A 57671-nucleotide genomic window follows, 5' to 3' on the forward strand; every position below is an offset into this window, starting at 1 on the left:
ATCAAGTCCGCTCGACTTGCATGTATTAGGCACGCCGCCAGCGTTCGTCCTGAGCCAGGATCAAACTCTCCATTAAAGGATTTTTCGAGCGGACACTTCCTGAATGACTTCAAGAAAATATCCAACCTTCCAAATCAATTTAAAGAGCGATTCGCTCATTTAGAAGCTAACGTTATTTAACGTTACTTTTGTTTCATTGACGTGTTTCATTTGTTCAGTTTTCAAGGAACTTGTCCGCTCTTCGTCGTTGATATTTCACATCAGCGCCTCAGCAGCGTAGGTTTACATTATATCAAGTGTTTCGATTGCTGTCAACACTTTTTTCGACAACTTTCGACGTGATGTTGAATCTTGATGATTAACTTTCGTCAAAAGCGACAAGAAATAATATACCACGCTGAAAGTTATTTATCAAGCATTTTCGCAAAATAAATTTTCCAGGTCAAAGTCCTCCTCATTTTAGACATAAAAATGAATTGATTTCCAGTTCGAAAGGTTTTAAGGTAAGTTCATTACTTTATCAACTATTATATAGAAAGGAGATGACCTGATGTCGGATAAACCGCTGATTCTGAACAATACCGCCTCTCCATCCAAGCCCGTCCAAAACAACACACAGCAGGCTACGGTATACAAGATACTACTTGCAATCAGCTTTGTGCATCTGTTCAATGATTCGATTCAATCGGTCATTCCAGCTATTTTTCCTATATTAAAAGACAACCTGCTGCTGACATTCACTCAGGTCGGGTGGATCTCGTTCGCCATCAACTTCACTTCATCCATCATACAGCCGGTTATTGGCTATGCTGCAGACAGGCGACCAACACCGATTCTCCTGCCCATTGGCATGTGCTTCACTTTTGCCGGAGTATTTATCCTGGCTTATTCAGACTCATACTTACTCGTGCTATTCTCGGTGATCTTGATTGGTCTTGGATCTGCAACATTCCATCCAGAAGGGATGCGTGTTGCCCACATGGCTGCGGGTATGCGCAAGGGCCTGTCCCAATCAATTTTTCAGGTGGGAGGTAATGCCGGGCAATCTTTGGCTCCCCTGCTCACCCGATATGTGTTCGTTCCTTTCGGTCAAATCGGCGCACTCGGATTCACGGTTGTGGCTGCTGCAGGCATTGTTGTCCAGACATATGTGGCCCGTTGGTACAAGAGCATGCTGGACTCGGGATATACGTTCAAAAAAAGAGCTGGCGCCCGTCTCATGGATCCAGCCCGTCGCAAAAGCATTCGGAACGCGACCTTCATTTTGGTCACCCTGGTATTTGTCCGTTCGTGGTACGGGGCTGCAATCAGCAGCTATTATGCTTTCTATTTGATGGATGCATATAAAATATCAATAGATAACGCACAAATTTACATCTTCTTGTTTCTGGCTTCAGGGGCCGTAGGAACATTCCTCGGTGGTCCGCTAGCCGACCGCTTTGGCCGCCGAAATCTGATCATGCTATCCATGATCGGGACAGCACCAATCGCGATTGTCCTACCGTTCGCCTCGCCTTTTTGGGCTGCCGTGCTGCTCGTGATTGGCGGATTCATCCTGCTTTCAAGCTTTTCCGTCACTGTTGTGTACGCCCAAATGCTGCATCCAGGCAACATCGGTACCGTCTCCGGCCTAATTACTGGCTTTGCGTTTGGTATGGGCGGTGTAGGTTCGCTTGCACTCGGGAGTCTCGGAGATGTATGGGGGATCGGAAACGTGATGATCGCTGTAGGATTCCTGCCGCTGCTCGGTCTGCTTGCCCTGCTCCTTCCGGGAGATGCTCAGCTTGACCGTTGGTCTACTGAGTAACTAAATTGGCTAATCCCCTGAGGAAAAGGGTACTGCAATCAGAGGTTAACAGCTTACCAATAACAGATTATGCTAGTTGAGTGAGCTGAGCTAGTAAAAGGCTCATATCAAAAGAGACACCTTCATTTGCGCAAATAAGCGCTTGAAGGTGTCTTTTTCTATTATCTATTCATTTAACAAACGTACGAACTCATTTTCATCCTCAATGACCTGAATGCCGAGCTGCTGGGCTTTGGCCAGCTTGCTACCTGCTTTTTCCCCGGCGATCAAGAGATCAGTCTTCTTCGACACGCTACCGGTAACCTTTGCACCAAGGCTCTCCAGCCGTTCTGTCGCTTCCTCACGGGTAAGCAGGTGGAGCGTGCCGGTGAGGACAACTGTTTTACCGCTGAAAAAGGAATCTGTGTTCACAGGGCGCGGCGCTTCCGGCGCTTTAGCCTGAATACCCAGGGATAACATCTTCTCAATACTTGCTTGTGCAAACGGATCGGTAAAATATCCGGCGATGCTTTCTGCCACAATACCGCCGACATCCGGTAGGTCTACCAGTTCCTCCGCTGTGGCCGCCATCACCAGATGAAGATCGCGATAGTGATCAGCCAGCATTTTGGTCGTGGATTTACCGGTGTTCGGAATACCAAGTGCATAGAGGAAAGATGCAAGATCCCGCTCCTTGCTCTTCTCAATGGCATCCAGCAGGTTCTGCGCTTTCTTCTCCCCAAACCGTTCAAGCTTCACCAGGCTGTCAAACGAGAGAGTGTACAGATCAGCCGGCTCGCGCACATTCAGCTCCTCGTACAGTTGATTCGCTGTTTTGTCGCTGAAGGTTTCAATGTCCATGGCATCACGAGAAGCAAAATGGGTGATCCGAGCGATAATCTGCGGTTTGCAGCCCAGCTTGTTGTTGCAGAATAAATGCGCACCCCGTTGTTCCAGCGGGAAACCGCATGCCGGGCACTGCTCCGGATAGAGGATTTCCTCACCGTCATTCTCCTCCGTTACCTTGCCGAGAATTTCTGGAATAACGTCATTAGAGCGGCGAATGAACACTCGCGTTCCGAGTGCGAATTTGAGGTTTTTGCGTTCAATGTCACCGACATTGTTCAGCGTGCAGTTCTGCACCGTGACACCTGCCAGCTCCACTGCCTCCACACGGGCTAGCGGAGTGATTTTCCCAGTCCGTCCTACGTTCCAGGTGACAGATTCTAGAATGGTTGTCGTTTCCTCAGCCTCAAATTTATAAGCAACAGCCCAGCGAGGAAATTTATCCGTATAGCCAAGCGCTTCCCGGGTACGGATGTCCGTTACCTTCAGAACCGCTCCGTCTATTAGGTAATCCAGCTCTGAACGGCGTGCTTCAATGTCAGCCAGCTGCTCCATGACGTCGTCAAAGTTCTCGAAATAGAAAATGTACGGATTTACCTTGAACCGGTTGTCGCGCAGGAAATCCATCATTTCTTTGTGATCGTTAAACGTGATGTCATCCGAATAACCTACATTGTAAAAATACGCACTGAGTCTCCGCTCTGCCGTCACCTTCGGATTCAGGTTCCGCAGTGCGCCTGCTGCAGCGTTACGAGCGTTCTTAAGCGGTTCTGCTGCCTTCTTATTGTAGTCTTCCAAAACGCTCAGATTCATAATGCCTTCACCCTGCACTTCGATCGTACCTTCCGTATAAGGAATCGTCAGCGGCAAGGATTTAATCGTCTTGACCTGAGCCAGTATGCCCTCGCCAACCGCACCGTTGCCCCGGGTGGATGCCTGAACCAGTTTACCGTCCCTGTAAGTCAGATTAAGTGTCAGTCCGTCAAACTTCAGTTCCAGCGCATACAGAGGGACCGGCAGAGGATTGTCTGGATTTTTCGTATTGTAGTCATTGACCAGCCTGACGACACGTTCATGCCAGGTGCGGAGCTGCTCGATGTTTTGAGCCTTGTCGAGGCTCCATAGCGAGGCCAAGTGACGGTGTGGCGTAAAGCCCTTTAAAATATCTCCGCCCACCCGCTGTGTCGGTGAATCCGGAAGCGCGGTTCCGGTTTCATTCTCCAGCGCTACCAACTGATCGTAAAGGGTATCGTATTCCTTGTCGCTCACAAGCGGCTGATCCAGCGTGTAGTAATGGTAGTTGTAATTGTTCAGCTCCGCGATGAGCTTCTCCATCTTTTCCTTGAAATCCATGCAGGGGCAATCCTCCTTCGTATTTATGCTTAAGTCAGCAAGTGTGTTATCTCTATTCCACTTTCGTAATCGGTGCAAAACCAGCCAGCAGACGCTTAACACCCACGGGTGCCGGGAATGCGATCTGTAGCTCCATATCATTGTCAGATCCTTTGACGGAGACGATTGTTCCAGTCCCCCACTTGCCATGGGCTACCTTATCGCCGGCCTTAAAGCCATCCGAGCTGCCAGCAGATGTCGCCGGGCGTGCAGGCGCTCCCGTTGTAACCGTCACGCGGCTCTTCTGGGCTGCTGCTGCGGAAGCCGTTGAGCCTCCAAGCGATAAATCCTTGGAGCGACCTCCTCCGAAGTTGCTGCCCCCTCCGCTGCCGAAGCCGCGTCCAGCATATGAGCCACCAACATTGCCGCCGCGACGGTAGCGATCTTGAGCCATTTGGGTGTCTTCCTTCAGCTCATCCGGAATTTCCTCCAGAAAACGGGAAGGCGGGTTGGCGGTCGTCCGGCCGAACAAGGTCCGCATCCGTGCACAAGAGAGAAACAGCTGCTTCTCCGCACGGGTAATACCAACGTAAGCCAAACGACGTTCCTCTTCCAATTCTTCGTTATCCGAAAAGGCACGGCTGTGCGGGAACACGCCCTCCTCCATGCCGATGATGAACACGACTGGAAACTCTAGACCTTTGGCGCTGTGCATCGTCATGAGCACGACGGCATCACTGCGATCCTCTTCCTCGTCGTTCACGGAATCGATATCGGCGATCAGTGCGAGATCGGTGAGGAACGAAACGAGGGATTTGTCCTCGTTATTTTTCTCAAATTCCTGAGTAACAGACAAGAACTCGTCAATGTTCTCAAGTCGGGATCTGGATTCAATCGTATTCTCTGTCTGCAGCTCCGTCCGGTATTCGGACATTTCCAATACTTTTTCCGTCAGCTCGGTTACCGACAGGAACTCGACCATTCTGTTCAGTGCTGCGATCATATCGTAGAATTCGACCAACGCGTTGCGGGTACGGCCTGCAAAACCGAGATCGTCCACCACTTGGAGCACCCGGAAGATTGACATTCCACGTTCACCGGCCGCAGCCGCCAGCTTGCCGACGGTCGTATCTCCGATGCTTCTTTTCGGCACATTGATGATCCGCGTCAGGCTGATGTCATCATCCGGGTTGGAGATTAACCGCAAGTATGCAAGCAAGTCCTTGATCTCTTTACGGTCGTAGAACTTAACGCCGCCGACGATTTGGTACGGGATGTCCGACTTAATCAGAACTTCCTCAATGACCCGGGACTGGGCGTTCGTACGGTACAGAATAGCATGGTTTTGATAGGGCTTGCCTGTTTTCACGTTTTTATTAATTTCGGAGGTGACAAAATAGCCCTCATCATGCTCCGAATCCCCGCGGAAGACTTTGATCTTCGGCCCTTCTCCCTGCTCGGTCCATAGGTTTTTCGGCTTACGTCCTGTATTCAGGGCTATGACCTTGTTCGCCGCATTCAATATATTCGAAGTGGAACGGTAATTCTGCTCCAGCAAAATCGTCCGCGCTTCCGGATAATCTTGTTCAAAGTTCAAAATGTTGCTGATATCAGCTCCGCGCCAACGGTAAATGGATTGATCACTGTCACCCACTACACAAATACGGTGGTGGCTGTCAGCCAGCATGCGGCATAACATGTACTGCGCCCGGTTCGTGTCCTGGTACTCATCAACGTGAATGTACTGGAATTTACGCTGATAGAAGTCGAGCACTTCCGGCATTTCCTTAAACAGCTGGATCGTTGTCATAATGAGATCGTCGAAATCGAGCGAGTTGTTGCTCTTCAGACGTTTTTGATATTCGGTGTACACCTTGGCAACGAGGCTTTCAAAATAATCTCCCGCTTTCTGCTCGTACTGTTGCGGAGAGATCAGTTCATTCTTGGCCGCGCTCATCGTCGCTTGAATCGCTTTTGGCTCAAACTTTTTGGTATCGATGTTGAGATGCTTCATACAGTTGCGGATGACCGATAGCTGGTCGGTGGAGTCCAAAATGCTGAAGTTTGAGGTGAATCCGATCCGTTCAATATCTTTACGGAGGATACGCACACACATGGAGTGGAATGTGGATACCCAAATATCTCGGCCCTCATTGCCAACAAGCTTGGATACCCGTTCTTGCATCTCGCGGGCGGCTTTGTTCGTAAAGGTTATAGCCAAAATGCTCCATGGCGGGGCTTTGCGTGTAGCGATCAGGTATGCGATTCGGTGCGTAAGCACTCGTGTCTTGCCTGATCCGGCTCCGGCCATAATGAGCAGCGGTCCGTCAGTTGCTTCGACGGCCTTCCGCTGCTCGGGGTTGAGGCGCTGGACGGCCTCGTGTATGTTAATGGGCTGCATAGGTTCAGTTGCCTCCTATTTGTATAGAGTAAGTGAAAATCTCAAATGAGTACTATTATATAGTAGAAGAGTCTGTCTATCGATGTAAGAAAAAGGTGGTTAACCGCCATTATGCAACGCCACATCGCGCTTTGGGTGCTTGCGAGATGAATTGCACTTGATTAATTCAGTTAACCTTTCACAGCTTTAACCGTTTCTAGCGCCTGAGCCAAATGATCATAGATTACGTTGCCGACCACTACGGTATCTGAAACAGAAGCCGCTTCAGCTGCCTGTTCAGCTGTCGTTATCCCGCCGCCATAGAACAGTTGAGCGTTATCCAATGATCTGTGAACCGTACGTACCGTATCCATATCGCCAAAAGCACCGCTATACTCCAAATAGACAACCGGCAGGTTCATCAGTTTGTCCGCAATTTGGGCAAAAGCCACCGCTGATTCTTCGCTGATCTGAGCCTCTGCTCTGGTAAGCTTGGCTACCGTGGCATCCGGGTTCAGTACAATGTAGCCCTCGGTGACCACCAGATCCCATGGAATCATATATCCATAACGTTCGATTCCCTGGCGGTGACGTTCCAGGATCCATGTCGGGTCAGGCGTGTTAAGCACCATCGGAACCATATACAGGTCAAAACCAGGCACAACTGCCTCCAGATCAGATACCTCCTGTACACACGGAAGCTCGTAGCGGCGTACGCGTGACATTAAATCTACAGTATTTTCATAGGTCACTCCTGTAGAGCCACCCACCATAATCGCATCGGTTCCCGACATGCATATCTCATCCAACACATCATCATGAATCTCTTTCTCGGGATCGAGCTTAAATACATGCCTCCAAGGCTTTATCATATCTTTCAACGTCATTCCTCCACGTTAACGATCTACTACTAAATTAAGTCTATGATAGCAACGTGAGCAAGTCAATTTGTGTTCGTATAAAATGCGAACATTTTTATTGGTAATGGAGTTGGATGAGAAATAGCGGGCTTTTCTCAGTGAATTAATGCGGGCATTGTCAGAAGGGTTGGGGGCACGGATCTGGCAACGTCAGCATGTGTGTTAGCAGACATACAAAAGAGGCCAGCCGTAAGCTCTGGCTGACCTTGATCATGCGAAAACTGCTGGTTGGCGGATGCCAACTGGCAGCAGTCTAGATGAGATTAATATGCATTTTTGAAGCCGTTGCGGATGGTTCGCAGAATAATTTTAATATCAAATAATATCGACCAGTTCTCAATATAGAAAATATCGTGTTTGATCCGTTCTTCTATAGAGGTATCCCCCCGTAAGCCGTTGCTCTGGGCCCATCCAGTGATGCCGGGACGCACATGATGTTTGACCATGTACTTCGGAATCTCTTCACGGAACTGCTCAACGTAGTAAGGGCGTTCCGGACGGGGACCGACCACACTCATATGGCCAAACAACACATTAAAAAACTGCGGTAGCTCGTCGAGACTGGTTTTGCGTAATAATGAGCCGAACTTGGTGCGACGCGGGTCATTCTCGACCGTCCAACCGGTGTCTTCTACTCCCTCCGGTAAAAGCTTCATCGAACGGAATTTATACATATAAAATGTACGACGGTTCAGCCCTACCCGTTCCTGCTTAAATATGACCGGACCTGGGGATGTCAGCTTCACGCCGATGTAAATACACGCCATCACTGGCAAAGTGATCAGGATCGCCACGAGCGAGAAAGCAATGTCGAACATTCGTTTAAACAGACGGTTCCCCACCAGATCGAGCGGAATGTCTCGCACGTTAATCATCGGCATCCCGGCAAAGTTGTCAAATATCGGCCGGGCAGGCAAGAAGTCGAAAAAGTCCGGAATGATGAGCGTGCGAACACCGGCTTTTTCACAGGCTGCGATGATTTCTAGGTATTTGTGGTGGGCGTTCAACGGGAGCGCTAGGATAACTTCATCAATCATTATCTGATCTAAGACGGAAGCAAGTCTGTCGACGGTACCTAAAATCGGTTTGAAATGGTTAGCCTCTTCCTCGTTCCACTGCTGGTAGTCATCGAGAAAGCCGATCACTTCATACCCGAGCTCTGGGTACAGCCTCAGGTTGTTGTAAAAAGTTTTTCCCAGCGTACCTGCACCAACGATGAGAACAAACTGGCGGTTAAACCCTTTTTCGCGAAAATGATTTAACATCTTCTTCAGGAAGTAACGGTACAATATGATATTCACAACGTTTAGCGTCATATAAATCGCCAGGTACCAACGGGAGATATTGACCTCTTTCACAAAAAACATCAAGCTGAGCAGAATAAACATGCCGACAAAGTGAGTTTGGAATATTTTTAGGAATTCATCAGCATAACGTTTCTTACGTTTCGGAGAGTACACTGCTAACATAACTCCTACTACAATTGCTACTGCTCCGTAAATAAGACTCCACATCGCATAGGATTCAATAGGAATTGGCTTCTCATAAGGAATCCATCCACTCTCGAATTTAATCCACCACGCCAGAAGGAAGGAAAGCTGCACGAAGGCGAAGTCCGTAAGCATATATAGCTTAGTAAGAAATCTTTGATTTTTGCGGATCATAGCTTCACCTCAGCCTGGTGATCAGAAGTTAATGACGTGGCCGAACGAACTGGCTTTAACCGATTAAACAGTAGTGCGAGAATCAGTTTGAGCCCAATGCCTGCGTAGACTGTCCCGTTTACAAATATGTTGTATCGTTCACGATAATGCTTACGGTGGAACAGAATCATGGCCCGATGGAATTCATAGATGATCTTTACAGGTCGACGGCGAGCGCTGCCGCCTTTGAAATGAATGATGTGCGTCAGCGGATAGTAGTGAATTCCCCAGCCCGCCTCCTTGATGCGGTAACACCAGTCGATATCTTCACCATACATAAAAAACTCCTCATCAAGTCCCCCCACTTGCTCGATCGTCTCGCGGCGAACCATCATAAAAGCGCCCACAAGGCAGTCCACAGGATACTCCTGATCCGGATCGAGATAGCCCAACTGGTATTGGTTAAACCTCGGCTTGTTCGGGAACAGCTTGCTCAAACCGAATGCATAATAAAAAGAAGCCGATGGCGTAGGGAAGCCTCTTTTGCAGGCTTTATCCAGCGAGCCGTCCGGCAGAAGTACTTTGCAGCCTGAAGCTCCGGTTATCGGGTTCTTGTCCATAAATGAGATCATGATATCTAGGGTATCTTCAAGCACGACCGTATCGGAATTGAGCAGCAAAATATAACGCCCTTGGGAGATGTCCATTCCCTGGTTATTAGCTTGGGCAAACCCGTTATTATCCGAGTTTACTATCAGCGTGACCTGCGGGAATAACTCAAGGATCGTCTCCACGGACTTGTCTTTCGAGTAATTGTCGATGACGATGACCTCAAAGTTGTATTCCGTCTGCGACGCAAATACTGAATGCAGACAATCTACTGTCAGCTGACAGGTATTATAGTTGACGATTAGGATACTTATATCCATAACATGACTTCTCCTGCCAAAATTAGTAATCTATCGTCATTATAGCATAATAAAGATTAGTATCAGGGTAAGATTTTTTTTGTACAGTTGATCTACAGCAGCTGATTATATGTAATTCACTAATACCAAAAACTTAAACAATATATTTTCAACTAAAGATTGTCTATAAAGTTTAGATTGGCTTAAGTATCTAATTCGATCTATTAGCCTAGGACGTGCCTGTAAAAACAAATCCAATTGCTCTTTTTTCTCCGGCGATAATTTCATGCCATAAACTCTTTCAAATTCCAACGCTTGATGGAACAACAGATGTTTACCAAAGTGTTTTCTAAAGCTATTGAATTTGTTCCTTAGTTTCTGAATTAGCGAATTGCTGCCACCAACAAAGTTGTTTCCATGCTGGCGATACATCATGGATGGCTTTTCCTCGTAAACAACCGTTCCAAATGCAGACACCAAGATGTAAAACCACCAGTCGTGCATTAATACTTTGCTTCTATCAGGCTGATGGTTTTCCAGGAAGAAGTTTCGGGAATCCTTATTGAAAGTAATAGTGGCCCCGACTGCGATATTTTGTACCAATGCATTGTAAAAAGAGGGCTTTCTGGAAGGGGATTGCGGCCACGTACCTCTACTATTCAATTTTTCATCCGTAAGCAATGTTGAAGTAAACACCATAGCCGGTTTACCTACATGCGATATGGTGTCCAAATGAGATACCGCGGACTTTACTTTATAATCAAACCACACATCGTCCTGGTCACAGAAACAATAGAAGTCAGCTTCAGAATCCGAATGAATCAAAAGCTCAAAAAAACTGCCGATTACACCTATATTAGACCCAGTGATCATCTGAATCCGACCCGGATAGAATTTCATAAGTTTCTGTACGATGTGTATGGTTCCATCTGAAGATCCGTCATCACGAACGAGAACAGACACATCCGGATAACTTTGCTTCATAATACTTTCAATCTGTTCTGAAATGTATCGCTCACCATTATAGGCGGACAACAGAACTTGTACTTTTTTCACGCACCCGAAACCTCCCAAGTAGCGAGCCATACAAAATAAAAAGCCCGATCATACAGATCAGGCTCGTTCAATCGCTGTATTTATTTCAGTATAGTTCAGGGTTATGTTTCATATCCAGTAAAAACTCCCTTAACGCCTCCCGCCAATGTCGAAAATCATCAAACTTGTTGTTTCGAATAGCTAAGTGCTCCAGAACCGAATTTTGAGGTCTCGGAGCTGGCCGAGGAAACTCATCAGTCGCGCATGGTTCTAACTTAGCGGAAAAAGACAAGCCTAGCAGTTCATGCGATTCTTCAAAAATGGCCTTCGCAAACTCATACCATGTGCATGAACCGCTATTGGAAGCGTGATAAACCCCGTACTTTTCTGTAGCTGTTAAGTCCAATAAAAAGCGGACCAAATCAACTGTATAGGTAGGTGATCCTTTTTGATCGTTCACAACCTGAAGGAGAGGTTTCTCCTGCCCAAGACGCAGCATGGTTTTGACAAAGTTACTTCCATAAGGACCGAAAACCCAAGAAGTTCTTACAATGAACCATTTGGAGCACAGACTTTGAACCAAGGACTCCCCGGCCCGTTTGGATTTTCCGTAGATTGTTTGAGGATCTGTATTATCATACTCATGATAAGGGTGAATGGCCTTACCATTGAAGACGTAGTCCGTACTAATATAAACCAGTTTGGCCCCGACCTGCTCAGCCGAAAACGCAATATTACGGGTTCCTATTGCATTAACCAGGTATGCTTCATCAACGTTCGTTTCAGCCGTATCGACCGCTGTGTAAGATGCGCAGTGAATAATGGCGTCCGGAAGATAAGCAGATATCATCTGCTGGCATTGATCCATATTCGTGACATCCAATTCCTCTCTACCACAACCAATAACCCGGTGACCTGCCTCACCAAAAAGTGAAACAACATCCTGTCCAAGCTGCCCCTGAGCCCCCGTTACAAGTACCTTCATCAGGATCCACCGAAACGCTCACCGTACTGTCTCGTCACATACTCACGATAAGCGCCAGATTGAATTCTTGTCCACCAATCCTTATTGTCAAGATACCACTGAATTGTTTCCTGAATACCTGTTTCGAAGTTATATTTAGGCTCCCAGCCTAGCTCCTTCATAATCTTAGTCGGATCAATGGCATAACGGCGATCGTGTCCAAGGCGATCCTCTACAAAAGATATGTGGGATTCCGGTTTCCCGAGCTGCTCCAAGATCGTTTTGACGATATGGATGTTCGTCCTCTCGTTATTCCCTCCAATGTTATACACTTCCCCATTGCGCCCTTGATGAATAACAAGATCAATGGCGCTGCAATGATCCTCGACGTACAGCCAATCGCGTATGTTCAAGCCATCTCCGTAAATAGGAAGTGCGTCGTCATTCAAAGCACGGGATATCATTAAGGGGATTAACTTTTCAGGGAATTGATAAGGGCCATAGTTGTTTGAACAGCGGGTAATATTAACTGGCAAACCAAATGTCTCATGATATGCCCTGACCAGCAAGTCTCCTCCCGCTTTGCTTGCGGAATACGGGCTATTCGGTGCGAGGGGTGTCGTTTCAGAAAAAAGACCTGTCTCTCCTAGCGAGCCGTATACTTCATCTGTAGAAACTTGAACAAACTTAGTAACGCCGTATTTCTTAGCAGCATCCAAAAGCACCTGAGTACCTAATACGTTGGTGTTCACAAACACTTCCGGCTCCAAAATACTTCGATCAACGTGAGACTCAGCAGCAAAGTTAACAACCACGTCGATCCCCTGTTGGAAAACTTGATCTACGGCTTGTTTGTCTGCAATATCAGCCTTAACAAATGTATAATTCGGATTATTTTCAATGGATTTTAAGTTCTCAAGATTTCCCGCATACGTTAGTGCATCCATATTAATAATGTGATAGCTCGGATGCTGCTGCATCATATATAAGATAAAATTACTGCCAATAAATCCGGCACCGCCGGTTACAAGAAGTTTCATCTTGAAAAGCCCCCTACTCAAAATTCAATTCCGCATCTTGCAGTAATGGATGCCGCTGATCTTTGTCAGACAGAATTGGGTTGGATGTTGTCCAATCAATTCCCAAAGCTGGATCATTCCATAGTATGCCGCGATCATGTTCAGGGGAATAGTACTCATCCACTTTGTAGAGTACTTGCGTGTTCGGTACAAGCGTGCAGAAGCCGTGGGCAAAGCCTTTAGGAACAAGGAGTTGGCGCTTGTTATACTCGCTTAGAATGACGCCAACCCATTGGCCGAAGGTTGGTGAGCTTTTCCGTACATCCACGATAACATCATAAATGGCACCCGAAAGGACGCGAACCAGTTTTGTTTGAGCTTTAGGATTAAGTTGATAGTGAAGACCACGGATCACTCCCGGTTCAGAGGAGAGAGAGTGATTATCTTGGATGAAGTTTGAACTAATGCCGTTGTCTTTAAATACTCCCTCGTTATAGCTTTCCATGAAAAAACCTCGATGGTCACTGTGAACCCTTGGCTCGAGAAAACAAGCACCTTCTAAGCCTACATGAGTTATTCGCATAGATAGATTCTCCTCTTAATAAAATTATACGATGGTATTTACCTGTTAAATAATTTTTTGTATACCTTTTTACAAAGAATGATAATCCCCTCTGTTCGAATAACATGAATAACCTTAGAGAAATTACCTTTTGAATTTTTGATTATTTGTCCGGTATTTAGCATTTTTTTGAAGTATGAATCACTATATTCAAAAGGATTTTCCACACTGAACATGACATCATAATCTTTTCGATACGCAATTCTTATAGCATCATCTATTTTTTCCCCAGAGCTATAACAGCTATAGGACCATATTGTTTTTGATATAGCATCAGAATCGTTTGCATCATGGATTTCAGAATATTTAGCATACATTTTTTTAAAAGGGTGTTCTCCTTCTGGGAGCCACTTACTCATGCACATTTGGGCGGTAGCCCCATAGCCTGAAAAATGAACAAATCGTATTGGGTCCCCTTTCACATAAAAGACCCCATCCTCTTCAGACATGCCACAGTTTAGTAGTGACCACGGTGCAAAATTATAACCACGGTGTTTAAAGATTTCCACATCAAAAAAACAAGGAGCCAAGTCAATCCATTTTTGATCGGTAAATATTCCATTTGCAATATCATCATAACAATATAAATACAGACGTTCTGCCCACCAATCAATAAATTTCTGAGCTTCTCGACTCCGGTTAACTCCTAAAAATCCTAAATTGTATACACCATGAGCTGTACTGGAAAGTTCCATATCAATATTTCCTGGTTCAAGTAGATGGGGACACAAAACGATAGGGCGAGTATCTAACAAAGCTCGTAGTTCTGTAAAATCAGAATAAACATAAATATCCGGATCTAAATAGATGAATTTCTCCTCATTTGGAAATTCCTTATATAGATATCGAAAGAACTGGCCTTTAACTGCAGTAGACGCTTCCACAATCGTATGCTTAAATATAAACCGATCAAAGTTCCCTTCCCAGACTTCCTTGGACAGAATAATTCTGTCGAAATATGGATATTCAACTTGAGGGATCAGTTCACGTTCAGTTAAACAGACTACAAAAGTTGCATCAGGAATAATTTCTTTAACTGATTCAGCTAGTGTTCGTGCTTTATGTACATAATTTGCACAAATAGATGTGAAAATGATCATTATTAGAACCTCTTTTATTTCATAATAAATTTTTTTATGAATGATTTAAGAATAGGAATACGCTTGATCTTGTCTAAGATGAGGATACTCTCCTGTAGTGTTCTATTAAAAAATATTTGATCTATAAGAGCGTCTCGCAAAATTAAAGCATATTGGTCCTTGTACTTCTCATAAAGCACTGGGTGATTACGATAGATATCTCGATAAGTTTCCTTCACGATATTAGGATTAGTTAAAAATTCAGTCGTACGTGAGGCCGGTTTTATCCGATAATGAAACAGCACTTCAGGAATTTGATAGATTTCTTTACCAATCTCTAAAATGGAGAGCCAAAAATCGTAATCCTCCATACCGTGTTCCATATCGGTATTGAATCCACCCACTTTTTCCCAGTCCTCTTTATGGAATAATGCCGTCACAAAAACAATATTATCTAGTAGCATTTTGTCTAGTGAATAATTAGGGAGCTCCCATTTACCATTGTTCTCCCCAAACAGATCTGCGTAACAATAGACAACACCAATATGTCCATTTTTCTCAAGCACCTGAACTGCCTTCTCCACATAATCCGGTTCAATTATGTCATCGGCATCCAATGGCAAAATATACTTCCCAGTTGCCTGAGTGATACCTGTATTTCTTGCTCCAGCTGGTCTGGCACGATTAGTTTTAAGAAGCTTAATGTCAGGGCCAGATAAACGGCTTAGAACACTTAGTGTTTGCTCATTGTCAGAACCATCATCAACAATAACCAGTTCGATATTTTTATAGGTTTGTGCAAAGACCGAAGCTACTGCTTCTTCAATATACTCCCCATCGTTATAACAGGGCATTATGATACTGACTTTACTCATCGGCTGCCCCCCTAGTAATACATCCTTTCATTAATACCTTTACCACTGTTTTTATCCGATGTTCATTCATTTGAGTAAGTATATAATTCAGATCATTTTCCTTTCTATTCAGTTCATTTAATATGCTATTTAAGTGTTCTTTTGTAGCAATCAATTCTGTCTGCACCGCACTCAACTGAGCTAACTTCTCATTAAATTGAGCCTGGGCACTGCTATATAGATTCTTAAAATCATTTAGTTCGGTTTCTACACTCTGATTTTTAATACATTGTTCCTCTAACTTTAGACGATACTGATTCATTTCCTCTTCTCGCTTCTGATAACCCTGTGTCCAATCTAAAACAATGCACGAGAAAATGACACTTAAATATGATGCTTTCGTAAAATCCCCCCTCAACTCGAACTGAGGATCAAAAGTGAAGAATTCATAACCTTTATCTTCTACATATTTCTCTGCATTAAGTGGTATAATTTCATCTATCGTTCCGTCAGTTTCAATCTTTTCTATTTGAATACAACTAGCCATTCCCTCAAGCGGATCCCACCTTAATTTTTCGGCTAGGTTCAGATCCTTCTTAGAAAATGTCACTGTAAAGCCAGACTCAGTAGAAACAACCTTACATCTTTCGTAATTGGTGTCTTGAAACCCATTCCCCATGTCATAAAACAACGTACTTTGCAATACATTTTCTTTCATTTGCTGTACTGCAGCTTTTTCTATATCGATCGGAATAATGTCCTTCGAAAGTGAGTGCAAATCTCTTATACCAACATATTCTTTAGAAAAATAAACCTCCCACTCAGAAAAACATTGCTCAGTCTTCTCGCTAATATCTAACAATTCGTAAAAGAGTGACTTAGTCAAAAATCCACTTAAATTGTGATCATTCATAAGTTGCTTTAGCATTCGCCACATAACAAACTCTTGGGGAATTTTAATTGGGAAATGCCATTCATAATCTATGACTTGATAGGAGTCTCCGATAATAAAAATATTTCCCGAAATTAAATCTATATTAGTATCGTTAATCCATCGGAGATCCTGTTGAATTTCAACATCTCCAAATATTTTTCGAAATTCATTGGAAATTTGTTGCCCTTGTAGATTTATACCCTGATACAAATTATCACGGAATCGCTTAACCTGGGTTATAAATCCTTCAATATCTCCTAGACTTATAGCTGTAAGTAATACTTCCTCTAGGCTTTTTCCTGAAATATAGGGGAAAGAGAGCCCACCCTCACACACTTGACCCACTGTATTTTTGATACTTCTATGAACATACTTGTAGTCACTATATCCTTGCATATTTGCAAGATGCTTACGTCCTAGTGGGTTAAGAAACTTTTTATAAACATTCTTTCTATCAGAATCAATGTAGGTAAATATACGAAATCTCTCATTTCTATTTGCACTCAGCTTCACATATGAAATATCAGCCGGAGTTTCCTCTGAGTTTTTTGATATTTCAACCATAAAGGAGTTAGAGAATTTATCCATTACACCAAGACTCACAAAAGATTTGTAAACATTTCTTTCTTCAAAGAATCTTGTTCTTGCTATATCTAAAGGATAATCTGACACAGTTGGTAGCATGTTACACACTGTTGTATCGGTAAATATTTCAGCAGGAAATTTATAATCAGGGTATGGATAATAAAACTTAATTACATGTAATTTTGCCTTACTTATTTGTTCAGTCAGTTCTTCCTTAGAGAACGTCCGTACTTTCTCTTCTTCGACATAACCATTTATCCCCGAGAAATACCTGCCTGTATGGTCTTCTTTTGAACCAGAGAAATACTTCAAACCTAGTCTGTTTTCAATGGTCAGCAGTAACCTACCATGTTGCTTAAGATGTTGAGCAGAAATTTCAAGGAAATTTACATATGGGTTTTCACCTTTAACCACATATGAAGCATACTCTAATACACCGTTTATAATTACATAATCAAATTTCCATTCAGAAGGGAGGCTTTGAAAATCACAAACTACAATTTCAAGGTTATCGTAATGTTGGTGACGCTGGAAGTTCACTTCTGCCCTACGTTTAGTTAATTCTACAGCAACTACTTTGGCAGCTCGTTCGCAAAATAGCCCAGTTAGAGCGCCACATCCTGCTCCGATTTCTAAAATAGTACTATTCTCTTTAAATGGATACCAGTTTAATATGTTATGTCGAAGATGCGACATGTGATATACTACGGGCCATCTTCCATCATTAAACCAGTCATATTCATCCTGCTTAGCGTATTGCAACAATTCATATTCAATATCACCATCGGAATATACCTCGTCGGTACTTGATTCATAATAGTCGAGATTCAGCCTTGCCATATAATCACCCCCCACCTATCATTTTTCTTAAGCAAATCTAGAGTTACGTCTTTTTAAAGAAGATTCGTTAGGGGCACCGACATCATAATGCATTTTAATATCGCAAATGTTGTCTTCAATTACCTTAAATGACTTAATTGATGAATACGAATCAATTTCTGTTAAAAATACCCTTTCATCCAACAAGGTAAAATAATAAGGCACTCCCTTTAAATATAATTGATCATAAATATCCTCATAATACGCTTCTAATTTATCTAAATTCTGCGTTCTGACTAATTTCGGAGCGATATCCCCTGCTCCATTTTGATATACGCTTATATAATAATAGGAACCAATTTTTATTATGTCATTCATTCCTTGCAATTCAAACGGTACTTTGTACTCACACATCAATTCAAAGGATAAATCGAATGTTTTAACGACTATAATTTTACCGGGACCAGAAACAATATATAATTTATTGTCTATAAGACTAATAGCTCTAACATAAGAATTTTCTAAACATTCTAGTTTCTTGATTTTTTCGATTATTACATCTTCTCCCGTATTTTTTAATACAAAAATTTGTTGAGACGATGCAGCGATTCCATAAAACAACTTATTATTCGAATCATAAACCAATTTGTTAGGTTGATGCCCAATTTGTCGAATGATTTGTGTCTCAATGAAAGTTGAACCTCTTTTCCGAAAAACCTTAACTGAATCATTCTCAGTATCTTCAACTAAAAAAACGTTACCATCAGATGCAAGAGAATGTGGACTAGTGAAATCCCCTCTAAATGCTCTCCACTTATTAATAGGCGCAGTGAGATTATTATTATAGATGACTCGATGATGCCAACAATCTACAATGAAATACTGATTATCATATTTTGTTATACAAGTAGGAGTGTATAAATCATTTCTATAAGAGTTCAACACTTTTGAGTCTTCCTGTGACACACCATTTATTGAATTAATATAAGCATCACAAACTTCATCAGTATCTCCGATCATCTTTAAAGTCCCGTGCTCAAGCCATAGAACTCTCGTGCACATTTGTCGAATCTGTTCAATACTGTGAGAAACCAAAATAACTGTCGTGCCTCCACTCATTAACTCCTGCATTCTTTGGGAACTTTTCTTTTGAAAGTGAGCATCACCTACAGATAAAATCTCATCCACTATTAGGATATCCGGGTTTACTAGTGTTGCAATAGAGAAAGCTAATCGCATTGTCATCCCCGAAGAAAAATTACGAATAGGCACATCAATAAATTCCTGTAGTTCTGAGAACTCAACAATCTCATCATATTTATCAGTTAAATATTTTTTGGAATACCCCAATACTGCGCCATTCAGAAAAATATTTTCTCTTGCTGTTAAGTCAATGTCGAACCCCGCGCCTAGCTCGAGCATAGGAGCAATACTACCATTTATTTGTACACTTCCTTGACTAGGTGTCAGAATCCCTGAGATGATTTTAAGCAGCGTACTCTTTCCAGCGCCGTTGCTGCCAACTATTCCTATAACCTCACCTTTCTCTATAGAAAAGGATATATCATTTAGCGCTACGAACTCCTTATACTCAAGTTTTCCTGATATCTTTTTAACAATGTACTCCTTAAGATTCATAATTCGGTCATTTGCCATACGAAATTTCATCGAAACATTATTTAATTCTATCAAGACGAATCCTGCCCCTTATAAATTAAGAATAAATTTATTCTGTGTTCGTTTAAACACGAATGACCCGACAAGAAGCGATAAGAACGCGAAAATGGCACAATAAACCCATGCTTTAGGATCAGGAATACCGCCATTTAAAATAATAAATCTTATAAATCTTATAAAATGATACATCGGATTAAATTCCATTACAGACATCATATAGTTCGGAAGAATACTTTCAGGATAAAAAATAGGTGTCAGATAAGTCCAAATTGTTAGCACTATGCTGTACAAAAACTGTGTGTCTCGAAAGAACACCATCATTGAAGCTAAAAATAGAGATACTCCTAGGATAAAGATGCACATACAGGCTATAGCGAATAAAATTGCAATATGTGCAAAATTAATCGTCAATCCTTGTGAAATAATCACTATATATAAAGCCAACAAGGAAAATAAAAAATTCACACCGGATGACAGTACTTGGGATACTGGGTAAATATATTTAGGAATATAAACCTTATTAATAAGTGATGCATTTTTGATAATACTGGTCATAGATTGGGAAGTGGCCTCAGACATATAATTGAACATAACAATACCAGTGAGTAAATATACCGCATAGTTCGGAATATCAAAGCGAAATAGTGTCGAAAATACCAAGTATTGTACAATCATAATTAATAAAGGATTTAATAAGCTCCATAATATTCCCAATACTGATCGTCTATATCTTGTCTTGAAATCTCTTTCTACTAATTGAGAAAGAAGGAAGCCATACTTCTTATAAACATCTATCACTTTTCTAATCATGGAACGAACCCCACATTTTTATCTAATTTCTAAGGACTTCACATTAATTCACTATTAGCTATATCAACTAAATACGCCCCATAATCCGTCTTAAGCAAAGATTCAGCCAGTCCTTCAAGCTCTGAGGCATTAATATATCCCATCCTAAACGCAATTTCTTCTATACAGGCTATATACAAGCCTTGCCTTTTTTGCACAGCCTCCACATAATTACTCGCCTCAAGCAAACCTTGGTGAGTCCCTGTATCCAACCAAGCCATACCTCTACCAAACAGTTCAACCTTTAATTTATTCATATTTAAATACACTTCATTAATTGCGGTAATCTCCAATTCTCCTCTGGCAGAGGGTTGAACATGATGAGCAATATCCACAACATCATTATCATAAAAATAAAGTCCAGGTATTGCATAGTTCGATTTAGGTTGTCGGGGTTTTTCTTCAATAGAGATAACCTTGTTATTATCATCAAACTCTACCACACCATAATCAACTGGGTTCTTAATATAGTAACCAAAAATCATAGCCCCCTCTTGAAGGGCATATCCCCTCTGCAAAATCTCACTGAATCGCTGTCCATAAAAGATATTGTCCCCCAAAACAAGACACACCGAATCAGAACCAATAAATTTTTCGCCTATTATAAAAGCTTCAGCAAGCCCCTTAGGTTCATGTTGAACTTGATAGGAAAAGCTCATGCCTATCTGTCTACCATCACCAAACAATTCTTTAAACACAGGCAAGTCTCTAGGTGTAGATATAATTAATACTTCTCTAATCCCTGCCAGCATCAGAACTGATAAAGGGTAATAAATCATTGGTTTATCATAAATAGGTAATATTTGTTTAGATACACCTTTTGTTAAAGGGTAGAGTCGTGTACCAGAACCGCCTGCCAGTATTATTCCTTTCAAATATATCCACCCCACCTGATATTTTTGATTACAAACTTCAGAACTAGTCTTTCTTGTATCCCTCTTAAAGAGAAAGATGACTCCATTCTTTTCCATATGTATGCTAAAATATTGTCGAAGCTCACATAAAGGGGAGAATGGAAACCTTGTTTAATCCAGTATACGGAAAAAATGCCAAGAGGTCGAGAAACGTTAAAAGAACGTCCGAACCACTATCAGCAGTATTAATTGGTCTTATAGTCTTTCTAGCCTGGGCCCCTTTTCAAACCGCGTTGTTTAATGGCCAAATGCTAGAGTTTGAGAAACCCATTTTCCAGGCAGCTGCTGCTGCTTGTGTTCTGCTGTTCCTATGGATCGCCAAATATTTTAAAAGCATCCGATTGGATGATCAACGGGATTGGCTAATAGTAGGCGTCCTTCTTCTTCCTTTATCCTATGTTATTTCATTGTTAGGGGCTGCTTCCCATTATCTAGCTATGAACATGGTCATTGTCCAGTGCATTTATGCCATTATGTTCATTATCGCGGTATATCTACTTCGTGACAAAATGAGCAACCGAGTAATCCAAACAACTATCATGACGGTAGCCTATGCTATCGTAGTTTTCGGACTTTTGCATTGGTTTGGACAGGGAAAGACCGCAGGTGCAATTGTAAACTGGTTCTCCAAGACGGTTTTGAACGGCATCTACACAAACGCTGTAATGGTAGACTCGAACGGCCTGCGTCTAACTTCCGTCTTTCAGTACGCTAATACATATGCTGCATTTCTAATGGCATTTTTGTTCGCAGCTATCTTCTATATTACTACTTCACGTAAATGGTACATCCAGGCTTTCCACAGCTTCATGCTGGTGCCAATCATCGTATCCTTACTGCTGACATTGTCTCGGGGCGGACTTGTAATGCTGCCGGTAGTATTCGTTCTGCTACTCATGTTCCTGAAACCGGCGAAGCAAATCCTATGGATTCTATACTGCGCCATTGCAGGTGTGGCATCGTTACTTATATCCAAGCCCGTTACAGAACTGGGGCTGCAGTTGAATGAAAAGTTTAGCGCTAGTGGTGCCTTCAAAGGTTGGGGGATCTTGCTCGGTGTGTCCGTAATCATCGGAGTGCTCGGATGGGTCATTCAAACATATGTTGCTCCAATGCTAGATAAAGGGCTGGAAAGATGGTCTGCGAAAAAAGGATCCAGTCTATGGATTCCAGTCGCTTCCGTTGTTCTAAGCGGACTGCTGATCTTCCTATTCATCGGCACGAGTGTGAAGAACATTCTGCCGCAGAACATTGCTATTCGTCTGGATAACATCAACCTTAACCAGCACAGTGTTCTGGAACGCTTTACATTTTATAAAGATGCGATGAAGGTTGTTGCCGATTATCCGATATTCGGAGCAGGCGGAGGAGCTTGGGCTGCGCTTTACGAACAGTACCAAAATAACCCGTACACCAGCCGTCAGGCTCACAGCTTCTTCATACAGTATTTGATTGAAGTCGGGATTGTCGGATTCCTGATTTTCATGTCGTGTATCTTATATATTTTCTACAAATATATTCGCGGTTACATAAAGGCCGATGAAGAAGGCCGGAATTCTCACTTCTTGTATGTGATTATCGTGTTATCCATATTGATGCACAGTACTCTAGACTTTAACATGAGTTATGTGTTTCTCGGGATTCTAGTATTCCTTGGACTCGGTGGTATGGCAGCCGTGATGGACAGCAAGCCGCTGACAAAATGGAAGATAAAAGATACGACAGCCAGAGGGATATACAGTGGTGCCGTAGGGATCGGTGCAATCGTGATCCTGATTACGTCTGTTCGATATATTCAGGCAAGCAGTTCAGCACTGGAAGCTCGGAAAGTGGCCCAAACAAGCAAGTCTTATGAAGAGATTAAAGCTCCTCTCGATAAGGATCTTAGCATACGCCCAAGCCATCCAGACTCCGTACTTCTCCTGTCCTCTCTATATCACTCGGTTTATAAACAGACCCAGGATGAAACCTTCTACAATATGTCCGTCGAACTTCTAAACAAAGCTCTGAAGGACGAGCCAAGCAACAAATTCATGATCAATCGCCTTATCCAGGGCTATCAACTGAAAAATGAGAAAGATAAAGCCTTCGATCTTCTTATGGCGAATGCCAAGAAGTTCAAGTGGGATATTGAATGGCATGAGCAGATTGTTAATCAAGCCTTTGACTTGGGCTATCAAGCACTGGGAACAGGCGATACGGCTTCAAAAGATAAGTACTTCAAGAGTGGAACCGAGATTTTCGAGAAAGTACAAGCAGGTATTAAGCATCTTACTACACTGCCAGAAGGCCAACTCCAAGGCCGGGCGTTTGAAAACACTCCTGAAATGATCCTGAACACGGGCAAAATGTACTTCATCACCGATCAGCCTGATAAGGCAGCAGCTACCCTAAAGATCGGCCTTCAAGAAGATCTGTCTCAGACGGCCAATCAGGATATTGCACAGTGGTACCTTGCTTCCCTTCAAAAGCAGGGACAAAGCGATGAAGTTTTAATGGACAAACTGATGAAGGTCAATCCAAACTCCCAGCAAGAAATTCAGCAGTTAGCCGAGCAACAACTCTAGAAAAAGCAACGGGGCGGTTCTGGTAGAAACTATCATCCTACCAAGAGCTGCCCCACTGTTTTATATAATATTAACCATTACTGTTTTGAACAGCTTCCGTTATGATACCTCTCATATATTTCATGAGTCCCTCTCGCAAATCCTCATGCTGCAGCGCGTAGTGGATACTCGTCTCAATAAACCCAAGCTTCTCTCCTACATCATGACGATTCCCCTCGAAATGATACGCCAATACTGGATCTTTTTGCGACAAGGTAGACAACGCATCTGTCAGCTGAATCTCACCATTTTTACCAGCTTCCTGTGCTTCCAAAATCTCAAAAATAACAGGCGGTAAAATATAACGTCCCATAATAGCCAGATTAGAAGGCGCTTCGTCTCTGCTAGGTTTCTCAACCAGTCTAGATGTCTCGTAAATTCTGTCAGCTTTTTCGCGCCCATCCACAATTCCATAACGATCCACTTCATCCCAAGATACCGGCTGTACACCTACCACAGCAGAATGATAGGTATCATAGACATTTATCATCTGCTTCAGACATGGTACGTTGGCCTCTACAATGTCATCTCCGAGCAAAACCGCAAAAGGCTCGTCTCCGATGAACTTACGGGCGCACCAGATGGCATGACCAAGACCCTTCGGTTCCTTTTGCCGGATGTAATGGATATCTGCCAATTCAGAAGGACGACGCACTTCCTCAAGCAAACCCCACTTACCCTTTTCCGCCAGATTATGCTCCAGTTCGAATGAAGAGTCGAAATGATCTTCGATTGCTCTTTTGCCCTTACCTGTAACAATAATGATATCTTCAATTCCTGATGCGACTGCTTCTTCAATGATATATTGAATCGTCGGCTTATCTACTATCGGAAGCATCTCTTTAGGCATGGCTTTAGTTGCGGGAAGGAAACGCGTACCTAGTCCTGCTGCTGGGATAATGGCTTTACGTATTTTCATGTATGGGCTCCTTTCAGAATAGGAAGGAATAATCGGCCTGACATCTGTTTTTCAGACTATTATATCAGTCATCTGAGCCTTTTACATAGATATACCTACCCAAGCGCCGTCAACATCACAGCAATCCCATTCACCAACCCATGAATGATAACCGCCGGCCATATCGAATTACTCCGCTCATACGCCCATGCAAAGACAACACCACCCAAAAAGTTTACCGGCATCGCATTATATGTTGGAATGTGGATAACCGTAAAGATCAGCGAGCTCAGCAGAATCGCCCAGCGCATACCTAGGCGAGTACGCAGCCAACGGTATAAAAAGCCGCGATAAAATATTTCCTCATAGAGCGGGGAAATGATCGCTGCCGATACAAAAGCGATTAATACGGTGAAGAAGGTTACATTTTGCTGCATAGCCTCCGTTTTACTGTTCTCATACGTATTCCCGATAAAACTGGTAAGTACCATGACCAGTACACTACCAACGATTAATAGTAGCGTCCATAAGAGAATGCGTCCCCAATCCTTCGCCGGAAATGATCTTACACCTAATTCACTCCATGACAGCCGTTTTGGACGAAGTGCAACCCAGTACAATCCTGCCGTAAGAACAACTGCTATTGTGAGTCCCGTCAAAGTTCCCGAATACAGCTCGTTTCCAAGCCACTGTGTATAAGCAGGCTTTACTACAAATTTGATAAATCCGATTACGAATACAAACTCGAGCAGTAGCAAAGCTACAAACTCTTTCCATGTCCAGTTATCTTGTTCCTTCCATTTCGTCACGCTGCTATTCATTGCTCATACCCCTTTATCTCCTGTGATATAATTCCACTATAAAAGGTGACGCAACGTCACCTGCAAGATTTTTTTTCAGGAGGTACAGCATGAATCGATGGACCACCGGACAAGTATCGAAGCAGAGTAATGTTTCTGTCCGCACACTGCGTTATTATGATCAGATCGGTCTTCTCACCCCCAGCTTTAAAGACGATAACGGCCGGCGTCACTACTCTGAAGAGGATCTTTTCACCCTTGAAAAAATCACACTGCTCAAATCGCTCTCACTGCCACTCGAGGAAATCCAAAATGTGCTGGAAAAGCTGTCATTTCGGGATATTTTAATCGCACATCACAATCATCTTCAAGAACAGTTGACCCTACTTCAGAGCAGTATTTCGAACACAAATTCCTTAATCAATATGATAGATCTGGAAGGTTCGATATCGTGGGAGAGAGTATCCAGTCTCGTGCGAATCGCTCAAACCAGCTCTAAAAAATGGATGGATTACTTTGAAGATGATGAACGTCTGTTCTTGAAGCAAGCTCTTCCCAATCTCAGTAACAACGACCGGATGACCCAGCAATACATTTCGTTATTACGGCGAATCGAATGGTGTATAGAGCAGTCTATTGCACCAGAGTCAGAAGAAGGGTACCAAATTGCTTCGAGTTTGATCGAGGTTTCGAATGAAACTTTCGGAGGGGACGAGGAACTGATGAACAAGTTCTGGGAGGTGCGGAAACAGCCTGTAGAAAAGTCTGGGCTGTACCCAGTATCTGAGGAAGTTCTGAATTTTGTGGAGCGGTGTATTTCCTATGCTATGGAACAGGATAAGCGAACGGAAGCAGTGTTGGTCATGGAAAAGCAACAATAATGATTCGTATGTAAAATAACAAAAAGAGCACGATTGAGGCTTTATCCCTCAATCGTGCTCTTATAAATTTATAGAGTGTAACCCTCTTCTGCCCTACTTCACCAGTTGCCCACGCGTTACGCCGAGCTGGTTCGTTGCCTTCAGCTTCTTCCATACCTGAGTGCCGCTGATCTCACCGCGAAGAGCGCGGTTGTAGAGGTCGATGACTTCGTGCACCTGCTCAGGAGTCTCCTCCAGGAATTCGACTCGGTAGCTTGATACACCGAGCTCCATGAAGTTGGCCAGATATTCTGCACCGGACTGCTCGATGGCGTTGTAAACTGTGTTACGGCAGCCTTCGTCCACCCGCACAGGGTGAGACATGCCGATCCGGTCTTGAAGCGACACGCGCTGCTCCTCACAAGGACGGCCGCAGTTCGTGAAGTCCGTTCCTTCACTCAGGAACGTGCAGTACACACAATGCTCCGTATGGAACATCGGCAAATGCTGATGGATAACGATCTCCATTTTGGACGTATCCGCCTTGCCGAGCAAGTCAACCATCTGCTGGATGTTCAAGTCATACGAAGGTGTGACAGCGTCACAACCAGCTTCAAGGAACAGATCGACCGCTTTATGATTGGCGATGTTCAGCGAGAAGTCACCGATGAGGCGCGGATGCTTCTTGTCCGGGTTCTCCATCCGGTAGCGCAGGTAGAAATACAATGCACCGGTGTTACGAACCAGCACGGCGTCCGGCTGCAGGCGCAAAATATTGTTGTGATAGCCGTTCTCACCCGGCATATGAATGCGCGGCGTAGCCAGCGCAATCTGCTTGCCTGCGGCGTGCACGGCTTCTACTGCTGCCGGGAACTGCTTGATAAACTCGAAGTCGGCGTATATCATCTCCACGCCGGCTTCGATTGCAGCCTCTACTTGCGGGAGGCTGCGGCACAGCGCGGTAAGCTGCGCTTCACCGCGCATGACTGGCGCTGCTGGCTTCGCCGCATCGCCATAAACCGACACCGCCCGTTTCACATACACGGGCGGCTTCGGACGCTCGCCTGCAAGCTGCTCCACCGCACGACGGCGGATGTTGTTCAGCTCGCGCATAGGGACGATGACGTCTCCGTACAACTCGACGTCAAGCTGCTCCAGCTGGAACACTGTTCCGCCCAAGCGGCCGAACTGCTCCTCGAGGAGCTCACGATTCATCGGCCGCTTCTGGGCGATCTCCAGTTCCAGCTCCGAATCCACCTGAACCGTTGTGCCCTTCTGCACATCGGTCCACCAAGTTGTCAGCGGCTGTCCAGGACGTCCGCTGACACGCACATGTACCGGGAACACCCGGTACGGCTTGTCTGTCTCAAACGTCTGGCGCAGACGCTTGTCGAGCGCCGGATCGTTAGTCTTCCAAATCCGGTCGCCGACATGCAGCTTGCGTAGATCCACATCACTGCGGCCCGGCACGATGTCAACGATCCAGCCTTCCTGGGCTTCGTTCTCAAGCTTTACGCCTTTACGACGGACATCGTATACACGTCCGCCTTCTTCCTTCTTCGTCGGATCACCAGCGTCAAACACAATACCGTCGCCGCGCTTCAGCGGTGCTTCCAGCTTACATACCACACCGTCGCGAAGAATCTGCTCTACCCGGCCCAGATATACACCCCGGCTTTTCGGGAACGTGCCGTCCACCAGCTTTTTATTATTCGTTCCATCTAGGAAACCATGTGTAAAGCCACGCGAAAAGCTCTGCTGCAGCTCCCGTACGTCTTCCTTGCTTGGCTTCGAATTATCTCCGTCAAAATACTGATCGATGACCTTCCGATATTTGCTAACCACGTTCGCTACGTATTCTGGAGTTTTCAGACGTCCTTCGATTTTAAAGGACATGACGCCCGCTTCAATCAGCTCTGGCATAAGATCGATAGCCGCCAAATCTTTTGGAGACAACAGGTATGCCACATCGCCCATTGGCTTTTGTACGCCATCCACCATGAGATCATACGGCAAACGGCATGCTTGCGCGCATTCTCCGCGGTTCGCCGAACGGCCGCCCCACATCTCGGAGGTCAAGCACTGACCAGAATAGGATACGCATAACGCCCCGTGCACGAACACTTCCATCGGCAGCTTTGCCTGCTCACCAATTTTTTGAATCTGCTTCAGATTATTCTCGCGGCCCAGTACAACCCGCTCCATATCAAAAGGCTTCGTAAACTCCACCGCTTCCGGTGATGTAATCGTCATTTGCGTCGAGCCGTGGATCGGAAAATCCGGAGAAATCTCACGGATCATCTTCACCAAACCAAGATCCTGCACAATCACCGCGTCCACACCTGCATCAACACAAGCGTCAATCAGTTCCTTGGCATCCTCCATCTCATTCTCGAACACCAAAATGTTAAACGTCAAAAATCCCTTCACACCATAACTGTGCAAAAATCCCATAATCTCCGGCAGCTCGTCCATCCGGAAGTTGTTGGCACGTGCTCGCGCGTTAAACTTCTCTACACCGAAAAAGATCGCGTCCGCACCGTTTGCCACGGCAGCGCGCATGCAATCCCAATCCCCTGCGGGTGCCAGCAGCTCCACGTCTTCTCTTCGCAAACCTTTTGTATCCATCTATATCCTCCCAAACCAGCAAGTCCTGCCGGTTACTGTAAATATCTCATTACTTTCAGAAAAATTACATATCCAACGTCAACAGTAGCTCTCTTTCGCGAATCACACCGTCTAGAGACCTATGGTTCTTTAACTTGTCTAGTGTACCAAATGTGGGGGGATACTAAAAGCTTTTCTATGAAATGGCAAGGGCGAGAAACTTAGCCCTGCACTTTCATAGAAAAGCTTACTTCGAAAGCATACGCTAAGCTTTTCTATGAAATGGCAAGGGCGAGAAACTTAGCCCTGCACTTTCATAGAAAAGCTTACTTCGGAAGCATTCGCTACACCAGATTAGCGTCCCCACCAGCTACTCCTCCAGCACAAACGAAACGGATGCCATCCTCTTTCCGTTCACCAAAATATCCAGACTGTGCTCTCCCGGATAGAAGCGCCGAGTTGAGATTACTTTAAAGGATTGCTTTTTCGTTACCTTATGGCCGCCTGGAGCGTACATCTTATCCGAGCATTTATAGCGCTTTGGCGCCTGCTTCCCATTCGCCTTCATGTACCCGATCTCATAGTCAATTCGAAGCGAGCTCGCCTGATCACTCCCGTTGATTAACGTAAAAGAAAACTCCAAATCCTCACCCACGGCAATGACCGGACGCTTTACCTGCAGGGATGCAACCTCCATGGTCTCCTCAAGCTCTTCATATCCAAAAATCGCCAAGGCCCGCACATCGCCCCGTCTCAGTAGCGTGCGCAAAGCATGTCTTACAATCCAATCTGTTAGCGGATGATTTCCGTACCACTTCATCGCTAGGTCTAACACCAATTCCGGGTGATCCTTCGAAATGTCATTCAGATGGTTAGCCACACTTTTCCGGACGTACAGCGACTTATCTTCCTTCAGCAATGTCAGAATCGGCAAAACAGGACCCGGATCCCGGATTAACTCAGGCAGCTGTTGCCCCCAAGGAAGACGCGGTCTACATCCTTCACTTGCAAGCCTGCGGACATGCTCATTATCGCTCTGCGCCCACTCTGTCATCTGAGCAATCATCTTATCCTGTTCCCGAATAATGAACAGCCGAACGGCAAACTCCGCGGTAGAGAACTGCGTAAAGAACTCCAGCGCCTGCATGGATCGTTCAAAATCCGCCATACCATTCACTTCCACAAAGTCAGGGATAAACAAATGCTCGATTCCCCTGCATTCTGGAGCCACCTCATAAAGAACATCCAAAGCTTCGACATAAGAAGTTGGGAGCGTCCCCGTCAGAGCATATGTAATATGCCTTATGCGCTGCTTGAACTCTTCATCCTCCCATGCCTCATCGTGAATTAGCGACTTGAATTGCTCCGTATTAAAAGCCGGATATTTCTTCTTTACCTTAATAGCAAACGACTCCACAAAAGACGTTGAAAACAAATCTTTCAAAGACTCTCTCATCTCGTCCCCTCTTCCTCTGAAAAATAGTATATCCCTATACACACTAGAATTAACGATAAGAAGAGCCAAGCAGTGGTGAACTGTTTGGCTCTTTATCAATGGTACTATCCAAGTAAACTTCAGCCTATGCATCACTACGAATGCGGATCATTCTTCCGATCACTGTTGCCCCCGGATTTTTCTGAATTTTGAATAGAATGGGTTAAAATCCGTGGACAAAGGCGCCCGCTACGCTTCTCCAGAATGATTCCGCCTTCTTCGTTGTAGTGGTTTAATTTAACTCATTCTTTTAATAATTTATCATCTTAATTATAGCCTACCCCTTACTTCACCAATTCAAACGAGGCCAGTGCCTTCTCGATGGCTTGTTTTTGAGCTTCCGTAGCATTCGCATCATTGAGCACCGTCGATATGGTGTACGTTATACCGCCGCTTTCAAAAACGATCTGATTGGACGTATACGCAATTTTATCCTTCACCTGATGCGCCTTGAACGATACAGCCGGAATTCCGGCAAACGTGATGTTGTCTGTTCCGAGAAGTTTAACTTCACTATTGCTGCCTGAAGTTGCTTCCTTGTAATACTGCTTCAACCCGCTGATCACGTATTCGGCCTCTGTCTCTTTATCAGCCGTTATCTCGAAGCTGCCTCCGACAAATCCGTACTCTACCTTTGATGTCTCAAAGCGGTCACTGATCGCTGTCCAGTAGCGCGGAATAGCTACGTTGTAACGATAAGTGTTCGAGCTCTTGACTGTCACTATAGATTTATTCATCAAAAAGTCTTCATCATCGATCCGGCCAAAGTCGGCTGGAACAACATCATAATCAATATATATCGAATTCAGCACATCTTTCCATGCTTTGGCGGTCTCTGCTTGTCCCTCAGGTACGGTATATTCTAAATAATAGCGGTAGCCATTCTCTTGCAGCATGACCTCGTACTCCGTCGTCCATCCGTCGCCAAAATTGTAGCGAACCTCCTGAAGCTGACCTTTTACATCGTTAATATTCACTGGAGTTAATCCAACCACTTCGTAGGATTCCGGCACGAATGCTTCCGCAAGCCAACTCTTCATCTGGTCAACCCAGCCGTTAAGCGTACCCGCCATTCCCTTCGGCGCAGAGGTCACCCTTATGGACAAATAGCCCTTCTCCTCATCTCCATAAAACATCTCCTGATTGTTGACCGCCCAGCTTGCCGGAACACCCGCCACAATACCGTAGTCCGGATTCACGACACTGCGGAGTCCATTTTCAATCGAAGAAAGATCCTTTAGACTCTTATCCCCTGCATTAAAGGATGGCTTGAAGGAATTAAGCAGTCCGGCGTATTTATCCAAATCCTTATAGTGTGAAGCATCCCCATCGGCGAAATAAATTCCGTACACCTTGTTATTCGCGTAATATCCCCGGCCTTCCCACAATACGCCTTCCGAATCACGTGAAATAATGCGTGCATAAGGCACTACTGCCCGCGTCACGATCTCCCGGTCCAGAACAATATCGCCTGAATTGCGGGCGTCCTTCACCAGCCTCTGCAAAAGATCCTCAGTATCCAGCTTCACCTGCTGCGGCGTGGCATGAACCTCCAGATAATAACGTCCGGTCGCATCGGAGAACACCGCAACGCTCTCATTATCCGCGCCACTTCCGATAACCATGCCCGAAGGGTAATTCATGCTCCATTCGTAATAGCTGTTGCCAATCCGTGTCTTGCCAGCCGTAGCGTCGATGCCCGAATTGTTTTGTGTCGACTCATCTTTATCCGTCACGTCCAAGCTGATGCTCAGCTTGCCGTTTTTGTCAGCAGATACCTTGGCACCGATACCTTCTGCTACCGGACGAAGAGGGACCATTAGTGTACCTGACACCATCTGAGGTTCCACCGTTAGCTTGATCTTCTTCCCATCCACCCATGCTGTAGTGCTGCCAATGGACATTACTACAGCATGGGGTCCCTGGAGAACCCGAACGCGGCTGCTGCTTTCCAACTTAATTTCGCTACCGAATGCTTTTTTGAACACACCGACAGGAACCATAACCGTGCCTTGCTTAATATACGGTTTGGCAATCGTATAAGACTCGCCGTTAACGACAGCGGCACTGCTTCCCTTCTGCAGGGTGAGCACCCGTTTCTCTATCGAGTCTCCCCACACCGGCAGCGATAAGGAGGCGCTAAGTACGAAGGCAGCCAGTAGTGCGGCGGATGTACGCCATACTTTGTTGTGAACAACCGTGCTCTCTGCTTTCATCATTACTGCTCCTCCCCTGTTACCGCTATAGCCGCAATAGCGTCTGTTTTATTTTCACTACTGAGTGTGAGCATGCGGTTTACGATATCCCCATCACTTTGCATTAACACGTTTACCTTTGCCCCAGGCATAAAATTCTTCAGCATTTCATTGATATCCACTACCGAATACACTCGTTTCCCATTGATTGAGTAGAGCACATCATCTTCCTTAATTCCAGCTTTCTTGGCTTGAACCGACAGCACCTTTGTGACAGTCAACGGATCATCACTCGGAAGGCCTACGATCGCAGACCAACTTTCCTCCAATGCGAGTCCCAATCCTGCCCGTTTCACTTCACCGTACTTCAGCAGATGACTGGTCACATATTGGACAGTTTCCGTCGGAATGGAGAAACCCATATTCTCGACCTCTAAGCCAGAAAACTTCATACTATTAATGCCGATGACCTCACCTTTCAGGTTAACGAGCGGTCCGCCGCTATTCCCGGGGTTAATCGCCGTATCCGTCTGAATCAGCCGGTATGAACTGTCCACACTCCGGTCGAGGCCGCTGACCACACCTACCGTCGCGGAATTGCGGAGCGTGAAATAGACCGGTGTACCAATCGCGATAACCTGCTCACCTACCTGAGCCGAACGGCTGCTCTTGGCGAACTTGGCAGGTGTTAGCGATTTAGCGTTGATTTTGACTAATGCTATATCACTAATCGTATCGCTAAATACTTTTTTTGCTTTGTATGTTTTATTGTCAGCCGTAACGACCGTAATCCCCGTATACCCATCGACAACATGAGCGTTCGTAATAATCCAACCATCCGATTTGAAGATAACCCCTGTACCATGAGTAAGATTATAGCGGTCTTCCCCACTTTGAGTGTTTCCTCCAGATGTCTTGCCGATGATTCCGACAACAGAGGGCGACATATTTTTAATCACCTGCGGGACCGGATCCTGTTCGTATGTATATTTGCTACTGCTTGTATTTTCGCTAACGGACTTTGCCTCTGCCGTTGTCACGGAAAAGGGCGACATCCCTACGCCGAGCAATAGTGTTATACTCAATAGTGTGCCTACGGCCTTTCTACTCCCAGAAATCTTCATCTCTTCACCCGTTCCTCTCCGCACGTTAGCCTGCATGGCTACGTGTACTCCTCAATGTATCACAGGGGCATGGCCTGTACAATTGCTGTAAGACCTAATTTTACCCTAATATTTTCCTTCCATTGTGCAAAACCCCTATCCTATAAACGCACATAGACGAAAAAAAGACGCCCTCACTGTGTAACAGCGGGACGTCCTCTTATGTATCTTGTTCATTCATTGACTGGAGCTGAACCAATTCATGATCATCGCATAGTCCGAGTAGAGAAAAACGAGCAGACTGACAATGCCGAAAGCGATTGCGAATTTATTCTTCTGACGGGCAGTTAATAAGCGGACTACACCGATAAAGATCAAGATCGTAAACAAAATCATGAAAATATCAAATGTTTTAAAATTGGAACCGGTTTCCGCAGCTGCTGCAAGGAACATAGAACGAACCTCCTCGTGGTTTCTCGGGCATTTTACATATCTTCTTCTATGTTATCCGCGCCCACGCCCTTATGCAAGCCCTTCCTCTCAAAAAAAGTAAAAAAGTCACAACTTTTTCTCATATTTAATCATTAATGCAACACATTTATGAATTCCTTCCTTGACTAAAAGGACTTAACCTAAAATCATCTCAGCAGATTGTCACTTCCACTTGCCTGCCGACTCCATATTCCATAAAACAATCCATTTGAAAATTTGATAAAGAAATCCATTTTTTCATTTACGGACACGATGATGTGTGATAATATCAACTTCAATATCACACTATTCAAATCGGAATTAATAAATTAACAGCATGACATAACACTCAAATCATGATGCAGGAGGCGTTATACCCATGGCTTATGAACCGATATGGACGGCTAACCCCGACAAGCTGAACAAATTTGAATTTGTAAAGCTAGAGAAGGACGGATTGGACGTAATCCGTACCATTATTGAGAAATATGCAGTAGAAGGCTTTGACTCCATCCCCGCCGATGATATGGATCGGTTCAAATGGGCCGGAGTTTACCAGCAAAAGCCGAAGGACGGACATTTCATGATGCGTGTCCGGATCAATACAGGAATCATGACAACGGCCCAGGCTCGTGCTTTAGCCGATATCGCCAGACTATATGGCCGTGATCTGGTTGATGTGACGACACGCCAGGCGATCCAGTTTCACTGGCTCACCGTTGAAAGCTTGCCTGATATTTTCCAAAGACTTGAAGATGTCGGTCTATACTCCTATGAAGCGTGTGGGGACTGCCCGCGAACGATTGTTGGCAGTCCCTTGGCGGGTATTGATCCGCATGAGCTGATGGATACAACTGAGCTTGTGGAGGAGATCAACAGCTTTTTTCTGATGAACCGTGATTTCTCCAATCTGCCGCGTAAATATAAAATTTCGATTTCTTCGAACCGCTACAACAACGCCAATGCTGAAATTAACGACCTGGCATTAACTCCAGCGGTAAAAGTTATTGATGGTGAGGAAGTTATCGGCTTCCACGCGATGGTAGGTGGCGGCCTCTCTGCCAAACCTCATCTGGCTCAGTCGCTCGATATTTTTATCCGTCCTGAAGATGCGCTGAAAGTTGCAGTCGGAGTCACCACAATCTTCCGTGATAATGGATATCGCGAGAAGCGGCACCATGCTCGTCTCAAATTCCTTGTTGCCGATTGGGGCCCGGATAAGTTCAAGGAGAAGCTTGTGGAACTGGTCGGCGAGCTGCCTTCACGGGGAGAGGACAAAACCATTGGCTGGCAAGCAGCCTACTTCGACGGCGTTCACCCACAGCGCCAGGAAGGGCTTAACTATGTCGGATTAAACGTTCCGGTAGGACGCCTGAATGCCAGTGAGCTAGTGCAGCTTGCGGATCTGTCTGACAACTACGGGGATGGAAAAATCCGTACTACTATGTCGCAAAACATCATCCTGAGCGGTGTACCGAATCATCAGGTTGAAGAGCTGCTCAAGGCTCCTATCTTTCAGCGTCTTACCCCAACTCCGAAACATTTTATGAGCCGTACAGTTTCCTGCACCGGTAACGAATTTTGCAACCTTGCTGTTGTGGAAACGAAACAGCGTGCGAAAGTCGTTGCGGAGTATCTTGACGAGCACGTTGAACTCGATGAGAAGGTTCGTATTCACTTTATCGGATGCCCGAACTCCTGCGGTCAAAAGCATATCGCGGATATCGGTCTACAAGGCGCTTTGATCAGAACGCCAGCTGGTATGGTGGACGCATTCGATATTGCTGTTGGCGGATCGCTTGGACCGGGAGCGCAGCTGAACAAAGCGCTGAAAGGCCGGGTCAAAGGGGATAACGTGGGGCCCGTACTCGCACAGCTCCTGTTGTTCTACAAAAACAACCGCCTGTCACCGGAAGAAAGCTTCTTCGAATACGTACAGCGTGTCGGTGTGCCAGCATTCCAGGAGAAACTGACGGAAATTCTGGCTTCTGAGGTAGTCGCTTCCTAGTCACAGTCCGCACTTTGCGGTAGTTTTTCTTGCGAGATAGGGATGCGCTTTACTCCAAAGTTTAACTTTCTCATCTTAAAAAAAGAACCGAAGCCCTTGTTACCAAGGCTTCGGTTCTTTATGTTTCCTGTAAAGCTTTTCCCTCGCTGAATGATTACCCGTCACACATCGTTTTTAAGCGGGCAAAGCTCCCCAGAAGTTACTTCGGTTGATTCTCGCCTGGTTACATCCCGTCTCGCCATTGACCTGCACCTCATGCAGAGCCGTTAGACTTGCAGTCATGGAGGAGGCACACTGACTCTTACACTTACTTTGCCGCAGACTCCTCTTTAACCGCATTTTCTTGATTCCAAGCTTCCGTCCGTTTCGTATCCCGTTCCAGAACTGGCTTAAGATATCTACCAGTGTAGGATTCCGACACCTTCACAATCTGCTCCGGTGTACCGGTGGCAATTATTGTACCACCGCCACTGCCGCCCTCTGGTCCAAGATCGATTAGGTAGTCTGCTGTCTTGATGACATCGAGATTATGCTCGATCACGAGGACCGATTCGCCGGAGTCCACCAATCGGTGCAACACGACAAGCAGACGGTCAATATCATCAACGTGCAGACCAGTTGTCGGCTCATCGAGAATATACATCGTCTTGCCGGTGCTGCGGCGGTAAAGCTCGGAAGCGAGCTTAACCCGCTGGGCTTCCCCGCCGGACAATGTGGTCGCAGGCTGACCCAGCTTGATGTATCCGAGACCCACATCCATGAGGGTCTGCATCTTCCGGTGAATCTTCGGAATGTTCACGAAGAATTCTGTTGCATCCTCAACTGTCATCTCCAGTACATCGGAAATATTCTTCCCTTTGTACTTCACTTCCAGTGTTTCACGGTTGTACCGCTTGCCCTTACATACCTCACATGGCACATAAACATCCGGCAGGAAGTGCATCTCAATCTTGATGATTCCGTCACCGCGGCACGCTTCACAACGGCCGCCCTTCACGTTAAAGCTGAAACGGCCTTTCTTATAACCGCGAACCTTCGCTTCATTCGTCTGGGAGAAAATATCGCGGATATCATCGAACACTCCGGTATAGGTCGCCGGGTTGGAACGCGGTGTCCGGCCAATCGGCGACTGATCAATATCAATGACCTTCTCGATATGCTCCAGTCCGCGCATTTCACGGTACTGACCCGGACGAACCCGTGCCTTGTTCAAGTCGCGCGCCAGCGTCTTGTACAGAATTTCATTCACGAGTGTCGATTTACCAGATCCAGATACACCGGTAACGGCGGTAAAGACACCGATTGGAATTTTTACATTGATATTCTTAAGGTTGTTCTCCTTGGCACCCCGAATTTCCAACCAGCGGTCATCCGTCTTGCGACGCTTGCTGTTAACTGGAATGAACTTGCGTCCGCTCAGGTACTGCCCTGTCAGCGAATTCTCGTCTTCCATAATTTCTTTCGGAGTACCTTGCGCGATAACTTGGCCGCCGTGGATTCCCGCTCCCGGACCGATATCAATAATGTAGTCCGCCGCCATCATCGTATCCTCGTCATGTTCTACGACGATCAGCGTGTTGCCCAGATCACGCATATGCTCCAGTGTTGAGATCAAACGGTCGTTATCCCGCTGGTGTAGACCGATGCTCGGCTCGTCTAAAATGTAAAGCACACCCATCAGACTCGAGCCGATCTGGGTTGCAAGCCGGATCCGCTGAGCTTCCCCACCGGACAACGTGCCGGCCGAACGGCTCAGCGTCAAATAATCCAGTCCGACATTGACCAGGAAGCCGAGACGGCTGTTGATCTCCTTCAGAATCAGGTTCGCGATCTGACTCTCTTTCGGGGTTAGCTCCAAATTTTCAAAGAAACGTGTGGCTTCCCCGATAGACAGACTCGTGGCATACGCCATGTTCTGGTCGTTAATCGTTACAGCAAGGGTTTCTTTCTTAAGACGGTGTCCTTTACATACATCGCAAGGCTTCGAGCTCATATATCCTTCAATGTGCTCGCGAATGCCATCGGAGTTCGTATCACGGTAACGGCGCTCCAGATTGGGGATAATCCCCTCAAAAGTCACCATCGCTTCCTTCCGCTGCCCAAAATCATTCTCGTATTTAAAATGCACCTTCTGGCTGCCCGTCCCGTACAGCAGTTTATTCATCTGATCTGGATCCAGCTCGCTTACAGGCACATCCTGTGGAATCTTGTAATGTTCGCACACGGATCTAAGGAACTGCGGATAGTAGGTTGATGTACCGCCGGCCCATGCTTGGAAAGCACCGTCTTCAATGCTTTTGCTTGTATCCGGCACAAGCAGATCAGGGTCCACAATCATCTCCACACCCAGACCGTCACAATCAGGGCAAGCCCCGAACGGCGTGTTAAAAGAGAACATCCGCGGAGACAGCTCGTCCATACTGAACCCGCAGACCGGACAGGCAAAGTTGGAGCTGAAGCGCAGCTCCTCCTGACCCATGATATCCACCAGAAGCTGTCCTCCCGATAGATTAAGTGCCGTCTCGATCGAATCAGCCAGTCGGGCTTCAATATCCGGCTTTACCACAATCCGGTCAACTACAACTTCAATCGTATGCTTCTTGTTCTTTTCCAGCTCGATATTCTCTGATAGGTCACGCAGTTCACCATCCACGCGTACGCGAACAAAGCCCTGCTTCGCAATATCCGCGAACAGGTTCTTGTGCTCGCCTTTCCGTCCGGAAATAACCGGTGCGAGAATCTGCAGGCGCGTCTTCTCCGGATACTGAATGATACGGTCTACCATTTGTTCTACCGTCTGGGATGTAATCTCAATGCCATGCTCTGGACAGTGAGGGTGGCCTATGCGGGCAAATAACAACCGCAGATAATCATAAATCTCCGTAACGGTTCCCACCGTGGAACGGGGGTTACGGCTTGTCGTCTTCTGATCAATCGATATGGCCGGAGACAGTCCGTCGATGGAATCGACGTCCGGCTTCTCCATCTGGCCCAAAAACTGACGGGCATACGCCGACAGTGATTCTACATAACGACGCTGTCCTTCTGCGTAGATCGTATCAAACGCAAGCGATGATTTGCCGGAGCCGCTTAGTCCGGTAAGCACTACGAACCGGTCTCTCGGGATCGTTACGTCGATATTTTTCAGGTTGTGGGCACGCGCGCCCTTAATCACGATATTGTCACTTGCCAAAAGATATCATCTCCTCACTGCTTCACACAGCCAACCTATTATTTTAAGTAGAAACGGCTTCGCCGTCCTTATAAAGACGGCGGTCTGCCAATTCCAATGTCAATTATTCAGCCTTCAGCTCAAGCAGTGCATCGCGAAGCTCTGCTGCCCGTTCGAATTGAAGATTCTTGGCAGCTTCCTTCATCTCGACTTCCAGTCGCTCGATCACCGATTGGCGGTCTTTCTTGGACATCTTGCCGGCGGCACCTGTCAGGTAATCCGCCTTGCTCTCGGCTACCTTCGTAGCCTCGATTACGTCGCGAACCTTCTTGCGGATCGTTTGCGGCGTAATGCCATGCTTCTCGTTATACTCCTCCTGGACGCTACGGCGACGTTCCGTTTCCTTAATCGCTCTATCCATAGAGTCGGTGATCTTGTTACCGTACATGATAACCCGACCTTCCGAGTTCCGCGCCGCCCGACCGATCGTCTGGATCAGCGATCGGTCCGAGCGGAGGAAGCCTTCCTTGTCAGCATCCAGTATCGCAACCAAGGACACCTCCGGAAGATCAAGCCCCTCTCTTAGCAGGTTAATACCTATCAACACGTGGAATGTACCGAGGCGAAGATCCCGCAAAATTTGCATCCGCTCAAATGTCTTAATATCGGAGTGCAAGTAGCGGACCTTAATTCCGATCTCTTTCAAATAATCGGTCAAGTCCTCCGCCATCTTCTTCGTCAGCGTTGTCACAAGCACCCGCTCATCGCGTTCGATCCGTTCATGAATCTCACCAATCAAGTCGTCAATCTGTCCTTCGGACGGTCTTACATCAATCAGCGGATCAAGAAGCCCTGTCGGACGGATAATCTGCTCCACCATCGTGTCACAGTGCTCCAGCTCATACGGCCCTGGGGTCGCAGACACATATACAATCTGGTTGACCTTATCCTCGAATTCCTCAAACTGCAGCGGCCGGTTGTCCAGTGCCGATGGCAGACGGAAACCGTGATCCACCAGAACGGTTTTACGTGCACGGTCACCGTTATACATCGCCCGGATCTGCGGCAGCGTCACATGAGACTCGTCGATAACAATCAGCATGTCATCCGGAAAATAGTCCATCAGAGTAAACGGGGTTGCCCCTGGCTCCCGGAACGTTAGCGGTCCGGAATAGTTCTCGATACCGGAACAGAAACCGACTTCCTTCATCATTTCGATATCATAACGCGTGCGCTGTTCCAACCGCTGCGCTTCCAGCAGCTTGCCATCGGCACGCAATATCTCAAGACGCTCTTCCAGCTCCCGTTCGATATTGACAAGTGCAACGCGCATTGTCTCTTCCCGGGTAACGAAGTGAGATGCCGGGAAGATCGCAACATGCTCGCGCTCGCCAACCAACTCGCCGGTCAGAACGTTAATCTCGGTAATTCGTTCGATCTCGTCACCGAACAATTCTACACGGACAGCATGCTCTCCCTTGGATGCCGGGAAGATTTCGATGACATCACCCCGCACACGGAACGTGCCGCGCACAAAGTTAATGTCGTTTCGCTGGTACTGAATATCAACAAGCCGCGACAAAATCTGATTGCGCGGCTTCTCCATACCTACTCGCAAAGAGAGCAGCAGTTCTCCATACTCCTGCGGTGAACCCAAACCATATATGCAAGATACACTGGCCACGATAATAACGTCCCGCCGCTCGAACAGTGAGCTCGTTGCGGAGTGGCGCAGCTTATCGATCTCTTCGTTAATACTTGAATCCTTCTCAATGTACGTGTCCGAGGACGGAATGTAAGCTTCCGGCTGATAGTAATCGTAGTAACTCACGAAATAATCAACCGAGTTGTGCGGAAAAAATTCCTTAAACTCGCTTGCCAGCTGTGCGGCAAGTGTCTTGTTATGCGCAATGACCAGCGTAGGCCGGTTTAACTTGGCAATGGTCTGCGCGATCGTGAATGTCTTTCCCGTTCCGGTAGCGCCAAGCAGTGTCTGATGCTTCTTGCCCTCTTGAATCCCCTCAACCAATTCGGTAATCGCCCTGGGCTGGTCACCCTGAGGCTGAAATTCCGACTCAATTTCGAAGGATTTGGTACTGACAACGATATCGCTCATTTGTCCAATATCACCCTTATCGTCTAGAATAGGTATACTAAAGGTTATGTCGAATTTTCCCGATAATATATGGAAGGGAAATTCATCCCTAAACATCCAATAAATAAGAATGCGTGTTCCCCTACTATTATACTCTCTTCGTTTTTTCTATGCAAACACTATATATACAATTTTCATATATAAAGGAGATGGTTCAGTGCTATGGATATTACTATCGTTATCGGAATATTAGCCGGTCTTGTCGCATTAATCGGAGGTTTCTTATGGGAAGGTGGACATATCAGCGGATTGCTGCAGAGTGCCGCTGCGCTTATTGTATTTGGCGGCACCTTTGCCGCTGTCATGATCAGCTTCCCCGCCTCCCGTCTACGCAAAATTCCGGAAGGCCTCCGAATTGCCTTCGGACACCGGAACCGTTCTTCCCAGGGGCTTATCGATGACATCGTGAGCATGGCATCTGTCGCCCGCAGGGATGGCGTACTCGCCCTGGAGCAGGTTTCTGCCGATCACCCTGATTCTTTTTTGCGGGAAGGAATGCAGATGGTCGTCGACGGTACCGATGCCGAGCTCGTTCAGCAAATTCTTGAGCTTGAGATTCAGGCAACTGAGCTGAAGTACGAAAATCACGCCAAAATATTTGAGTCTGCCGGTGGCTACGCCCCAACGATGGGAATTATCGGTACCGTCATGGGCTTGATCCATGTCCTCGGTAATCTTCAGGATCCGACCCAGCTCGGCCCCTCCATTGCCGTCGCCTTTACGGCCACACTGTACGGTGTCGCAAGTGCCAATATTATCTTTCTTCCCATTGCATCCAAGATTAAAGCACGTGGTGAAGAAGAAATTGAAAATATGGAGCTTCTGCTTGAAGGTATTATAGCAGTACAGAACGGGGAGCACCCACTTCTCGTGCGCAAGAAGCTGGCTTCTTATGCTTCCGCCAGCTTCTCCATTATCCCTGAAGCAAGGGGGACGGCTCATGAGACAGCCGATTAGAAGACGCCGCAGAAAGCAGAACGCTGGCGGTGACCAGCGGGACCGATGGATGATCACGTATGCCGATCTGATCACACTGCTGCTGATCTTTTTTGTCGTCATGTATGCAATGAGCCGACTTGATACCGAAAAGTACAAGCTTGTCACCGATTCTCTGCAATCCACCTTCCGGAGTGGAGACTCCATCCTCGAGCAGGGATCCGGCCTAACAGGTACGGCAGACACCGAGAAACACAAAAACCCGCCGGCAGCAGCTACGGGAGAGAAAGACCCCGAGCCAATGACCGAAAGAGAGCTCGCCTTCCGGAAGCAGGAGGAAGAACTCGCCGAGTTCATGAATGTAATTAAACAATATGTGCAGGACAATCAACTTCATAACGACATTTTTATTTCGGATGAGCCTCAGGGCATTGCAATCACGCTCAGCGACCGCTTCCTGTTTGATCCCGGTCAAGCTGAGCTGAAAGAAGGTGCTGATCCGGTGCTCAGCAAGCTCGCCAGTCTGTTCCGTGATCTCAATACAACGGTTAGCATCGAAGGTCATACTGACAACGTACCTGCAGGTCCCTTCTATAAAGATAATTGGGAGCTTTCCGGTGCCCGTGCCATGTCGGTGCTGCGTTATTTTCTTGACGTAAGCAAACTGAGCCCTGACATCTTTCAATATGCAGGGTATGCCGACACCCGTCCGGCCGCCGATAACACTACCGCTCAGGGACGGCAGAAAAACCGCCGGGTTGAAATCACGGTATTGAGACAGTTGCGACAGTAGACGTAGACTGAGGCGTATATAACCAAGAAGAAACGGCATTGCCATCCTTATAAAGATTGCAGCCGTTTCTGCGAGTAATGAAATTCAATATGATTGCAAAAGGATCGGTCCTCTTTTTTTAGAGAGCCGATCCTTTTTGTATTGTTAAATCTCAGACTCCTTCGGTAGATTCCTCTTTTCAGGGAAACCTGCTCCAGCGGATCATCTTTTACGCATTCACACTCGTTTCGCTAGGTCGCAGAATTACGGAGCCTATCCCCAGCAAGATAACCGCCATCAAACCCAGGATAAGCAACGGCAGTTGGATATCCGCCAGTGTACCACCCGAAGCAGCCGTTTCCACCGCTTCGATTGCCCATTTCTGAGGAATGAAGTTGGCGATTTTTTTCAGGAAATCCGGCATGATCGACAGCGGCCAGAAACAGCCACCAAGCATGCACGTCGGTGTAATGATCAAGGAATTGAGCATCCCGGCATTTTGAGGATTGCGGATCGTCCCTGCAACGGTACTGGCTATGCCCATCGCGACGAGCATGAACGCTGTCAGAATTAAGAAGTGCATGAAAAACGGAATACCATATTCATAACCAAGCACATATTTTGTCAGGATTAATACGAACAGAACCTGTAAAGCACCTAAAGCAAAACTGCCGAGAAAGTTCCCAAGCGCAATTTGATACGAGCGAACCGGAGCGGTAAAGATACGCGACATGGTGCGCATTCTCCGATCTTCCACGATAAGCATAACTGCACTGGAGATGAGGCCCATCATGAACATGAGAGTAAAACCCGTTACGTTGTTCAGACCCGGCTTGGCGTACAGCCCCATATCCGTGCTGACGGCCTCAACCTGGTGTTTTTCCGTCTGATTCAATATGTTCTCAAGTGCATCCTTTGGATCCTGATTCTTATCAGCATCATTGCGGATGATGGTGGCAGCATCCCCCATGCGTCCGATCGCTCCATTTACCGTCGTATTGACCATAAAGGATGCCTCGCTGCTGGATAGCTCATACAATTCTACTGTGGGTGTGTCTCCTGCCAGAAGAGCTTCACTAAAGTTCTCTGGAATCATAATGCCGATCTTCCCTTTTTGCCGGATGATGGACTGCTTGAGTTCCTCTTCCGAACTGATTGGCTTCATAATGTACTCTTTTGTGCGGCTTAATTCCTCTATCAGGTGCTTGCCCGCAGGACCGGTATCCGAGTTCATGTAAGGGATCGTTACGCTGGTCGTCTCTTCATTTCCGAGGAGCGCTACAGCTGCTGTAACGACGACACATGGAATGATGACAAAGGAGATCCAGCCTTTCTTACGGCCTAGTGTCCGTTTGATCATCTGCCAAGCGATGGTAAGACTATGCATGGTAACCCACCTTTCGATAAGCGATCATGGCCGCGGCGGACAAACCGAGCGAGATTGCGCCCAAGACCCCGACACACGTTAAAATTTGAGATAACTCTGCGTTTAGCATCATGCGTAGAATTCCTTGCAGCGCCCAATGGTTCACGGTGAACTCACCTAAAGCCTGAATGAAATCCACCGGAAGCGGCGTAAATCCTCCGCTCAGGAATGTCATGGCAATGACCACAGCTTGAATAATCGCGGTTGCCGTCGAGGCAGTTTTGGTAACTAGCGAAACTATGATCGCAATGGTCATGGAAGTCATCGTAATCAGAACACATACCAGCATTAACAGCCAGACATGGTCCCCCCAATTTACGCCATACATCCAGCTAGAGCCCACAACGATCAGAATGGCTTGCATCACCGTCACAACGCTGCATCCCAGAATTTTGCCCCCAAAAATAGTCGCGCTAGAGACCGGTGTCGACTGCAGCCGATACAGCGTATGATTTTCTTTTTCCGAAAACAAGCTGTTGCTCGCAGTTAAACCTGAGTACAGCAGAAACATAACTAACATCGATGCGGCATAATACTGTACGGCCGAGTAAGTCTCGCCTTGGTCATTCAGCTTGCCGGTTTCTACATATGAAGGACGTTCGTTCACAGCGGAGCTGCTGTTCGTAAGCACTTGTGGTCCCACAATGACGGCCTGCGCCTGCTTACTGTTGGCCTCATCCATAAAAGCGCCGAACATCGATTCCGCAATCAAATTGCGCGTGCGGTTTTTTCCAAGAAGCATTTCCAATTGGACTTTACCGCCCAAAAAGATCTGAGTATCAAGGTCCTCCGGTACCGTGACGGCAAAGTCAATACCGCCTGTGCGGAGCTTGCTCTCCGCTTCCTTCTGCGTAAGTCCCATGGATGGAACTAGCACTTTTGCAATCTCTGGCGCCTCGATAAAGGTCCTAAAGCTTGATGGAAGCGACTCGCCGGACTCCACGCCGATGATTCCCACCGTCACCTGCTCAGGAACATAGTCCTCCATGCCGCCGAAAAAACTTGATAACGCCGTACCCAATATAAAGATCAATAACATTGGCAGCAGGAACAGGTTAAACACTACCGTCCGGCTACGAAACATTCTTCTCAGTTCAAACCATGTAATGGTTCTTATATTCACTGTGGTTCCCTCCTTCACATTGTTCCCTATTCAACCTTGGAATCTAATCGCGCAGTGTCCGACCCGTCAGACTAAGGAAAAGCGTCTCGAGATCCGGTTCTTCGCATTGGATACTCTGGATAGCTGCCTCATGCTTGCTGCAAATAAACAAAACATCCTGCAGATCATTTTGCGCGGACGGAAGATAGATCTCCAGAACACGCTCATCCCGATGAACCCGAGACACTCGGGGATGTATGGTCAGTTCATCTACCATGGCTGGTGTGATGCCTTCGGCAGTCAACACGATTTTCTCTTCATGGGCGACCCGCTCTCTCAGTTCCTGCTGGGTGCCAAAAGCAATCACATGCCCTTTATCCATAATCGCCACACGGTCGCTGATCGCTGAAACCTCTTCCATGTAGTGGCTGGTATAAATTACGGTAGAGCCCATTTCATTAAGCTTTCTTACGGATTCCAAAATATGATTTCGGGATTGCGGATCGATGCCGACGGTCGGCTCGTCCATAATGATCAGCTTCGGATGATGGGTTAAGGCACAAGCGATGTTCAATCTCCGCTTCATACCGCCGGAGAAGGTCGAGGGTGCATCTTTCGCCCGGTCCTGCAGGCCAACAAACGTAAGCGCCTCTTCTACCCGTTCTTTCAGCAGCTTTCCCCGGAGACCGTACAACTTGGCGAAAAAGTACACGTTGTCGGCAGCGGACATCGTCTCATACAGCGCAAGATCCTGAGGAACGAGCCCAATTCTTTTTTTCACTTCCAGTGGTCGGTCCTTAATGGAGATACCGTCCACTTCAATGCTGCCCTGATCGATTTTGAGCAGTCCGCAGATCATATTGATCGTCGTGCTTTTGCCGGCCCCGTTGGGTCCCAGCAGTCCAAAGATTTCGCCTTCGTTTATGGTCAGGTTCAAGTGATCCACCGAAAGCTTACTTCCATATCGTTTAACCACATCGTTCATTTGTAAGAATGCCATTGTTCTTCGCTCCATTCTGATTTCCGTTTTCCATTTCTTGATTTCATTGTACCGGATCAGAATCTCCTCCGCAGGTAGATTAAGTCATCCTCTCGGGTGACCAAAGTCACCTCTGACAGAAGCACGCGTTGTGCTATAATGAAGCGAACTAATATAGGTCCTATTTCATGGAAAAAGGATGTCTTTTCATATATGCGTTATTCACTGACCTCACTTCGTTTTGGTCTTATTCTCCTCCCCGCTGCCGCAGGGCTATATGTGGACAGAATCGACCATTATGACCAGTACACCCTCTTTATCCTGTTATTTCTTGCTTTGGCGGTGCTTGGCCGTTACTTCAATGCAAGTCCGGTCATCATCACCGCAGCTTTTCTGGAGTTCATTATCTCGGGTTGGCTGTGCCAACAGTACGGCTTGATGATGGTTTTTATCTCTTTGTCGACCGCTTGCACGTATCTGGTCTTGTCCAATGTACCGCTTCGGTACATCCTCCTCGGCATCCATTTCCTGGTACTGAATGTATCGCTTCAGGGTTACGATGTCTTATGGCTTATCTCTGCCAATTTCCTGTTGATCCTAATCGCTGTATTCATCGGCATACTGGTTAACACTTCGGGAAGCCGAGAGGAAACACTGCGGCTGTACGATGAGCTTAAACGTAAACATTTCGAACTGGAAGAGGCCCGCAGCCGAATGCAGCAATTCGCCCACCAGGTAGAAGGCGCCGCGCAAGCTGAGGAAAGGAGCCGGATTTCCAGGCAGCTTCATGATGACATCGGACACCGGTTGATTCGGGTAAAAATGATGATGGAGGCAGCTATTCACACCGTGCCGCAGGATAATGCCCGTGGGATGGAGTTGCTATACCAGATCCGTGATCAAATCGGGGCCAGCATGGATGAAATGCGGTCTGCGGTCAAACGAATGAATCCAGGCAGGCAGCTAACAGATGCTTACTCCTTGGAGCGCCTGCTTGAAGAAACAGGACGTGAAACCGGAATCCGGACCCGGATTCGGGTGGAGGGTCCGCCGTATCCACTGTACCCGAGCCAGCAGGTTGTCCTCTACAAAAATGCACGCGAAGCCATTACGAATGCGATTCGGCATGGGCACGCAGACGAGGTAGATGTGCTCCTCTATTATGGGGATGACGAGATCTGTATGGAGGTCTCGAACAACGGGGAGGTCGCAGCCGAAGAAGTCTTAGCTGCGGAAAGCTCCGGGATCGGAAAACAGGGCATCGGGCTTAGCGGTATGCTGGAGCGTACCAAAGTCATCGGAGGGACACTGGAGATCCGCCGGCAGACGCCTTTTACCGTCATCACGCGGCTGCCTGTCTACCGGAAGAGCGAGATTGTGTAGGGAATATAGATGATAAGAAAGAAAGTGAGTGTTCATATGATATCTGTACTGATTGTGGACGATGACCCGTTTATCCGAGAAAGCTTGAAACTGTTAGTCGGCATGGATGCTGAAGTGGAGGTTATCGGAGCTGCTGCTCATGGAGCCGAGGCGCTGGAATTGCTTGAGGGCGGGGCTAGGGCAGACGTCGTGTTGATGGATATCCGGATGCCGATATGCGACGGCGTCGAAGGAACCCAACGGATCCGAGAGCGGTTCCCTGATGTGAGAGTTCTGATGCTGACCACCTTTGACGACGACGATTATATCGTCGAAGCGCTGCAAAACGGCGCCAGCGGTTATTTGCTCAAGAACATTCCGCCGGACCGGATCATTCAAGGCATCAAGACGGTCCATGACGGCAACATGCTCATTCATCCCGATATCGCCCGCAAACTGACCGGGATGCTCCGGCCGACCTCACACAACGCGCCTGCGGAACCCTCTGCAATGGACCATTATGGTCTCACACCAGCTGAGAAAAATATCGTCTCTCTGATTGCAGACGGCCTTTCGAACAAGGAAATTGCAAGCCAGCTGTTCCTGAGCGAAGGCACCATCAAAAATTATGTAACCGAGATTTTAGGGAAGCTAAATCTACGAGACCGGACACAAATCGCCATTTTCTATTTAAAAAAGGGGCAGGGATCGGTGGGAAACAGAGGTTGAAGTAACTTGAGGTATATTCCTTCATATGCTAAGATAACAATAAATAAGGAGCAGCCGGTCAGCTGCTCCCAAAGTACAGCATTTGTGGTGGGATAACCTCCTCAGATGAATCGTGAGAAGTAACCCGTTAGGCCTTCAACCTGTGGCGGGTTACTTCTTTTTTGAATCGATATACGTCAATAAAGCGACAACAAATGCCGCAAAAATGATGATATCGGAAAAAGAGAAGTTCATACACATCACCCCTTCTAGAGGCTTGTGTATACCCACCACAAATTGTGCTATGCAAGCCATATTGTACCGCTAAAAAAGGGACTCTCACATGAGAGTCCCTTTTTTAGCGGTACGGTAAGCTATTTCACTGCAACTGAACCCCTAGCCTCAGCTGCTCGGTCATGTGTACAATCCTCCAAAAAATACGCATATTGGTTCAAGTGAGTCGATAATTCAAGCCGAGATGAGCCGACTTTCTCTAGCCCTCAACTTCACCGACAGCATGATGTGATAAGTAATTGTTGTATAACATACAACTTTGGAAGAACAAAATGACTGAACCTACTGATATTGTTGTAGATTCTACAGCAATTCGTCCTGTAAAGAGGAAATCGATGATTTCCTATCCGGATTGTTGTATGTTATACAACAATCCGGCCTTCGCCGCTGTATGACGAAATAAAGTTGCATTTTATACAACATTTGTACCGTGCACAGCCCCTAGAGAGGTACGTTGTTACATGACGTCGGTCGACCCCAAACCCTGTTGAATGATATGAATAAGTGGCATTTTACACGAACGAAGGTTCATACGCGTAGTGATGTATAATTGCTATAGCTAAGCTAAATCACTAAAAAAGCGATCTTCCTTCGTAATAAACGAGGAAGATCGCTTTTTAGATTCCATTAAGTCTTATTCTGACCCATTCTAAACCTCGACCGTTTCTGGCTTGTCCGGCGTTGAATCGGCCTTCGTCTGCCCAGGATTGGCAGCCACCTTATTCTTCACGTTCAGCTTCATCCCAAGAAGAGCAAACACGCTAAGTGGCTTCAACTTCACCGACAAGTTGTCGTCTGGGTCCGGTGCAACGATGGCTCCGAGCTGATGATGGTCACCGGCATATATCGCCCTCTGCATAAACTTGCTCTCACCTTGATGATTCTGGACCTCCAACTTGCAAAATGCCGAATTCTGACGAAGCGCAGCATGCAGCTGTTCCTTGTTGTGAACAAGTGTCCCGTTCGCTTTAAGAATCGTCTCACCTGCCAATATGCCCAGCTCATCTGCGGGACTTCCCGGCAGCACAGCCAGTACACGTAAACCATGTGATGGATGAACAAAAACGGGACTCCGCTCATTCTCCTCGTTACGGCTGTACCAGACCAGTCCTTCATGTAGGACCAGTGCTGCAATAGCAGCGATAATCATAAGCGGCGACCACCACTCGGCGAGCAGACTCAGTACAAGTACCACAGCACTGTAAACAACAAGTCTCTTGGATGTAACTGCAGCCTTCTGCCGTGGCAGCATGCTGTGTGTCATCTCTCCAAAGCCGATCAGTACGGGCAGCACCAGCATACTGAACCCGCCGCTCCAAGCCTCACCGCCAAAGAACGGCGTCCAAGGCAATACCATGCTGCCACCGGAAGCCGGTATCAGCAGGAAGAGTGGCAGCGGCCAGAAGCTCTGCATGTGATAACCGCCTACCAGTTTCCCCCGCTTCCCTTCCAGGAACAGTGGTGTTGCAAACTTCGAGCCTTGCAGTACAACAAGCACCGCTTCCGCAAAGTGAAGCACAGCTGCTAAAGCAAGCAGTGCAGGAATATCGAGGCTGCTTATCGTAGTTATCGCACTCCCCAGCAGACCCTCAGGCTGCCACTCAGGAAACCAGCTTAATACGAACTGGATTATACCGAGCACGCCTATGGAATAGGCAAAGCATAAAAATCTCACCCGGAACAGCATCAGTACAAGCGCCGTTACCCATATGCATATGACGGCTGCAAAGGTGAGGGATATTCCGAGAAAGGCCATTACAATCGAAACGGCAATCCCGGCAACGAGCCCTCCAAGAAATGTTCTCCACGTCTGCATTCCCCAACCATTTAGTCGTACGTGAAACAGCTTACGCTCCAAAAGTACCTGTCTGCGATAAAGCAATGCAATAAAAATAATAGAAATATAATAAAACGGCTGCATTAACAGCTGTAATCCTGCATCCAATCCGAGCCACAGCAACTCTTTGGCTGTTTCCAAAAGCTTGTCACACTCCTTCCTCTTAAGACGCTCCTCCAAAACATATTTGACCACAGTCATGTAACGCCACACCACGCGCTAGGAGCAATGCACGATCCTCTTCTTAAATCTCAAGAAAAAAAGAAGGCTAAAGTTCAGCCTTCTATTTCTTCGACGCCTTGGTCGCGATTTCCTCCCGGATTTCGGCGATTCCGCGATTCAATTGATTGTCATTCTCCGGATCTTGAATCTTCTTGATCAACGCAGCCTCAAGGGCTTCCGCTGTTGCGGTATTCACCACTCCGTCTGCTTTAAGCTTCTGGCTGCTTTGGAAGCTCTTCACAGCTTTTTCAGTAGCCCGGTCAAAGTAACCATCCTTCCGGCCTGGCTTATAGCCGACTGCCTCGAGCATGATCTGGGCGTTCATCACGTCAGAGCCGTTCATATCATATTTCAATGTTTTCTTCTTATCAATCGGTGCAACTAAGAAATAATCCGGCTGAGCTACTTTCAAATCGGGCTTGATTCCTTTTTCATGAATCCATGAACCGTTAGGCGTCAGCCATTTGGCGATCGTTACCTTAAGCAGGCTTCCGTCTCCAAACTGCTTCTCAAAGCTGGTCTGTACCGTACCTTTACCAAATGTGTTCTCACCGATCAATACAGCTCCGGCTGATTGTTGCAGCGCACCCGCCAGTATTTCAGAAGCACTGGCACTGCCTTTGTTCATCAACACCGTAACAGGATACGGTTTGGATTCTCCGTTAGAAGGATGCTTCTCCCGTTTCTTGTCTTTATCCTCAACCTGGACGATCAATTTGCCTTTCGGCACGAATTGCTCAGCAATATCGATGACTACGGCAAGCACACCACCCGGGTTGTTCCGTACGTCAATCACGAGTCCTTCCATCCCTTGCGCTTCCAGCTTCTTCAACTCTTCCTTAAAGCGGTCACCTGTATTAAGGGAGAACTGTGAGATCTCAATAATACCAACTTTATTGCTCTCCATTCTGGCACTAACCGTTTCCAGGTTTACGTTATCTCGAATAATTACAAATTCGATTGGCTCAGGCGTTCCTGCGCGTTTCACTTTGATGACCGCTTTCGAGCCTTTCGGACCTTTGATTTTGGCCACTGCGGCATTCAAATCCAGACCTTGTAATGATTCACCGTTGACCGATAAAATCGCGTCCTTGGCCCGAATTCCGGCTTTATCTGCTGGCGATCCCTTGATTGGGGACACGACCACAACATTACCGTCAACCGAGGAAACCTCTGCACCAATACCGCTAAACGAGCCCTCAATGCTTTCCTCAAATTGAGCTGCTGGCACCTTGCCCATGTAATTGGAGTAAGGATCACCAAGTGATTCCATCATTCCGTTAATTGCTCCATCAACCAGCTTGTCCCGGTCAATATCTTTGTAATAATTGCTTTCAATTATGTCGAGGGCGGTACCAATCTTCTTGGCTTCTTCCTGTTCCAATCCGTTCTTCGCGATGCTAGCCAGCAGGCCTTCCCCGCTAGCACTCGAACCTGCAAGATTCGGCAGTTGCGTGAACATCATCGTCAGAAGTCCACCGCACAGCATGGCAGCTACAACGAGAAATACGACCGTTCTTTTTCTTAACATGGATTTCACCGCCTTTGTACGTATCAGCTATTTCGCTTCGCAGCTTCCCGGTCATCCTAGTATATGATTAACTTCCGGGGAATATTTATACAGCGGTTATACTTCTTGACTACAGATAAGGAGTCGGATTTACAGCGGAGCCATTAATCCGCACTTCAAAATGCAAGTGAGGACCTGTGCTTCGTCCTGTAGAACCAACCTCAGCAATTTTTTGTCCGCGGCTGACCTGCTGTCCTTCACTTACTTTGATGCCACCGTTGCGAATATGACCGTAAAGGGTCCATACACCGCCGCCATGGTCGACAATAACCGTATTGCCATAGCTGCTCCACCATTCAGCAAGAATGATAGTGCCGCTCTCTGCTGCCCGAATTTCTGTTCCTTCAGGTGCTGCAAGATCTTGCCCGGTGTGCATCGACATTACTTGACCGGTGACCGGGTGAGTACGTGGTCCGTAGCCGGAAGACAGGTAAGCACCGGATACAGGCATAGCGAACGGACCTCCATTGCCCGTAAACGAACCTCCACCGCCTGAAGGTCTGGACGAAGCGACCGAATTTTTTTTCTTCGCAGCAGCAGCTGCTGCTTCAGCTGCTGCTTTAGCTCTTGCCTCAGCTTCAGCCTTGGCTTTAGCCGCTCTTGCTGCAGCTTCTTTTGCTGCGAGCTTATTTCTCTCCTGTTGGAGATTCGAACGCTTCGTAGCCAGCGCAACGAGCATTTGCTCCTGTTCAGCGGAAAGTTCATCAGATATTTCAATCTTCTGGTCGTACTCGGCAATGAGAACTCTCTTCTCTTTTTCTTTCTCATTCAGCTCATGTTTATGGTCTTCCATCTGAGCGTACAGGTCCTTAGCCTTGGCGTATTGGCCCTCCAACTCTTTTTTCTTATCCAGCACGAGGATCTTGTCCTGTTTATGCTGAACCAGAAGATCCTGGTCTTGATCAACAATAGTCTTGAGCGAGTCTGCACGATCCAGGAAATCTGTAAAGCTTGTCGAAGACAAAAGCACATCCAGATAGGAAACTTCCCCATCCATGTATATTAAACGAATACGCTTCTCTAAAAGTTTCTCACGGGCTGCGATTCTTTCTTCAGCTGACTTCAGTTCTTGCGCAGTCACGTGAAGCTCCTCTTCCGTTTCATCAATTTTCATCGTGATTTTGGTAATTTCGCCGCTGACGATATCGATCTGGTCCATTACATATTTCAAGGTTTTGTTTGTCTTATTCTTGTAATGCTGCGCCTCTTGCTTGTCTTCTGCAGCTTTGTTCTTCTGGTTGCGGGCCTGACGGACCTGCTCCTGAAGCGCTTTGATTTCACGATCAACATCAGCAGATGTTTTGTTTTCGGCTAATCCGACTGAGGGTTGGAATACGACTGCGGCCAATAGTAAGGCGGCTAATCCGGCGGCGATCTTTTTCAACTTGCGCTCCCCATCCTTTTCAGTGTTCTATATAGTTGAATTTTTAATAATTAGAATAAATTGAAACTATTAGACGATATCAACAGTTATAAGGTTATACCTTCAAAAACTTGCGAATAGACATCGTGCTGCCCCAAATGCCAATCAGCATTCCCAGTAGGAGTATCAATCCCCCAAGCAGCATCCATATATCTCCCAGCGGTATCAAACTTTGCGACAGGGTAATATCACCTTTAACCGCGTTATGTAGACGGTTGTATCCGAAGAATAACACGCCAACTGTAACCAACGAGCCCATGAACCCGATCAAGGCACCTTCCACGAAGAACGGCCAGCGAATGAAATTATTCGTCGCTCCGACCAGCTTCATGATGCCAATCTCCCGGCGACGGGCCAATATCGTAACCCGGATCGTGTTGGAGATCAGGAACATCGACATCAGGCCGAGTCCGCCAACAAAAATAAATCCGATATTACGTACGGTACGGGTAATTTTGAACAGCGTTTCAACGGTACCTTCCCCGTATTTCACTCTCATGATCGGCTGCTCCGGGTGTTTCTTGTTAAGCGCGCTAATCTTATCGGCTACAAAAGGAACTGTAGTAGGTTCGATAACCTGGATGACAAATGAGTCCGGCAAAGGGTTCTGGTCTTTAGTGTTGAACCCGTCCAGCATATCCTTGCCTTCCTCTCCTAGGCTTTCGGTAAGCTCCTTCATTCCCTCGTCTTTCGAAACAAAAATGATAGAGTTGACTTCAGGCATCGCCTTGATTTCTTTATGGATAGTCTCGCGCATCTTCTCATCGACGTTCAGATTAAGATAAGCGCTCACCTGTACTTCACTATCGGCTTTATCGGCCAATGCGTTTACATTCAATACTAATAAAATAAATACGCCCAAAATAAATAATGACACTACGATTGAGGTTACAGACGCTACGGACATCCAGCCGTTCCGGAATACGCTTTTGGCCCCTTCCCGCAAGTGCCGTAGGAAGGTTTTAAAAGTCATATCCGTACTCCCCTCTCACCTGATCTCGGACAATTTGTCCTTGTTCAATGGCGATAACGCGTTTACGCATCGTATTTACGATATCTTTGTTATGGGTTGCCATCACGATGGTTGTTCCCCGGAAATTGATCTCATCAAGCAACTGCATAATTCCCCACGAAGTCTCCGGATCCAAGTTGCCTGTAGGCTCGTCCGCTATAATCACAGACGGATTGTTCACAATCGCCCGAGCTATAGCAATCCGCTGCTGTTCCCCGCCGGACAATTGAGCCGGTAGGCGGGATGCCTTGGACTTCAGCCCCACAAGATCAAGGACTTCCATGACCCGTTTTTTCATCAGACGCGTAGGCGCCTCAATTACTTCCATAGCAAAGGCTACATTTTCATAAGCTGTCATCTTCGGCAGGAGTCGAAAATCTTGAAAGATAACCCCGATATTACGCCGAACATAAGGGATTTTGCGCTGTTTCAGCTTACCGATATTAAATCCGTTGACTGAAATCTGCCCTTTGGTAGGTACTTCTTCTCTATAGATGAGTTTCATAAATGTCGATTTACCAGCGCCGGATGGTCCGACGACGTAAACAAACTCATTGCGGTCGATTTTTACCGAGGCCCCTTGAAGTGCATGGGTGCCGTTCGGATAGGTCTTCCACACATCCTGCATTTCTATCACTTCATCACTTCCCATTACTTGATTAGCCCTTATACTTTCGACACTTTCCATGTAATTCCTTTAAAATCCAATAAAAATCCTCATGACATCAACCATTGTAACAAATTTGTTACCTTTTGAGTACCCGAAAGTTTATCGGCCCTGTGACATATACATTAGAAGGTGCTTGAACTACGGTTAATCAGAAGTAAAAAAGGTGGTTTCTAATGAAAAAAATTCACATTGGTCTCATCGTTGTCATTAGTCTGCTGTTAATCGGGTCTATTTGTTATGGCGGACTGGCCCTCTATGCCAATCAAAATATCCTGCCTAAAGGCGTCATGCTATCTGGTTGGGACATCGGAGGAAGGCCCGCTCGTGAGGTTCTAAACGAACTGGACGAACGCTTAAAAGCTATGGAATCGATTCAGGTGCAATTCTTCGGGGACCATCTTAATGGAGAGGAGGAGACGCTTAGCCTTAGGGAAGCCGGGGTGAAGTATGAAGCGAATGATTTCCGTAGCGCTGTATCCAAGTTCACTGCGGGAAACCTGTGGGAACGGGCTTTATATCGGTACCGGTTCGAGAAAATCTGGAGCATCTACCCTGATTGGGATCTCGATACTCTAAAGAAGAGATTCCACACGGAATGGGAAAAAGACCGCTTCGGAGAACCGGTCAATGCGGTACGCAGCATTACCGGAGACATCGTGCGCTACTCACCTGAGCAAACGACGTTCCGGATTGATTGGACGGCGCTTAGCGACCAATTAGGGGCAGCCATTCCTGGCGATTTCTCTGTTCTGCAGTCTGATCCCCCCGAGATCATTATGGTTGAGCTGCCTCTCACTTTGCTTGTACCGGATGTAACGGTAAAGTCTCTCCAGGCTGAGGGCATCGAACGGAAAATCATACAGTTCTCTACCCAACTAGGCGCAAGCGGTCCGGGCCGAGTACATAATATCACGGCTGCCGCCAAAGCCGTGAACGGGATGATTCTGAAACCGGGCGATGAATTCAACTACGCCGAAGTGGTGGAGAGAGCCCGGCAAAAATTCGGCTTCAAGCAAGCGCCGGTCATCGTTAGCGGCAAGCTTGTGCCGGGGATTGGCGGAGGAATCTGTCAAGTGTCCAGCACTGTATACAATGCCGTTCTGTTGACCGGACTCGAAGTGACGGAACGCCGAAGCCATTCCCTTCCGGTCAATTATTTGCCCAAAGGTCAGGACGCCACCTTTGCTGAGGGATACATTAATTTCCGATTCCGCAACAATACCGGCAAGCATCTGCTGATCCACGCCGAGGTCACCGGTCGGACCCTGACACTCAAGTTTTTCGGAACTTTTCCGAAAGATACCGTCTATTCACTCGAATCAAAAATCGTGCAGGGTATTCCTGCTCCGCTAAAGTATGTCCGAGACGGCTCATTATCTCCCGGCAAACACAGGGTACTGCAGAATGGCAAGCCTGGGTATGTCGTGGAAACCTACCGTATCAAGAAGGTTAACGGAAAGGTAACCGAACGCATTCGAATTTCCCGCGACATTTATCGGGGACAAAGCACAATCGTCGGTATGAATCCGTCGAATGGTGAGTTGCCTGGCGCAAGAGACCTGCCTAAAGCACCCGTTGTCGAGGATGGAGTCAGCAATCCGTAGTCTCATGTGGTCGACAGCCGTCATACAACGCCACGCCTCACGCTGGAAACTGCACGTGGTGCGAAGCAATACGCACAAAAAAGAACAGAGGCACTTCATGCCTCTGTTCTTTTTTACACCTTTTTACTTTTTATATTTATATACGTTCAGCATTCAAAATCTCCGCGCTCCTGTCCGTTCTCAGTTCCTCGCTGTATTCAACCAGCCCAATAACGCAC

General features: G+C 46.5%; 42 protein-coding genes and 1 rRNA gene (2 of these 43 running past the window's edge). 9 read left to right on the forward strand and 34 right to left on the reverse strand.

The features are described 5' to 3' along the window. A 16S ribosomal RNA gene (locus MNQ98_RS26925) occupies positions 1-76 on the reverse strand; it reaches 1479 nt to the left of the window's first position. Between the two features lie 474 nt (positions 77-550). Here MNQ98_RS26925 and MNQ98_RS26930 point away from each other — a divergent pair. Continuing rightward, positions 551-1807 carry an MFS transporter gene (locus MNQ98_RS26930; protein ID WP_241930918.1) on the forward strand — a complete coding sequence of 419 codons (1257 nt, stop codon included), beginning with the start codon at positions 551-553 and terminating at the stop codon, positions 1805-1807. Between the two features lie 165 nt (positions 1808-1972). Here the strand turns inward: MNQ98_RS26930 and ligA are convergent, their stop codons facing one another. From ligA to rfbA, 15 genes are all read right to left on the reverse strand, one after another. Beyond that, positions 1973-3985: an NAD-dependent DNA ligase LigA gene (gene ligA / locus MNQ98_RS26935; RefSeq protein WP_241930919.1), complete on the reverse strand. Its 2013-nt coding sequence runs from the start codon at positions 3983-3985 to the stop codon at positions 1973-1975. A gap of 52 nt (positions 3986-4037) precedes the next feature. After that, entirely contained in the window at positions 4038-6365 is a 2328-nt protein-coding gene (gene pcrA, locus MNQ98_RS26940) for a DNA helicase PcrA (RefSeq protein ID WP_241930920.1), read from the reverse strand. A 170-nt stretch (positions 6366-6535) separates the two neighbouring features. Then, positions 6536-7225, reverse strand: coding sequence for a heptaprenylglyceryl phosphate synthase (gene pcrB / locus MNQ98_RS26945; RefSeq protein WP_241930921.1), 690 nt, complete (start codon positions 7223-7225; stop codon positions 6536-6538). Positions 7226-7527: 302 nt separating this feature from the next. Then, entirely contained in the window at positions 7528-8928 is a 1401-nt protein-coding gene (locus MNQ98_RS26950; protein ID WP_241930922.1) for an undecaprenyl-phosphate glucose phosphotransferase, read from the reverse strand. Beyond that, positions 8925-9836: a glycosyltransferase family 2 protein gene (locus tag MNQ98_RS26955; protein ID WP_241930923.1), complete on the reverse strand. Its 912-nt coding sequence runs from the start codon at positions 9834-9836 to the stop codon at positions 8925-8927. Before MNQ98_RS26955 ends, MNQ98_RS26950 begins: the two co-directional genes overlap by 4 nt. A gap of 105 nt (positions 9837-9941) precedes the next feature. Beyond that, complete coding sequence (locus MNQ98_RS26960; RefSeq protein WP_241930924.1) at positions 9942-10871, reverse strand: glycosyltransferase family 2 protein; 930 nt, start codon at positions 10869-10871, stop codon at positions 9942-9944. Between the two features lie 85 nt (positions 10872-10956). Continuing rightward, positions 10957-11835 carry a dTDP-4-dehydrorhamnose reductase gene (rfbD, locus tag MNQ98_RS26965; RefSeq protein ID WP_241930925.1) on the reverse strand — a complete coding sequence of 293 codons (879 nt, stop codon included), beginning with the start codon at positions 11833-11835 and terminating at the stop codon, positions 10957-10959. Further along, positions 11835-12854, reverse strand: a complete 1020-nt coding sequence (gene rfbB, locus MNQ98_RS26970; protein ID WP_241930926.1) for a dTDP-glucose 4,6-dehydratase — start codon at positions 12852-12854, stop codon at positions 11835-11837. Before rfbB ends, rfbD begins: the two co-directional genes overlap by 1 nt. Before the next feature lie 13 nt (positions 12855-12867). Next, positions 12868-13416: a dTDP-4-dehydrorhamnose 3,5-epimerase gene (gene rfbC, locus MNQ98_RS26975; protein WP_241930927.1), complete on the reverse strand. Its 549-nt coding sequence runs from the start codon at positions 13414-13416 to the stop codon at positions 12868-12870. A gap of 38 nt (positions 13417-13454) precedes the next feature. Continuing rightward, positions 13455-14555 carry a glycosyltransferase family protein gene (locus tag MNQ98_RS26980; RefSeq protein WP_241930928.1) on the reverse strand — a complete coding sequence of 367 codons (1101 nt, stop codon included), beginning with the start codon at positions 14553-14555 and terminating at the stop codon, positions 13455-13457. 14 nt (positions 14556-14569) lie between these two features. Beyond that, a complete protein-coding gene (locus MNQ98_RS26985; protein WP_241930929.1) occupies positions 14570-15409 on the reverse strand; it encodes a glycosyltransferase in 840 nt (279 codons plus the stop codon). Further along, positions 15402-17747, reverse strand: a complete 2346-nt coding sequence (locus MNQ98_RS26990; RefSeq protein ID WP_241930930.1) for a methyltransferase — start codon at positions 17745-17747, stop codon at positions 15402-15404. The genes MNQ98_RS26985 and MNQ98_RS26990 overlap by 8 nt, the downstream gene beginning before the upstream one ends. A 27-nt stretch (positions 17748-17774) precedes the next feature. Then, positions 17775-19418, reverse strand: coding sequence for an ATP-binding cassette domain-containing protein (locus MNQ98_RS26995; RefSeq protein WP_241930931.1), 1644 nt, complete (start codon positions 19416-19418; stop codon positions 17775-17777). Positions 19419-19433: 15 nt separating this feature from the next. Continuing rightward, the gene (locus tag MNQ98_RS27000) at positions 19434-20213 is read right to left on the reverse strand and encodes an ABC transporter permease (protein ID WP_241930932.1); all 780 of its coding nucleotides are present in this window, start codon (positions 20211-20213) and stop codon (positions 19434-19436) included. Between the two features lie 38 nt (positions 20214-20251). Beyond that, the gene (gene rfbA, locus MNQ98_RS27005) at positions 20252-21127 is read right to left on the reverse strand and encodes a glucose-1-phosphate thymidylyltransferase RfbA (protein WP_241930933.1); all 876 of its coding nucleotides are present in this window, start codon (positions 21125-21127) and stop codon (positions 20252-20254) included. A 146-nt stretch (positions 21128-21273) separates the two neighbouring features. On the opposite strand from rfbA, the gene MNQ98_RS27010 reads away from it, so the two are divergent. After that, positions 21274-23733: an O-antigen ligase family protein gene (locus MNQ98_RS27010; protein WP_241930934.1), complete on the forward strand. Its 2460-nt coding sequence runs from the start codon at positions 21274-21276 to the stop codon at positions 23731-23733. Between the two features lie 70 nt (positions 23734-23803). Here MNQ98_RS27010 and galU read toward each other — a convergent pair whose 3' ends face one another. Both galU and MNQ98_RS27020 read right to left on the reverse strand, forming a co-directional pair. After that, entirely contained in the window at positions 23804-24691 is an 888-nt protein-coding gene (galU, locus tag MNQ98_RS27015) for a UTP--glucose-1-phosphate uridylyltransferase GalU (RefSeq protein WP_241930935.1), read from the reverse strand. A 95-nt stretch (positions 24692-24786) separates the two neighbouring features. Then, complete coding sequence (locus MNQ98_RS27020; protein WP_241930936.1) at positions 24787-25491, reverse strand: CPBP family intramembrane glutamic endopeptidase; 705 nt, start codon at positions 25489-25491, stop codon at positions 24787-24789. An 89-nt stretch (positions 25492-25580) separates the two neighbouring features. Here MNQ98_RS27020 and MNQ98_RS27025 point away from each other — a divergent pair, with 89 nt between their 5' ends. Further along, the gene (locus tag MNQ98_RS27025) at positions 25581-26351 is read left to right on the forward strand and encodes a MerR family transcriptional regulator (protein WP_241930937.1); all 771 of its coding nucleotides are present in this window, start codon (positions 25581-25583) and stop codon (positions 26349-26351) included. Positions 26352-26444: 93 nt separating this feature from the next. Here MNQ98_RS27025 and MNQ98_RS27030 read toward each other — a convergent pair whose 3' ends face one another. The 5 genes from MNQ98_RS27030 to MNQ98_RS27050 all read right to left on the reverse strand — a co-directional run bounded on the left by MNQ98_RS27030 (position 26445) and on the right by MNQ98_RS27050 (position 34183). Further along, complete coding sequence (locus MNQ98_RS27030; RefSeq protein WP_241930938.1) at positions 26445-28958, reverse strand: U32 family peptidase; 2514 nt, start codon at positions 28956-28958, stop codon at positions 26445-26447. Positions 28959-29307: 349 nt separating this feature from the next. Beyond that, a complete protein-coding gene (locus MNQ98_RS27035; protein ID WP_241930939.1) occupies positions 29308-30393 on the reverse strand; it encodes a DNA alkylation repair protein in 1086 nt (361 codons plus the stop codon). Positions 30394-30716: 323 nt separating this feature from the next. Then, on the reverse strand, positions 30717-32651 hold the full coding sequence (locus MNQ98_RS27040; protein WP_241930940.1) for a copper amine oxidase N-terminal domain-containing protein: 1935 nt from the start codon (positions 32649-32651) through the stop codon (positions 30717-30719). Further along, positions 32651-33787 (reverse strand): S1C family serine protease, encoded by a 1137-nt coding sequence (locus MNQ98_RS27045; RefSeq protein ID WP_241930941.1) that lies wholly within the window; start codon positions 33785-33787, stop codon positions 32651-32653. The genes MNQ98_RS27040 and MNQ98_RS27045 overlap by 1 nt, the downstream gene beginning before the upstream one ends. Positions 33788-33967: 180 nt before the next feature. Beyond that, complete coding sequence (locus MNQ98_RS27050) at positions 33968-34183, reverse strand: DUF2759 family protein (RefSeq protein ID WP_241930942.1); 216 nt, start codon at positions 34181-34183, stop codon at positions 33968-33970. A 397-nt stretch (positions 34184-34580) separates the two neighbouring features. Between MNQ98_RS27050 and MNQ98_RS27055 the strand changes: the two genes are divergently transcribed. Continuing rightward, on the forward strand, positions 34581-36209 hold the full coding sequence (locus MNQ98_RS27055) for a nitrite/sulfite reductase (protein ID WP_241930943.1): 1629 nt from the start codon (positions 34581-34583) through the stop codon (positions 36207-36209). Between the two features lie 307 nt (positions 36210-36516). Here the strand turns inward: MNQ98_RS27055 and uvrA are convergent, their stop codons facing one another. Together uvrA and uvrB are read right to left on the reverse strand one after the other, a co-directional pair. Beyond that, positions 36517-39402 (reverse strand): excinuclease ABC subunit UvrA, encoded by a 2886-nt coding sequence (gene uvrA, locus MNQ98_RS27060; protein ID WP_241930944.1) that lies wholly within the window; start codon positions 39400-39402, stop codon positions 36517-36519. A gap of 103 nt (positions 39403-39505) precedes the next feature. Then, positions 39506-41497, reverse strand: coding sequence for an excinuclease ABC subunit UvrB (uvrB, locus tag MNQ98_RS27065; RefSeq protein ID WP_241930945.1), 1992 nt, complete (start codon positions 41495-41497; stop codon positions 39506-39508). A gap of 201 nt (positions 41498-41698) precedes the next feature. Between uvrB and MNQ98_RS27070 the strand changes: the two genes are divergently transcribed. Next, positions 41699-42493, forward strand: coding sequence for a flagellar motor protein (locus MNQ98_RS27070; protein ID WP_241930946.1), 795 nt, complete (start codon positions 41699-41701; stop codon positions 42491-42493). After that, positions 42477-43265, forward strand: a complete 789-nt coding sequence (locus MNQ98_RS27075) for a flagellar motor protein MotB (protein WP_241930947.1) — start codon at positions 42477-42479, stop codon at positions 43263-43265. The genes MNQ98_RS27070 and MNQ98_RS27075 overlap by 17 nt, the downstream gene beginning before the upstream one ends. Positions 43266-43473: 208 nt before the next feature. Here the strand turns inward: MNQ98_RS27075 and MNQ98_RS27080 are convergent, their stop codons facing one another. The 3 genes from MNQ98_RS27080 to MNQ98_RS27090 are packed head-to-tail and all read right to left on the reverse strand — an operon-like array spanning position 43474 to position 46772. After that, entirely contained in the window at positions 43474-44631 is a 1158-nt protein-coding gene (locus tag MNQ98_RS27080; RefSeq protein ID WP_241930948.1) for an ABC transporter permease, read from the reverse strand. Continuing rightward, the gene (locus tag MNQ98_RS27085; RefSeq protein WP_241930949.1) at positions 44624-45793 is read right to left on the reverse strand and encodes an ABC transporter permease; all 1170 of its coding nucleotides are present in this window, start codon (positions 45791-45793) and stop codon (positions 44624-44626) included. The genes MNQ98_RS27080 and MNQ98_RS27085 overlap by 8 nt, the downstream gene beginning before the upstream one ends. A gap of 43 nt (positions 45794-45836) precedes the next feature. Next, on the reverse strand, positions 45837-46772 hold the full coding sequence (locus MNQ98_RS27090; protein WP_241930950.1) for an ABC transporter ATP-binding protein: 936 nt from the start codon (positions 46770-46772) through the stop codon (positions 45837-45839). 192 nt (positions 46773-46964) lie between these two features. Between MNQ98_RS27090 and MNQ98_RS27095 the strand changes: the two genes are divergently transcribed. Together MNQ98_RS27095 and MNQ98_RS27100 are read left to right on the forward strand one after the other, a co-directional pair. Next, positions 46965-48134: a sensor histidine kinase gene (locus MNQ98_RS27095; RefSeq protein WP_241930951.1), complete on the forward strand. Its 1170-nt coding sequence runs from the start codon at positions 46965-46967 to the stop codon at positions 48132-48134. Between the two features lie 36 nt (positions 48135-48170). Further along, positions 48171-48842 (forward strand): response regulator, encoded by a 672-nt coding sequence (locus MNQ98_RS27100; protein WP_241934050.1) that lies wholly within the window; start codon positions 48171-48173, stop codon positions 48840-48842. A 922-nt stretch (positions 48843-49764) separates the two neighbouring features. Here MNQ98_RS27100 and MNQ98_RS27105 read toward each other — a convergent pair. From MNQ98_RS27105 to ftsE, 5 genes are all read right to left on the reverse strand, one after another. Next, positions 49765-51093: a PDZ domain-containing protein gene (locus MNQ98_RS27105; protein ID WP_241934051.1), complete on the reverse strand. Its 1329-nt coding sequence runs from the start codon at positions 51091-51093 to the stop codon at positions 49765-49767. A 142-nt stretch (positions 51094-51235) separates the two neighbouring features. After that, positions 51236-52705, reverse strand: a complete 1470-nt coding sequence (locus MNQ98_RS27110; protein ID WP_241930952.1) for a S41 family peptidase — start codon at positions 52703-52705, stop codon at positions 51236-51238. A 109-nt stretch (positions 52706-52814) separates the two neighbouring features. Next, a complete protein-coding gene (locus MNQ98_RS27115) occupies positions 52815-54128 on the reverse strand; it encodes a murein hydrolase activator EnvC family protein (protein WP_241930953.1) in 1314 nt (437 codons plus the stop codon). Positions 54129-54222: 94 nt separating this feature from the next. Further along, positions 54223-55140 carry a permease-like cell division protein FtsX gene (gene ftsX / locus MNQ98_RS27120; RefSeq protein WP_241930954.1) on the reverse strand — a complete coding sequence of 306 codons (918 nt, stop codon included), beginning with the start codon at positions 55138-55140 and terminating at the stop codon, positions 54223-54225. Next, positions 55130-55816: a cell division ATP-binding protein FtsE gene (ftsE, locus tag MNQ98_RS27125; RefSeq protein ID WP_241930955.1), complete on the reverse strand. Its 687-nt coding sequence runs from the start codon at positions 55814-55816 to the stop codon at positions 55130-55132. The genes ftsX and ftsE overlap by 11 nt, the downstream gene beginning before the upstream one ends. 206 nt (positions 55817-56022) lie before the next feature. On the opposite strand from ftsE, the gene MNQ98_RS27130 reads away from it, so the two are divergent. Further along, the gene (locus tag MNQ98_RS27130) at positions 56023-57453 is read left to right on the forward strand and encodes a VanW family protein (RefSeq protein ID WP_241930956.1); all 1431 of its coding nucleotides are present in this window, start codon (positions 56023-56025) and stop codon (positions 57451-57453) included. 136 nt (positions 57454-57589) lie between these two features. On the opposite strand, the gene MNQ98_RS27135 is transcribed toward MNQ98_RS27130, so the two are convergent. Further along, a protein-coding gene (locus MNQ98_RS27135; RefSeq protein ID WP_241930957.1) for a hypothetical protein crosses the window boundary here: on the reverse strand, positions 57590-57671 show its 3' portion. It continues 644 nt past the right edge of the window; 82 of the gene's 726 nt are visible here — the last part of the coding sequence; its start codon lies beyond the right edge, outside the window; the stop codon is at positions 57590-57592.

Source organism: Paenibacillus sp. N3/727 (assembly GCF_022637315.1).
Lineage (GTDB): Bacteria > Bacillota > Bacilli > Paenibacillales > Paenibacillaceae > Paenibacillus_AQ > Paenibacillus_AQ uliginis.

Coding starts and splice junctions, on each gene's coding strand:
- MNQ98_RS26930 (WP_241930918.1), top strand. CDS start 551: ATGTCGGATAAACCGCTGATTCTGAACAATACCGCCTCTCCATCCAAG.
- ligA (WP_241930919.1), bottom strand. CDS start 3,985: ATGGATTTCAAGGAAAAGATGGAGAAGCTCATCGCGGAGCTGAACAAT.
- pcrA (WP_241930920.1), bottom strand. CDS start 6,365: ATGCAGCCCATTAACATACACGAGGCCGTCCAGCGCCTCAACCCCGAG.
- MNQ98_RS26950 (WP_241930922.1), bottom strand. CDS start 8,928: ATGATCCGCAAAAATCAAAGATTTCTTACTAAGCTATATATGCTTACG.
- MNQ98_RS26955 (WP_241930923.1), bottom strand. CDS start 9,836: ATGGATATAAGTATCCTAATCGTCAACTATAATACCTGTCAGCTGACA.
- rfbD (WP_241930925.1), bottom strand. CDS start 11,835: ATGAAGGTACTTGTAACGGGGGCTCAGGGGCAGCTTGGACAGGATGTT.
- rfbB (WP_241930926.1), bottom strand. CDS start 12,854: ATGAAACTTCTTGTAACCGGCGGTGCCGGATTTATTGGCAGTAATTTT.
- rfbC (WP_241930927.1), bottom strand. CDS start 13,416: ATGCGAATAACTCATGTAGGCTTAGAAGGTGCTTGTTTTCTCGAGCCA.
- MNQ98_RS26980 (WP_241930928.1), bottom strand. CDS start 14,555: ATGATCATTTTCACATCTATTTGTGCAAATTATGTACATAAAGCACGA.
- MNQ98_RS26985 (WP_241930929.1), bottom strand. CDS start 15,409: ATGAGTAAAGTCAGTATCATAATGCCCTGTTATAACGATGGGGAGTAT.
- MNQ98_RS26990 (WP_241930930.1), bottom strand. CDS start 17,747: ATGGCAAGGCTGAATCTCGACTATTATGAATCAAGTACCGACGAGGTA.
- MNQ98_RS27000 (WP_241930932.1), bottom strand. CDS start 20,213: ATGATTAGAAAAGTGATAGATGTTTATAAGAAGTATGGCTTCCTTCTT.
- galU (WP_241930935.1), bottom strand. CDS start 24,691: ATGAAAATACGTAAAGCCATTATCCCAGCAGCAGGACTAGGTACGCGT.
- MNQ98_RS27020 (WP_241930936.1), bottom strand. CDS start 25,491: ATGAATAGCAGCGTGACGAAATGGAAGGAACAAGATAACTGGACATGG.
- MNQ98_RS27025 (WP_241930937.1), top strand. CDS start 25,581: ATGAATCGATGGACCACCGGACAAGTATCGAAGCAGAGTAATGTTTCT.
- MNQ98_RS27030 (WP_241930938.1), bottom strand. CDS start 28,958: ATGGATACAAAAGGTTTGCGAAGAGAAGACGTGGAGCTGCTGGCACCC.
- MNQ98_RS27035 (WP_241930939.1), bottom strand. CDS start 30,393: ATGAGAGAGTCTTTGAAAGATTTGTTTTCAACGTCTTTTGTGGAGTCG.
- MNQ98_RS27040 (WP_241930940.1), bottom strand. CDS start 32,651: ATGATGAAAGCAGAGAGCACGGTTGTTCACAACAAAGTATGGCGTACA.
- MNQ98_RS27045 (WP_241930941.1), bottom strand. CDS start 33,787: ATGCAGGCTAACGTGCGGAGAGGAACGGGTGAAGAGATGAAGATTTCT.
- MNQ98_RS27050 (WP_241930942.1), bottom strand. CDS start 34,183: ATGTTCCTTGCAGCAGCTGCGGAAACCGGTTCCAATTTTAAAACATTT.
- MNQ98_RS27055 (WP_241930943.1), top strand. CDS start 34,581: ATGGCTTATGAACCGATATGGACGGCTAACCCCGACAAGCTGAACAAA.
- uvrB (WP_241930945.1), bottom strand. CDS start 41,497: ATGAGCGATATCGTTGTCAGTACCAAATCCTTCGAAATTGAGTCGGAA.
- MNQ98_RS27070 (WP_241930946.1), top strand. CDS start 41,699: ATGGATATTACTATCGTTATCGGAATATTAGCCGGTCTTGTCGCATTA.
- MNQ98_RS27075 (WP_241930947.1), top strand. CDS start 42,477: ATGAGACAGCCGATTAGAAGACGCCGCAGAAAGCAGAACGCTGGCGGT.
- MNQ98_RS27080 (WP_241930948.1), bottom strand. CDS start 44,631: ATGCATAGTCTTACCATCGCTTGGCAGATGATCAAACGGACACTAGGC.
- MNQ98_RS27090 (WP_241930950.1), bottom strand. CDS start 46,772: ATGGCATTCTTACAAATGAACGATGTGGTTAAACGATATGGAAGTAAG.
- MNQ98_RS27095 (WP_241930951.1), top strand. CDS start 46,965: ATGCGTTATTCACTGACCTCACTTCGTTTTGGTCTTATTCTCCTCCCC.
- MNQ98_RS27100 (WP_241934050.1), top strand. CDS start 48,171: ATGATATCTGTACTGATTGTGGACGATGACCCGTTTATCCGAGAAAGC.
- MNQ98_RS27110 (WP_241930952.1), bottom strand. CDS start 52,705: ATGTTAAGAAAAAGAACGGTCGTATTTCTCGTTGTAGCTGCCATGCTG.
- ftsX (WP_241930954.1), bottom strand. CDS start 55,140: ATGACTTTTAAAACCTTCCTACGGCACTTGCGGGAAGGGGCCAAAAGC.
- MNQ98_RS27130 (WP_241930956.1), top strand. CDS start 56,023: ATGAAAAAAATTCACATTGGTCTCATCGTTGTCATTAGTCTGCTGTTA.